The 56,219-nt window shown below is 58.9% G+C and carries 53 protein-coding genes and 1 pseudogene (2 of these 54 cut by a window edge); 29 read left to right on the top strand and 25 right to left on the bottom strand.

What is annotated here, in order from left to right:
• On the top strand, positions 1-214 hold the 3' portion of the coding sequence (locus tag AO068_RS09155; RefSeq protein WP_057443484.1) for a glutathione S-transferase N-terminal domain-containing protein. 431 nt of this gene lie to the left of the window's left edge; the window shows 214 of its 645 coding nt (coding positions 432-645); its start codon lies beyond the left edge, outside the window; it ends in the stop codon at positions 212-214.
• A gap of 76 nt (positions 215-290) precedes the next feature.
• Here the strand turns inward: AO068_RS09155 and AO068_RS09150 are convergent, their stop codons facing one another.
• Positions 291-902 (bottom strand): PulJ/GspJ family protein, encoded by a 612-nt coding sequence (locus AO068_RS09150; RefSeq protein ID WP_058408201.1) that lies wholly within the window; start codon positions 900-902, stop codon positions 291-293.
• Positions 899-1,360, bottom strand: coding sequence for a prepilin-type N-terminal cleavage/methylation domain-containing protein (locus tag AO068_RS09145; RefSeq protein WP_058408200.1), 462 nt, complete (start codon positions 1,358-1,360; stop codon positions 899-901). The genes AO068_RS09150 and AO068_RS09145 overlap by 4 nt, the downstream gene beginning before the upstream one ends.
• Positions 1,361-1,464: 104 nt before the next feature.
• On the opposite strand from AO068_RS09145, the gene AO068_RS09140 reads away from it, so the two are divergent.
• Positions 1,465-1,899, top strand: a complete 435-nt coding sequence (locus tag AO068_RS09140) for a general secretion pathway protein GspC (protein WP_058408199.1) — start codon at positions 1,465-1,467, stop codon at positions 1,897-1,899.
• A gap of 5 nt (positions 1,900-1,904) precedes the next feature.
• Here the strand turns inward: AO068_RS09140 and gspI are convergent, their stop codons facing one another.
• Entirely contained in the window at positions 1,905-2,297 is a 393-nt protein-coding gene (gspI, locus tag AO068_RS09135) for a type II secretion system minor pseudopilin GspI (RefSeq protein WP_058408198.1), read from the bottom strand.
• Between the two features lie 168 nt (positions 2,298-2,465).
• Here gspI and gspG point away from each other — a divergent pair, with 168 nt between their 5' ends.
• From gspG to gspF, 7 genes are read left to right on the top strand one after another with little or no spacing between them, the layout of a single operon-like run.
• Entirely contained in the window at positions 2,466-2,915 is a 450-nt protein-coding gene (gspG, locus tag AO068_RS09130; RefSeq protein ID WP_058402363.1) for a type II secretion system major pseudopilin GspG, read from the top strand.
• Positions 2,903-3,898, top strand: a complete 996-nt coding sequence (gene gspK, locus AO068_RS09125; RefSeq protein ID WP_058408197.1) for a type II secretion system minor pseudopilin GspK — start codon at positions 2,903-2,905, stop codon at positions 3,896-3,898. Before gspG ends, gspK begins: the two co-directional genes overlap by 13 nt.
• On the top strand, positions 3,895-5,067 hold the full coding sequence (gspL, locus tag AO068_RS09120; RefSeq protein ID WP_058408196.1) for a type II secretion system protein GspL: 1,173 nt from the start codon (positions 3,895-3,897) through the stop codon (positions 5,065-5,067). The genes gspK and gspL overlap by 4 nt, the downstream gene beginning before the upstream one ends.
• Positions 5,068-5,071: 4 nt before the next feature.
• On the top strand, positions 5,072-5,620 hold the full coding sequence (gspM, locus tag AO068_RS09115; RefSeq protein WP_058402219.1) for a type II secretion system protein GspM: 549 nt from the start codon (positions 5,072-5,074) through the stop codon (positions 5,618-5,620).
• On the top strand, positions 5,620-7,956 hold the full coding sequence (gene gspD, locus AO068_RS09110; protein ID WP_058408195.1) for a type II secretion system secretin GspD: 2,337 nt from the start codon (positions 5,620-5,622) through the stop codon (positions 7,954-7,956). The genes gspM and gspD overlap by 1 nt, the downstream gene beginning before the upstream one ends.
• Positions 7,953-9,371: a type II secretion system ATPase GspE gene (gene gspE, locus AO068_RS09105; protein ID WP_058408194.1), complete on the top strand. Its 1,419-nt coding sequence runs from the start codon at positions 7,953-7,955 to the stop codon at positions 9,369-9,371. Before gspD ends, gspE begins: the two co-directional genes overlap by 4 nt.
• Positions 9,371-10,582, top strand: coding sequence for a type II secretion system inner membrane protein GspF (gspF, locus tag AO068_RS09100; RefSeq protein WP_058402222.1), 1,212 nt, complete (start codon positions 9,371-9,373; stop codon positions 10,580-10,582). Before gspE ends, gspF begins: the two co-directional genes overlap by 1 nt.
• A gap of 102 nt (positions 10,583-10,684) precedes the next feature.
• On the opposite strand, the gene AO068_RS09095 is transcribed toward gspF, so the two are convergent.
• Positions 10,685-11,824 (bottom strand): pectate lyase family protein, encoded by a 1,140-nt coding sequence (locus tag AO068_RS09095; RefSeq protein WP_058402223.1) that lies wholly within the window; start codon positions 11,822-11,824, stop codon positions 10,685-10,687.
• A gap of 337 nt (positions 11,825-12,161) precedes the next feature.
• Entirely contained in the window at positions 12,162-13,466 is a 1,305-nt protein-coding gene (locus tag AO068_RS09090; RefSeq protein WP_058402224.1) for a sensor histidine kinase, read from the bottom strand.
• A gap of 513 nt (positions 13,467-13,979) precedes the next feature.
• On the opposite strand from AO068_RS09090, the gene AO068_RS09085 reads away from it, so the two are divergent.
• From AO068_RS09085 to AO068_RS09050, 8 genes are all read left to right on the top strand, one after another.
• Positions 13,980-15,587: a M10 family metallopeptidase gene (locus AO068_RS09085; RefSeq protein WP_058408193.1), complete on the top strand. Its 1,608-nt coding sequence runs from the start codon at positions 13,980-13,982 to the stop codon at positions 15,585-15,587.
• Between the two features lie 340 nt (positions 15,588-15,927).
• Positions 15,928-17,331, top strand: coding sequence for an amidase (locus tag AO068_RS09080; RefSeq protein WP_058408192.1), 1,404 nt, complete (start codon positions 15,928-15,930; stop codon positions 17,329-17,331).
• An 80-nt stretch (positions 17,332-17,411) separates the two neighbouring features.
• Positions 17,412-18,170: a DeoR/GlpR family DNA-binding transcription regulator gene (locus tag AO068_RS09075; protein WP_058402227.1), complete on the top strand. Its 759-nt coding sequence runs from the start codon at positions 17,412-17,414 to the stop codon at positions 18,168-18,170.
• Positions 18,148-19,428, top strand: a complete 1,281-nt coding sequence (locus tag AO068_RS09070) for a M20 family metallo-hydrolase (protein WP_058408191.1) — start codon at positions 18,148-18,150, stop codon at positions 19,426-19,428. Before AO068_RS09075 ends, AO068_RS09070 begins: the two co-directional genes overlap by 23 nt.
• A gap of 9 nt (positions 19,429-19,437) precedes the next feature.
• A complete protein-coding gene (locus AO068_RS09065) occupies positions 19,438-20,391 on the top strand; it encodes an aminoglycoside phosphotransferase family protein (protein ID WP_058408190.1) in 954 nt (317 codons plus the stop codon).
• Positions 20,388-21,323: a choline kinase family protein gene (locus AO068_RS09060; RefSeq protein ID WP_002553222.1), complete on the top strand. Its 936-nt coding sequence runs from the start codon at positions 20,388-20,390 to the stop codon at positions 21,321-21,323. Before AO068_RS09065 ends, AO068_RS09060 begins: the two co-directional genes overlap by 4 nt.
• Positions 21,324-21,459: 136 nt before the next feature.
• Positions 21,460-21,720, top strand: a complete 261-nt coding sequence (locus AO068_RS09055; RefSeq protein ID WP_058408189.1) for a hypothetical protein — start codon at positions 21,460-21,462, stop codon at positions 21,718-21,720.
• A complete protein-coding gene (locus tag AO068_RS09050) occupies positions 21,717-23,246 on the top strand; it encodes a sodium:solute symporter family protein (protein WP_058408188.1) in 1,530 nt (509 codons plus the stop codon). The genes AO068_RS09055 and AO068_RS09050 overlap by 4 nt, the downstream gene beginning before the upstream one ends.
• Here the strand turns inward: AO068_RS09050 and AO068_RS09045 are convergent.
• Positions 23,236-24,144: a LysR family transcriptional regulator gene (locus tag AO068_RS09045; RefSeq protein WP_058408187.1), complete on the bottom strand. Its 909-nt coding sequence runs from the start codon at positions 24,142-24,144 to the stop codon at positions 23,236-23,238. The genes AO068_RS09050 and AO068_RS09045 overlap by 11 nt on opposite strands.
• A gap of 128 nt (positions 24,145-24,272) precedes the next feature.
• Here AO068_RS09045 and AO068_RS09040 point away from each other — a divergent pair, with 128 nt between their 5' ends.
• A complete protein-coding gene (locus tag AO068_RS09040) occupies positions 24,273-25,136 on the top strand; it encodes an aldo/keto reductase family oxidoreductase (protein ID WP_058408186.1) in 864 nt (287 codons plus the stop codon).
• Between the two features lie 20 nt (positions 25,137-25,156).
• On the opposite strand, the gene AO068_RS09035 is transcribed toward AO068_RS09040, so the two are convergent.
• The gene (locus AO068_RS09035; RefSeq protein WP_058408185.1) at positions 25,157-25,993 is read right to left on the bottom strand and encodes a pirin family protein; all 837 of its coding nucleotides are present in this window, start codon (positions 25,991-25,993) and stop codon (positions 25,157-25,159) included.
• Between the two features lie 113 nt (positions 25,994-26,106).
• Between AO068_RS09035 and AO068_RS09030 the strand changes: the two genes are divergently transcribed.
• Entirely contained in the window at positions 26,107-27,018 is a 912-nt protein-coding gene (locus AO068_RS09030; protein WP_058408184.1) for a LysR family transcriptional regulator, read from the top strand.
• Positions 27,019-27,049: 31 nt separating this feature from the next.
• Here AO068_RS09030 and AO068_RS09025 read toward each other — a convergent pair whose 3' ends face one another.
• The 7 genes from AO068_RS09025 to AO068_RS08995 all read right to left on the bottom strand — a co-directional run bounded on the left by AO068_RS09025 (position 27,050) and on the right by AO068_RS08995 (position 32,987).
• Positions 27,050-27,487, bottom strand: a complete 438-nt coding sequence (locus AO068_RS09025) for a helix-turn-helix domain-containing protein (protein ID WP_058408183.1) — start codon at positions 27,485-27,487, stop codon at positions 27,050-27,052.
• 290 nt (positions 27,488-27,777) lie between these two features.
• The gene (locus AO068_RS09020; protein WP_058402237.1) at positions 27,778-28,401 is read right to left on the bottom strand and encodes a PqiC family protein; all 624 of its coding nucleotides are present in this window, start codon (positions 28,399-28,401) and stop codon (positions 27,778-27,780) included.
• Positions 28,398-30,077, bottom strand: coding sequence for a PqiB family protein (locus AO068_RS09015; protein ID WP_005745202.1), 1,680 nt, complete (start codon positions 30,075-30,077; stop codon positions 28,398-28,400). The genes AO068_RS09020 and AO068_RS09015 overlap by 4 nt, the downstream gene beginning before the upstream one ends.
• Positions 30,070-30,684, bottom strand: a complete 615-nt coding sequence (locus AO068_RS09010) for a paraquat-inducible protein A (protein ID WP_058408182.1) — start codon at positions 30,682-30,684, stop codon at positions 30,070-30,072. Before AO068_RS09010 ends, AO068_RS09015 begins: the two co-directional genes overlap by 8 nt.
• The gene (locus tag AO068_RS09005) at positions 30,681-31,310 is read right to left on the bottom strand and encodes a paraquat-inducible protein A (protein ID WP_058402240.1); all 630 of its coding nucleotides are present in this window, start codon (positions 31,308-31,310) and stop codon (positions 30,681-30,683) included. Before AO068_RS09005 ends, AO068_RS09010 begins: the two co-directional genes overlap by 4 nt.
• A gap of 275 nt (positions 31,311-31,585) precedes the next feature.
• Complete coding sequence (locus tag AO068_RS26140; protein ID WP_002553232.1) at positions 31,586-31,885, bottom strand: protealysin inhibitor emfourin; 300 nt, start codon at positions 31,883-31,885, stop codon at positions 31,586-31,588.
• 31 nt (positions 31,886-31,916) lie between these two features.
• A complete protein-coding gene (locus AO068_RS08995; protein ID WP_005745200.1) occupies positions 31,917-32,987 on the bottom strand; it encodes a M4 family metallopeptidase in 1,071 nt (356 codons plus the stop codon).
• A 267-nt stretch (positions 32,988-33,254) separates the two neighbouring features.
• On the opposite strand from AO068_RS08995, the gene AO068_RS08990 reads away from it, so the two are divergent.
• Complete coding sequence (locus tag AO068_RS08990) at positions 33,255-33,611, top strand: hypothetical protein (protein ID WP_058408180.1); 357 nt, start codon at positions 33,255-33,257, stop codon at positions 33,609-33,611.
• 88 nt (positions 33,612-33,699) lie between these two features.
• On the opposite strand, the gene AO068_RS08985 is transcribed toward AO068_RS08990, so the two are convergent.
• A complete protein-coding gene (locus tag AO068_RS08985) occupies positions 33,700-34,017 on the bottom strand; it encodes a DUF883 family protein (RefSeq protein WP_002553234.1) in 318 nt (105 codons plus the stop codon).
• 153 nt (positions 34,018-34,170) lie between these two features.
• Here AO068_RS08985 and AO068_RS08980 point away from each other — a divergent pair, with 153 nt between their 5' ends.
• The 3 genes from AO068_RS08980 (at position 34,171) to AO068_RS08970 (ending at position 36,599) form a co-directional block, all read left to right on the top strand.
• Positions 34,171-34,425 (top strand): hypothetical protein, encoded by a 255-nt coding sequence (locus AO068_RS08980; RefSeq protein ID WP_002553235.1) that lies wholly within the window; start codon positions 34,171-34,173, stop codon positions 34,423-34,425.
• 139 nt (positions 34,426-34,564) lie between these two features.
• Positions 34,565-35,926 (top strand): MATE family efflux transporter, encoded by a 1,362-nt coding sequence (locus tag AO068_RS08975; protein ID WP_058402243.1) that lies wholly within the window; start codon positions 34,565-34,567, stop codon positions 35,924-35,926.
• A gap of 22 nt (positions 35,927-35,948) precedes the next feature.
• Complete coding sequence (locus AO068_RS08970) at positions 35,949-36,599, top strand: TetR/AcrR family transcriptional regulator (RefSeq protein WP_058408179.1); 651 nt, start codon at positions 35,949-35,951, stop codon at positions 36,597-36,599.
• 16 nt (positions 36,600-36,615) lie between these two features.
• Here the strand turns inward: AO068_RS08970 and AO068_RS08965 are convergent, their stop codons facing one another.
• Positions 36,616-39,357, bottom strand: coding sequence for a beta-glucosidase (locus AO068_RS08965; RefSeq protein ID WP_058408178.1), 2,742 nt, complete (start codon positions 39,355-39,357; stop codon positions 36,616-36,618).
• Positions 39,354-39,596 (bottom strand): hypothetical protein, encoded by a 243-nt coding sequence (locus AO068_RS08960; protein ID WP_058408177.1) that lies wholly within the window; start codon positions 39,594-39,596, stop codon positions 39,354-39,356. The genes AO068_RS08965 and AO068_RS08960 overlap by 4 nt, the downstream gene beginning before the upstream one ends.
• A gap of 552 nt (positions 39,597-40,148) precedes the next feature.
• On the opposite strand from AO068_RS08960, the pseudogene AO068_RS29495 reads away from it, so the two are divergent.
• A pseudogene (locus tag AO068_RS29495) lies at positions 40,149-40,466 on the top strand (hypothetical protein); the annotation flags it as partial.
• A 37-nt stretch (positions 40,467-40,503) separates the two neighbouring features.
• On the opposite strand, the gene AO068_RS08955 reads toward AO068_RS29495, so the two are convergent.
• Complete coding sequence (locus AO068_RS08955; RefSeq protein ID WP_404944499.1) at positions 40,504-41,328, bottom strand: glycoside hydrolase family protein; 825 nt, start codon at positions 41,326-41,328, stop codon at positions 40,504-40,506.
• A 184-nt stretch (positions 41,329-41,512) separates the two neighbouring features.
• Positions 41,513-41,992 (bottom strand): LEA type 2 family protein, encoded by a 480-nt coding sequence (locus AO068_RS08950; RefSeq protein ID WP_002553242.1) that lies wholly within the window; start codon positions 41,990-41,992, stop codon positions 41,513-41,515.
• Positions 41,993-42,168: 176 nt separating this feature from the next.
• Between AO068_RS08950 and AO068_RS08945 the strand changes: the two genes are divergently transcribed.
• On the top strand, positions 42,169-43,377 hold the full coding sequence (locus AO068_RS08945) for an acetyl-CoA C-acyltransferase (RefSeq protein ID WP_058402247.1): 1,209 nt from the start codon (positions 42,169-42,171) through the stop codon (positions 43,375-43,377).
• A gap of 91 nt (positions 43,378-43,468) precedes the next feature.
• Positions 43,469-44,242, top strand: a complete 774-nt coding sequence (locus AO068_RS08940; protein WP_058408176.1) for an enoyl-CoA hydratase — start codon at positions 43,469-43,471, stop codon at positions 44,240-44,242.
• Here the strand turns inward: AO068_RS08940 and AO068_RS08935 are convergent.
• Complete coding sequence (locus tag AO068_RS08935; protein ID WP_058408175.1) at positions 44,182-45,822, bottom strand: type VI secretion system Vgr family protein; 1,641 nt, start codon at positions 45,820-45,822, stop codon at positions 44,182-44,184. The two genes, AO068_RS08940 and AO068_RS08935, sit on opposite strands and share 61 nt — an antisense overlap.
• 325 nt (positions 45,823-46,147) lie before the next feature.
• Between AO068_RS08935 and AO068_RS08930 the strand changes: the two genes are divergently transcribed.
• The gene (locus AO068_RS08930; RefSeq protein WP_058408174.1) at positions 46,148-46,852 is read left to right on the top strand and encodes a YebC/PmpR family DNA-binding transcriptional regulator; all 705 of its coding nucleotides are present in this window, start codon (positions 46,148-46,150) and stop codon (positions 46,850-46,852) included.
• 20 nt (positions 46,853-46,872) lie between these two features.
• On the opposite strand, the gene AO068_RS08925 is transcribed toward AO068_RS08930, so the two are convergent.
• Positions 46,873-48,177 (bottom strand): leucine-rich repeat-containing protein kinase family protein, encoded by a 1,305-nt coding sequence (locus AO068_RS08925; protein ID WP_058408173.1) that lies wholly within the window; start codon positions 48,175-48,177, stop codon positions 46,873-46,875.
• 79 nt (positions 48,178-48,256) lie between these two features.
• Positions 48,257-48,802, bottom strand: a complete 546-nt coding sequence (locus AO068_RS08920) for a TetR/AcrR family transcriptional regulator (RefSeq protein ID WP_002553247.1) — start codon at positions 48,800-48,802, stop codon at positions 48,257-48,259.
• Positions 48,803-48,908: 106 nt separating this feature from the next.
• Here AO068_RS08920 and AO068_RS08915 point away from each other — a divergent pair, with 106 nt between their 5' ends.
• Positions 48,909-50,138: an MFS transporter gene (locus AO068_RS08915; protein WP_058408172.1), complete on the top strand. Its 1,230-nt coding sequence runs from the start codon at positions 48,909-48,911 to the stop codon at positions 50,136-50,138.
• Between the two features lie 34 nt (positions 50,139-50,172).
• Here AO068_RS08915 and AO068_RS08910 read toward each other — a convergent pair whose 3' ends face one another.
• From AO068_RS08910 to AO068_RS08900, 3 genes are all read right to left on the bottom strand, one after another.
• Positions 50,173-51,309 (bottom strand): M14 family metallopeptidase, encoded by a 1,137-nt coding sequence (locus tag AO068_RS08910; RefSeq protein WP_058408171.1) that lies wholly within the window; start codon positions 51,307-51,309, stop codon positions 50,173-50,175.
• Between the two features lie 100 nt (positions 51,310-51,409).
• Entirely contained in the window at positions 51,410-51,943 is a 534-nt protein-coding gene (locus tag AO068_RS08905) for a sigma factor-like helix-turn-helix DNA-binding protein (RefSeq protein ID WP_058408170.1), read from the bottom strand.
• 495 nt (positions 51,944-52,438) lie between these two features.
• Entirely contained in the window at positions 52,439-52,906 is a 468-nt protein-coding gene (locus tag AO068_RS08900) for an Lrp/AsnC family transcriptional regulator (RefSeq protein WP_002553253.1), read from the bottom strand.
• A 184-nt stretch (positions 52,907-53,090) separates the two neighbouring features.
• Here AO068_RS08900 and AO068_RS08895 point away from each other — a divergent pair, with 184 nt between their 5' ends.
• Positions 53,091-56,219: the 5' portion of an indolepyruvate ferredoxin oxidoreductase family protein gene (locus AO068_RS08895; protein ID WP_058408169.1), read on the top strand. Its footprint extends 357 nt past the window's final position; the window shows 3,129 of its 3,486 coding nt (coding positions 1-3,129); its start codon is at positions 53,091-53,093; its stop codon lies off the right edge, out of view.

The raw sequence follows: 56,219 nt of genomic DNA, 5'->3' as shown, positions 1-56,219 counted from the left end.
TGCGGATCTGTTCGCTAATGCAGGCTTCTGGCGTTGTGATGATCCCGGTGCAGTTGAGATTCTGGCTTGCATCGTGACCAGATGGGGCGGTGCGCGCGAGCATCTGCATACCACCCGGCCTGATTTTCATGAGCTGCTGTTACAGGTCGACGCCCAGCCGGTGGTCAGCGCAGTGATAAGGCGTCATTGGGGCTTGAGACGTCTTGAGGCGTAGAAGCAGGCCTTTTTGAAGACGTGACGCCAGAATGGATTCAACCCATCGTCCCTCAGTCGCCTGTAATCAATGCTCGCTAATCCAGCGGCCCCAGCACCTTTCGATAGCGCTCGTCGCCATTACGGGTATGTAGCGTGAGCACAATTTCCAGCCCGTCGGGATTGTCTTCCCTGTGGCTGTCGAGCGGTTGCCAGCCTCCGACAGTTCTCCAGACCCTTATTTTTGCCTCGACGACCTGATCGAGCACCGAGATTCCTTCGTCGGGAGCGGGTAGGGGGTAGCGGTTGCTGCTGTCTGCGGCCGCGCGATACAACCTGTTGTCCTTTAGCCACCAGCGGATTCGCTGCAGTCCTTCCCCGGCCGTGGCCGCACTGCGAATGACGTCAAGGCGCATACCGTTCCTTTCAGCAATGCGAATACTGATGGGCATCAACGTTTTTGCCTGCGGATCGGTTTCTTCGCCAGGCAGCGGTTTTTGCAGCTCGACGCCTGCACGCATGGCCACGTCGCGCTCCAGCTGGTTCAGCGCTCGCAGTACGGACTCGGTGTGCTCGGTGCTTTCGCGTAACTGGATATCGGTGCGAGTGATGCTCTCCAACCCACGCCAGGCAATCAGGCTGACGATGATCATCAGCAGGATAGCCACCATCACTTCCAGTAATGTGAAGCCGTTTTGCCTTGCATTCATGGAGGGCTGACCACCTGCAGTTGACCCAGCGCGCTACGCTGCAGGCTCAAGGATCGTTCACCGTCAGAGAGCTGGATGCGCAGCGGTGCGACGATCCATTCGGGACCTGACACCACTCGCTGCGCCGGGTCTACGCTGATGCGTATGGAGGGTGTTTCCCAGGCTCTGAAACGCAGCTGCGGGTCGTTCATGAAGCGGTCGTAGCCCACGCCGTGCTCGGCACGTCGTGCGAAACCAAAGCCTTTGCCATCGACCAGCAAGGTGATTGGCCGACCGTCGACCCTGGCCTCGACCTGTGCGATGTGCAGCATATGTGCAAGGCGTTCAGCGTCCTTGCGCAGCAAAGCGGCAGGATCGGGTTTGATGCTCATGCTCACCGTTGCGCTGACGATGCCGATGATGACCAGAACCACCATCAACTCGATCAGGGTAAAACCCCGTTGTGTGTCCATACTCATGATCGGTGGCTCCCTGATGAGGTTTGCATACGGATCAAAGCGGGGGCCAGGCATTCTGATGCAGTGATGTAGACTGCCCCGGCAGACGAACAGGAGGTTCAGTCATGGCATTTTCGTTTCATCCATTATCAGCACCGCGCCTGGTGCAATCGGCGGCCTTGATTGCAGTGCTGGCGGGTATCGCGCTCTGGTCGTCGTTGCTGCTTGCGCCCGAGCCTGTGCGCGCACCGTTGCCGGAAAGCGCCGTTCCCGCTGCCAATGTCGGCAGTCCTGCCCGACAGTGGTTCGCCAACCAGCCACTTCAGGTCCGGATCAAGGTCACCGGTGTCATGACCGGGAGCAAAGGCGCGGTGGCGATTCTCACTGTCAACGATAGACCGGCGCGCAGCTATCTGGCGGGGGAGTTGCTTGCCAAGGATGTACGTCTGGTGGCTATCGAGAGTAACGCAGTAGTGATCGAGCAGGGTGCCGAGCGCACACGATTCAAGGTCGCCAGCCTGGCAGGCCTGCCGGAGTTGCCCAGCCTGCTGCGTCGTTGAAACGCTCATGGAGACTCTTTCGGCTGGCGTCGGATGGCGATAATGGCATCGAGGCGGGCCAGTGGCGGCGCTTTATTGTCCCGCTGTAATACTCGCAGACTGACCCGCATCAACATTCCGTCTGCACTGGCTTTGAGCGTCTGTTCACAGGTCAGCGAGAGCCTGCCCTGATCGCACTTGCGGGTTGTGAAACCAGGCCTGAGCCTTGTCATCATGCGTAATTCGGCCAGTTGGTTCTGCGCCTCCAGCAGCGCAATGGCGCGGTCGCGCAACACACCGTTGTTAAAGGTCATTACCCCGCTCAGGCGCGCGGCAGCCGCCATTGCCACGGCGATGATCAACAGCGCCACCAACACTTCGATCAGCGTGAAGCCTTTCTCCTTGTGCGGTTGCAGCATGGGCGCCTCCTGGCAAATCCTCCTGCTCGATACAGGCAACAACGATAGCACCGGACCAGCATCTGATTATTCATGAATGGCTCACCATAAGGGTTGAGCAGATTTATCGTGCCCCGTCGCGGCGGCGTCTACACTGCGGGACAGATGAGGATCATCAAGGATATGGATATGGATGTCGCACGCGTCAAGCCTCGGTCTGGAGGCCGTCGCGGCCAGGACGGCTTTACCCTGATCGAAATCATGGTGGTGGTGGTTATTCTCGGCATTCTGGCCGCTGTTGTGGTGCCCAGGGTTCTTGATCGTCCGGACCAGGCGCGGGCTGCTGCTGCGCGACAGGATATCGCAGGGCTGATGCAGGCGCTCAAGCTCTATCGCCTCGACCACGGCACTTACCCCAATCAGGCTCAGAGCCTCAAAGCTCTGGTCGAGCGGCCGGTCAACGTCAACAAAAACAACTGGCGCGCCTATATCGAGCGGCTACCCGACGATCCGTGGGGGCGCCCCTATCATTATCTGAACCCCGGCGTTAATGGCGAGGTGGATCTTTTTTCTCTGGGTGCCGACGGTCAGCCCGATGGCGAGGGTGTCAATGCCGATATCGGCTCATGGCAGCTCTGAATATGGCGCTGAGCACTTACCCGTCAAGCGCAATCAGGCAAGGCGGCTCGGCAATTATCGGTGCCCTGCTGACCGTCGCGATTGTCGCGGTCATCGCTGCCGGTATGTTGACCCGTCAGAGCGTCATGATTCGCACGGTAGAAGCCGAGCAGTCGCGTATCCAGAACAGCGCAGCGCTGATGGCAGGTCTGGACGTAAGCCGCATGCTGTTGTGGGATTCACGTCGCAAGAGCCGGGCGATTCACCCTGGTCAGGCGTGGGCGCAGCCCCTAGGCCAGAGTCCATCCGATCGACCTGAAGAAGGTTTTCACGGACGACTGGAAGACCAGCAGGGCAAATTCAACCTGCGCAACCTGCTGCGCAATGGTCAGCTGGAAATCGGTCAACTGCGCAGTTTCGAACGCTTGTGTCAGATGATTTCCATCAGTGATGTTCTCTGCCAGAGCATCAGCCAGCGGGTGCTTGGCTCATACACACGTTTTTCGACTCCGGTAACAGGCACGGTCAGCGGAACATTCGCGAGCGGGCGGGAGACTTCTTCGGCGATGCGCAAGCCCATCCCGGCATCATCGGTGACACTGCGCAGCCTGGATGATCTGCAAGGGATGCAGGGTTTGAGCGATCAGGTACTGGAGCGGCTGAAACGCTACGTGTGCATTCTGCCCGCCAATACCTGGGTCAACAGCAATACAGCGAGTGCGGAGGTACTGGCAGCGGTGGTGCCCGGTTTGTCATTGCCCAGTGCGCAAACGGTGGTGGCCGAGCGCGACAAGGGACAGTGGTTTGCCTACCGTCTGGAAATCATCGCTCGCATGCAGGTGCCTACCCAGGCGGCTGACGGGCTTGAAATCGGTGTGGCAAGCGAGTGGTTTGTGTTCCGTGGCGAGGCGCGCAGAGATGGACGCCAGGCCCGCATGGAGGCCTTGCTGTATATGCGCGATGACAGCGTGCCTCGTGTTATCTGGTCACGGATCGGCACATGAGCCGGTTGCGGATTGCCCTGCCTGCTCTGGAACAACTGAACCCGGAGACGCCATTGCTATTCGTCCGGCTGGACAGCCAGGGCAAGGTTGTTGAAAGCGGCCTGAGCAGTTTGCTGGACTTGAAGCAGGGCGGCGCACTGCAGTCGGTGGAAGCGTTTCTGCATCCGCTGGACAGTCTGCTGGCCCGGATCGAAACGCCGCCGCTGCCTGCGTCGCGGGTTAGAAGCGCTGCACTGTTAGCCGCCCAGGGACTGATATTGGGCGGCAGTGAGCTGATGCACATCGCCAGCAGCCCGCGCTATGCCGACGGGGCCGTTTATCTGGGCTGGTTACCGTCAACTGCGCTGGAACGTCTGAGCCGATTGCTGAGTCAGTCGCGTCTGTCATTGCGCGGCCTTTACCCTGCGCCCTATGGCCTGCCTGTGCCTGCACCGGGTCAAGTCAGTGTCGTGCTGCGGGATGAGCACTGGCTGCTACGTCACAGTGCTGGTCAAGGCAGCGTGCATCCGCGTCTGACCGAGACCCCTGATGTGCACCTGGCCAACGGCAGCGAGTTGCACCGGCTGGACGGCGAGGGCACGGCAGGCCCGGAAATATCGGCTGGCCTGCTCCTGGGCGGGCCGTCACCCGGCTGGAGCCTGCATGCAGGAACGGGAGCGGCGAAAGTCAAAACATCGGGCTGGACCGCAGCATGGGTCTGCTGCGGTTTGGCTGTCGGGGTATGGGCGCTGGGCTTGAATCTGTACGCCGCTCGCGAGGCTGCCCGAGGACAGCAACTCAAGACCGGTATGGTGCAGCGGGTCAGCCAGGCCTTTCCTCACTTGCCGGTCATTCTCAATCCTCTGCAACAGGCCCGGCAGCAGGTGGCGGCACTCGAAAGCGGTTCAGCCGCCGGCACCGACAGCGGATTCGAACAACTGGTAAAAAGCGCCGCTGAAGCTTTGCCGTTCCTGGCGGGTAGCGTGCAGCGCCTGACGTACTCGGATGGCCGCCTGCAACTGCAACTGTTGTCCGATAACGCCCAGCCTGCTGTTGACGATACGTTGCAGCGTTCGCTGGCGCAGGTGGGTCTGGCAGCCAGTCGCGATCATCTCACCTGGACCCTTAGCCAGATGCCTGATCAAGCGGCCGATGCGCCCGGCGCTACGCTGGAGAGCGACGTTGAATAGCCGAGTGTGGCAGCCATACGCCGACCGCTGGCGGCGACTGAGTGGGCGTGTGCGTGTTGTCAGGGCCGGTCTGTCGATCAGGGAGACGCGTCTCCTGTCGATAGGCGCGCTGGTGTTGTGCTGCCTGGTGACGTGGCTACTGATGGTTCAGCCTGCGCTGAAGAAAATCACGTATTGGCAGGCGCAAACCCCTGTGTTGAGCGCCCAGGCCGAGACGCTCGAAACGCTGCTCAAGCAGGTGAGCGTGCCGCAGCGCCGAACAGGCCCGCAGGATCTGCAGCCAGCCTTGCAGCGCAGCCTTGAAGCCTTCGGGTTGTGGTCGTATTGCCAGCTTGAGCATGACGGTGAAGGGGCTGAGCGCAGTTGGCAACTGGCTTTCGATCACGCGCCAGCCGACGCAGTGATCGGTTGGCTGCTGGAGCAGCCGCAATTGTTTTCGTTACACATCAAGGACGCCAGCCTGCAACGTGCAGGCGAAGACGCTCAGGACCTGACAGGTCATCTGTCCGGGGTTGTTCGCATGGATCAGGCGCCGAGCGCAAAGGAAGCTTAATGAAGTGGAATGCCTTTACCTACACGTTGCCCTGTCGCAGGGTCGCACCGTTTTTCCTGCTGGCGCTGAGCGCGTGCAGCACCACATCGCCTGCGCCGCCTGAGCTGTTAGAGAGCGAGCTGGGTCAACCGTTGGCCAGAACCTTGCCCGCCAGCGACACACATGATCGCCAGCGCGCGCAACCGGGCGTCGCGCCGGGACAGAAACACACGTTGTCGAACACCGCACGCGGCCATACGCCAACCCGCAAGACAGTGGCTACGCACAGCGCGCTGGGTGACCAGCCCATACAATTGAATTTTGTCGAAGCCGATATTCAATCGGTCGTGCGGGCGTTGTCACGCTCCACAGGTCAGCAGTTTTTGCTGGACCCAAAAGTCACGGGCACGCTGACGCTGGTCAGCGAAGGGCCGGTGCCGGCCTCTCAGGCTTATGAAATGCTGATGGCAGCGTTGCGCATGCAGGGTTTCAGTGTGGTGGATGTCGGCGGTGTGGCTCACGTCGTGCCTGAAGCCGATGCCAGACTGCTTGGCGGTCCTGTCTACAGTGCCGACAAACCTTCCGGGAACGGCATGCTGACCCGTACGTTTCGTTTGCAGTACGAAAATGCGGTCAATCTGATTCCGGTGCTGCGGCCTATCGTTTCGCCGAACAACCCGATCAACGCCTACCCCGGCAATAACACCATCGTCGTCACCGACTATGCCGATAACCTGACGCGAGTGGCGCAGATCATCGACGGTATCGACACGCCCAGTGCCATCGATACCGACGTGGTGACCGTGCACAACGGTATCGCGGTAGATATCGCCAGCATGGTCAGCGAATTGCTGGATACTCAGGGCGGCGACGCGACCCAGAAGATCAGCGTGATTGGCGACCCCCGCTCCAACGCCATCATTATCCGCGCCGGCAGCCCGGAGCGTACCGAGCTGGCGCGCAATCTGATCTACAAGCTGGACAACGCCCAGAGCAACCCGAGCAATCTGCATGTTGTGTACCTGCGCAATGCCCAGGCGGGAAAGCTGGCTCAGGCCTTGCGGGGCTTGCTGACCGGTGAAAGTGACAGCGGTGCCAGCGATACCACCCGGACGATGCTCAGCGGCATGGGCAGCACCGGTAACAAGAACGACGTGCAAGGCAACAGCAGCGCAGGCCCTGTCTCCGGGACTGTAGCCGGAAGCGGTTATGGCCAGAGTAGCGCGTCGCCTTCGGTTGCCACAGCCGGTAGTCAGCAAGCCGAACAGAACACCGCGTTCAGTGCAGCCGGGGTGACCATCCAGGCTGATTCGACCACCAACACCCTGTTGATTTCCGCTCCGGAGCCGCTGTATCGCAACTTGCGTGAAGTCATCGATCAACTGGATCAGCGCCGTGCTCAGGTGGTGATCGAAAGCCTGATTGTCGAGGTCAGCGAGGACGATGCGAACCAGTTCGGCGTGCAGTGGCAAACCGGCAACCTGAATGGTAGCGGCGGCTTTGGCGGAGTGAACCTTGGCGGCAGCGGTTTGAATACCAGTGGCAGCACCAGCATCGACGTACTTCCCCCTGGCTTGAATGTCGGCGTGGTGAGGGGCGCGGTGACCATTCCGGGCATTGGCGAGGTGCTGGATCTGAAGGTGCTCGCGCGCGCTCTGAAGAGCAAGGGTGGCAGCAATGTGCTGTCCACGCCCAACCTGCTGACGCTGGACAACGAGGCGGCCAGTATCTTCGTCGGCCAGACCATCCCGTTTGTCACCGGCAGTTATGTAACGGGCGGTGGCGGCACCAGCAACAATCCGTTCCAGACGGTTCAGCGGGAAGAAGTCGGCTTGAAACTGAATGTCAGGCCGCAGATTTCCGAAGGCGGTACGGTCAAGCTGGACATCTATCAGGAAGTCAGCAACGTCGATCAGCGCGCCTCGCTGGCGTCAGGCACCGTCACCAACAAGCGCGCCATCGATACCAGCATCCTGCTGGACGACGGGCAGATCATGGTGCTGGGCGGCCTGCTTCAGGACGGGTACAACCAGAGCGATGAAGCGGTGCCCTGGCTGTCGAGGATTCCGCTTCTCGGCGTACTGTTTCGAAACGAAGCGCGTTCGACCAGAAAAACCAATCTGATGGTCTTCCTGCGTCCCTACATCATTCGTGACAGCGGCACAGGGCGCAACATCACGCTGAACCGTTACGAATTCATGCGCCGCGCACAGGGTAATTTGCGTCCCGAGCGTAACTGGATGCTGCCGGACATGCAGGCGCCGCAGTTGCCCTCTGCGGCAAAGGCGATTCCTGACCTGCAGCCTGCTGCCGGTCAGATGCCGCGGGCGGTCATTCGCGCAGTGCCTGTGCCATGAGTGCGTTGCCTTATGCCTGGGCCAGGGCGCAACGCATTCTCTTGCGTGAGACTGACGAGGGGGCGCTGCTGATCGTTTGCGACGCTACTCCAGGCTGGGCAATCAATGAGGCCCGGCGGCAGTTCGGTCCGGCGCGTCTGGAACAGGTCGGCACGCATCAACTGGAGGGGCTTCTGGCCGCAGCCTACGCCGACACCGGCAGCGCGGCGGCGGTAGTGGGCGCTGCAGAAAACGAAGCTGACCTGAATCGGCTGATGCAGGATATCCCGGAAATCACCGACCTGCTGGATGCGCAGGACGGTGCCCCGGTGATCCGCATGATCAATGCATTATTGACCCAGGCAGCTCGCGACGAGGCCAGCGATATTCATATCGAACCCTATGAAAGCCATTCGGTGGTGCGCTATCGGGTCGATGGCAGCCTGCGTGATGTGGTATCGCCGCGCAAGGCGTTGCATGGCTCGCTGGTGTCACGGATCAAGATCATGGCCCAGCTGGATATCGCCGAAAAGCGCTTGCCTCAGGATGGTCGAATCGCCTTGCGGGTGGCCGGCCGGCCCATCGACATTCGCGTCTCGACCGTGCCTACCGGCCACGGTGAAAGGGTGGTAATGCGCCTGCTCGACAAGCAGGCCGGTCGTCTGCGCCTCGAAACCCTGGGCATGGCCCCTGATGTGCTGGCCAGACTCGACAACCTGATACGCCAGCCCCATGGCATTGTGCTGGTCACAGGGCCCACCGGCAGTGGCAAAACCACCAGTCTTTATGCCGCGTTGGCACGGCTGGATGCCAGCACCAGCAATATCCTGACCGTGGAGGACCCGGTGGAATACGACCTGCCGGGTATCAGTCAGATTCAGGTCAACAGCAAAATCGACATGACTTTCGCCCTGGCATTGCGCGCCATTCTGCGTCAGGACCCGGACATCATCATGATCGGTGAAATCCGTGATCTGGAAACCGCCCAGATCGCGGTGCAGGCTTCACTGACCGGACATCTGGTGCTTGCCACCCTGCACACCAATGACTCGGTATCGGCGATCAACCGGCTTGTCGACATGGGCGTCGAACCCTTTCTCCTCGCGTCTTCTCTGCTTGGCGTACTGGCGCAGCGCCTGGTACGCCGTTTGTGCCCGCAGTGCAGACAACCCGACCCGACTGCGTCAGGCTGCTGGCGCCCGCAGGGGTGTGAGCGCTGTAGTGGTACCGGTTATAGCGGCCGCACCGGCATTCACGAGCTGTTCTGCATTGATGATGAGGTGCGCAGTCTGATCCATCGAGGTGCCGACATGCAGGCACTGAGGGCTGCGGCGCGCAATGCCGGCATGGTCAGCATGCGCGAGGATGGCCAGCGCTGGGTTCGCGATGGCACCACCGCTCCGGAAGAAATCATTCGTGTGACACGGGACGCTTGATGAGCCGCTATCACTATGAAGCTGCCGATGCGCAGGGCAGGATCGAATCCGGCCATCTGGACGCTGACAGTCAGGACGCGGTGATGGCTGATCTGCGCCAGCGGGGGCTGACTGCATTGCAGGTAAAGATCGACAGCCAGGCCAGCAGTCATGGGGCAGGGGGGCTGTTCAGTATGCGCCTCTCGGACGCTGACCTTGCCTCGGTGACCCGACAACTGGCAAGCCTGCTGAGTGCCGGGCTGCCGCTGGATGAAGCATTGGGGGCCACGGTCGAGCAGGCCGAACGCCAACACATTATTCAGACCCTGAGCGCGATACGCACCGATGTTCGCAGTGGCATGCGTCTGGCCGAAGCGCTGGCCGCTCGCCCCAGAGACTTTCCGGACATTTACCGGGCCTTGATCGGGGCGGGGGAGGAGTCCGGCGACCTGGCCCGGGTCATGGAGCGACTGGCCGATTACATAGAAGAGCGCAACGGCCTGAGAGGCAAGATTCTCACGGCGTTCATCTACCCCGGCGTAGTGGGGCTGGTCTCGATTGCCATCGTGATTTTTCTGCTGAGCTACGTAGTGCCCCAGATAGTCAGTGCGTTTTCTCAGGCGCGTCAGGACCTGCCCGGTTTGACACTGGCCATGCTGGCCGCCAGTGATTTCATCCGTGCCTGGGGCCTGGTGTGTCTGGGCGTATTGCTGGCGGCGTTGTGGGGCTGGCGAATCTGCCTGCGCAACCCGGCTACGCGCCTGAGATGGCACAGCCAGATCCTGCGCTTGCCCTTGATCGGTCGATTCGTGCTGGGGCTGAACACCGCACGCTTTGCATCGACCCTGGCGATTCTCGGTGCTGCCGGTGTGCCCTTGCTGCGGGCGCTGGACGCAGCGCGTCAGACCTTGTCCAACGATCGCCTCAGTCTGGCGGTGAACGAAGCCACGTCCAGGGTCCGTGAAGGCGTCAACCTGGCGGTGGCGCTGCGGATGGAAAAGGTCTTTCCGCCGCTGCTGATTCACCTGATTGCCAGCGGCGAAAAAACCGGGGCTTTACCGCCGATGCTTGATCGTGCTGCGCAGACCCTTTCCCGCGATATCGAGCGCCGCGCCCTGGGCATGACTGCGCTGCTCGAACCTTTGATGATCGTGATTATGGGCGGCGTAGTGCTGGTGATCGTGATGGCTGTGATGTTGCCGATCATCGAGATCAATCAACTGGTCAACTGAGGGGCTCGATCCTGACGAAAGCAGTTTCATCGCCCGGCGATAACCTGCTCAATAAAAGACCCTCATCGAGAGGGTCTTTTATCGTCCTGTACAACCGGCGTATCAGATTTTGCCAGCGCCGGCCTTGGCCTTGACATCGGCCGCAACCTTGTCAGCCGCCAGAGGGGTGTAGCTGTACGGAGGGGTCCAGCCAATGCTGGTGCTCCAGGAACAGCTGATGACACTGCCGTTTACCAGCGACCCGCTATCACGGTAGACACTGCCGCCATAGTCGGCCGCAACCTTGCTGCAACCACTGATGCCGCTGATATCGAGCACATTGCGCTCAGAGAAGATTTTCGAACCTTTTCCGACGCCCTGAGCATACACAAACGGGTAGACCTTATGGCTGGTACTTCCAGTGTGGTAGTTGTTGTAAAGATGAACCTGACCAAACCGCACGCGCGGCCCGCGAGAGGAAATGTTCTCGAACAACGAGTTGTGAATGGTCACCTTCAGTTTGCCGTCATCGGTTGTTTTACTGTCACTTGAACCGATCAGGTTATTCTTTTCGTGATTCCGGAACACGGAATACGAAATGGTGACATAGTTGGCGCCGTTCTTGACGTCCAGTGCGCCATCATGGTGTTGTTTTGGACGACCATTGGCCGTGCCGTTCTGATCATCAGTGCGACGGCCGTCGGTAAACGTCACATGATCGATCCATACATTACTGGCACCTTCGACCGTCAGACCGTCGTACTCCGAGTTCCAGTTGCCAGCGCTGCCATCTTCCGGGTCCCAGACCGGTTCCGGGTCCCAGGGGTTCTCAATGGTCAGGTTGCGAATGATGACGTCGTTTTCCTTGGCGTAGAAAAACCCTTCCCTTATCTCGGCACTGCTGGAGGTGCCGACAATCGTGGTTTTGCCGGGGATGTCCAGGCGGGCGCGCTGCTTCATGTCAGAGGTTTTGGTGTACGGCTTGCCCTCGCTGACATCAATAACCCCCGTCACCTTTATAATCCGGCCGTTGCTGCCTGCCGACGCAGCCAGCGCGGCTTTCAGCTCGGCGGCGTTTTTTACCGTATAAATGTTATTCGCTGCTGCCCTTGAACCACCCTTGGTGCCACCGTTCTGCGTCGCCCAGCCGGTAGTGGCAACATCGGTGGCGATATCGGCGTGGGCAGACAGGCTGACAGACAATAGCGATACAAGAATGCCGCCCGTCAATGCGAGTGGCGTAAAACCATGAGGCTTCAACATATAATCTATTCCTTGATTAATGTGTGTACAACGTGCAGTCATTGCAACTGCGTGTCCCACAGCAAACATCCTGTTGCCAAGGCAGTAGCGCAAACAGAATGTTTGCTGTCGATTGAATATAGTCCTGAATCGGAAAGCGGCAGTGTTGCATGTGTATTTTTTTGTAAAAGAGAACCAATGCCTTTTATTTTCTATACGCATCTAACATGCAATAAGTACATCGCTATTGTTGCCGTGATGGTGGTGTAATTCATGCGCTGAATGCGTCTTCCGCAGCCCGTTATTCATTTAGTGAATAACAAGGCTGCGTGCGGCGCTCGTTAAGTAGTGGGGGCGCTTAGTTCGTTAAATTGATCGGCCCCAGTATTCTCAGATAGAGATGCACGGTTGTCCCGTTTTCAGGTGCTGTTTCGACGCGTGCGCCTCCGCCTGCGTTCACCGCAAACTCCTGCACCTGAACAAGGCCCAGGCCGGCACCCGGTTCGGAGCGTCTGGTGGTGAAGAAGGGTTCGAATATCTGTTCCTTGAGATCGGCGGCCATGCCAGGGCCATTGTCGGCCACGCTGAGTACCAAATAATCGCCTTCCGGCAATCGTGGATCTTCCTTGACTGACTCCAGTCGGGTGGCGATATGTACCTTGCCAGACCCTGACATTGCATCACGGGCGTTGGCCAGGAGGTTCAATACGGCGGCGTGCAACTGCGCTTCGGCGCACAGGACGCCCCAGCCCTGTGCGCTAAGGTCGAACGACAGTTCCAGATTGTCGCCCGCCGAGCGCAATAGCAGATCACGGGCGGCATCGATCCTTTCGCTGACATCGATGCAGATCAGTTCGGGGCCGTCCTGACGAACGCTGTCGAGTAAACGGGTGACCAGTTGTCGACCATGATCCACAGCCCGCAGGCCGGTGTCACTGAGCGTCTCGACATCGGTCGGGCGGCGTGAGCGCATGCGGACAAGTTGCAGGCTGGCGCTCAGCGCCTGGAGCAGGTTGTTGAAGTCGTGGGCGATACTCGCTGTGAGCATTCCCAGTGACGACACCCGCTGTGACTGGCGCAGGTTGCGTTCCACGGCCAGGCTTTGACTCTGCGCGCTTTCGAGCCCCAAAGCCAATTCTGCGGCATGGTGGTCGCGCTGCTGGGTAAGCAGGCGATATTGCATCAAGGCTGCGGTCTGGCGGGCCAGTGCCAGCAGGGCCAGACGTTGTTGTTCGGTCAGAACACGCGGCCAGATATCGATTATACATACAGTGCCGAGCGCATGGCCCGTATCGGTGCGAATCGGTGCGCCTGCATAAAACCGGATATAAGGAGGGCCCAGCACCAGGGGGCTCTCTTTGAAGCGAGGGTCGGTGGTGGCATCTTCTACGACCAGCACATCGGAAGGTTGCAGGATTGCATGTGCGCAGAAGGCCAGATCGCGATGGGTTTCCTTGACGTCCAGGCCGATGCAGGCCTTGAACCACTGGCGTTCCCGGTCAACCAGCGAGACCAGAGCGATGGGCGCGTCGCACAGCGTGGTAGCGAGCAGCACAATGTCGTCGAAGTCCTGCTCGGGAGCGCTGTCCAGTATCCTGAGATGCTCAAGAGACAGGACTCGTTCTTCTTCGTTGGCAGGAAGTGGCGCAGGGTGGTGGGTCATGGGGCGCACCGCGATCAGATGAGATAAGGTCTTATGATGCCTATGATTTATACGGGGCAGCAAGGTACCCAGCGTATAAATGCGCGCGATCCGGCCGGATGCGTCAGGCTTCGGTTCTGTACCTGTCGCGAACGCTGAACCGTCTAGCGCGTCGACAGCCGTTACACGATAGCTCAACTGCACCCTCTTCGTTGCCGGCCTTGATCGGGTTCTCACGTTTTGCCGTGAATGCTGATTGGCGGCTCGGGCAATGAACCCGGTCAGTCGGAGTCGTGGGTTTAAAGAAGGTTTCATGTAGCGCTATTAGTAGGAGGCGTATAATAACTATAAAAGTATATTCGTAATAAGAAGTCTGCGGGTGTTGGCAATGCGTGTCCGGCATCCGTAAGTAGTTTGCTTGTAACGTATTGTGCCCATAGTGTGCCTGTTATGTAATAAACTGCCTGGCGATTTTTGCGTGGGCAAAGATCGTTGGTTAATCACTAACGTGTGTATTCTTCAGGAGCATTGCTGATGCCCGGCCCAAATGATTCAAGTCCTGCCGAACTTTTGCCCGAAGGGTCTCCCGACGACAGAGTCACCAGCCTGTTGTGGGGGCCGTTCTGGTTAGGCGATTCAACCGGTACTCATCTCACTTACAGCTTTCATACTGCCAACTCCGTCTATGCCACTGACTACAGTCGCTCTCAGGAGCCCAGCGATGCCTATTCACTGACCGATGCCCAGGCAGCGGCGGCAAGAAGTGCGTTGGGTGCCTGGAGTGCAGTGGCAGACATCAAATTTACCGAGGTTCAGGACACCCCGGACAATGTCGGAGACATTCGTTTTGGCGGCTTCAAGAGTCTGCAAAGTACTGAGTACGGCCAGGCTTACGCGCCAGGCACACTGGGCCGGTCCGGTGATGTCTGGATCGGTCCGAAAGTCAACGCGGCCGATCCTGCCAAGGGCACGGATGATTACCTGACGTTCATGCATGAAACGGGTCATGCATTGGGTTTGAAGCATTCGTTTGAAGCCTCGCAATACAACGATGTTCTGCTCGATGCCAAGTTCGAAGATGCCCGTTACACCATCATGAGCTACACCAACAACTACAGTTTCAAACCCACCACGCCGATGCTGCTCGATGTGGCGGCCATGCAGTTTATATACGGTGCCAACACCAGCTATCACAGCGGTAATGACGTCTACAAATGGGCACCCGATCAGTCGGTGTTCGAGACGATTTGGGACGCTGGTGGCAAGGATACGATCGATGCCAGCAATCAGGCATCGTTTGTGAAGATCAACCTCAACGAGGGTGAGTTCAGCACCATCGGCAAGGCGTTCCTTGATTACAACCAGAACCCTGATGCCCCGACGCTGATGAACTCAGGGCTGGCGATTGCCTACGGTGCGCACATTGAAAACGCCATTGGCTCTGCTTTCAATGACACGCTGATCGGCAACAGCCTGGATAACGTGCTTGATGGTCGTGGAGGTCTGGACACCATGATTGGCGGTCTGGGTAACGACACCTACGTTATTGATCAGGCTGGTGAGCTCGCTTTGGTGCAAGAGAAGGCCAATGAGGGCATCGATACACTCAAGATCACCTATGACAATACATCGCCGGTTGCCACAGTGATCGACCTGAATGCCGGCCCACTGGCCAACTTTGAAAACGTCCACCTCAAAGGTGAGGGCGAGTTCACGTTGCTGGGCAATGATCGCAACAATACCCTGACCGGTAACGATGCGAACAATGTGCTGTTCGGCGGCGCGGGCAATGACAAGCTGGTTGGCGGTCTGGGCGCAGACATCATGACCGGCGGCAGCGGCGCTGACCGTTTTGTGTTCAATGACCTTGCAGAAATGGGCAAAGGCCAGGCCAGCGACGTGATTACCGACTTCAACAGCCAGCAGGGCGACAAGCTGAGCTTCCTGAAGATGGATGCCAACGTGGACACCAAAGCCCTTGATGCTTTCAGCTTCATTGGCAGCGGCGAGTTCACCGGCGCGGGCCAGCTGCGTTTCGCCGACCACGTGCTGTCCGGCAACGTCAACGGTGATTTGCATGCAGACTTTGAAATCCAGCTGGTCGGTGTAACCGAGTTCCATGCTCACGATCTGGCGGTTTGATCGCTGACTTGAAATACCGGTTTCAATGACAGGACTGCGCCACGGACAGGCGCCGTTCTATCTGCTTGCCCATCGCCTCCTTCTTTCTTCCTCCTGCCTCTTCCCGCCGTTTTAACTGCGCACCGCAATTGGGCGACGCAGGGTTTTGAGCTTTTTTTGGCACCGTGACGGTGCTGTTACAAAATTTAAAACCACAAATTCAATATATCCAACAAAACCCACTTGACGCGCCAGCCCCTGCTGAATGTAATGCGCCGACAGTCGTCGGCACTGGGCATCGCGCAGAAGTATCTCACTGATGAAAGAGGTATCTACATTGATTGAGCCACAGCCATCGTCCATGCCTGCCGTGATTGAAGCTGCCGCGCTTGTCCGCAAAGGCTGCATGACGCCGATACGCTTGACCGAGTTATGTCTGGCAGCGATTGAAACCCACAATTCCACACTCAATGCGTTTGGTGACGTATACGCCGATGTCGCGCTCGAACAGGCCTGGGCGATGACTGCCGAACTGCAGCGTGGTCAGGTACGAGGTCCGCTGCACGGCATACCCTTTGGCATCAAGGATCTCTTTTCCACAGCGGGACTGCGCACCACGCGTGGCTCGTTGACTGCTCTGGACTCGGTGCCGGTCCAGGATGCGCCGATCATTTGCCGCCTCAAGAATGCTGGTGCGATCATTCTGGGCAAGACAGCGACGACCGAATTCGGCTGGACCGGCGCGAGTACGTCACGGGTGTTCGGCAACGGGCGTAACCCCTGGGACCCGGCACTGACCAGTGGTGGCTCCAGTTCCGGCTCGGCGATTGCGGTGGCGGCGCGCATGGTGCCGGCCGCACTGGGCTCCGATGGTGGCGGCTCGGTGCGCATACCTGGCTCGTTCTGTGGCGCGTTCGCCCTCAAAGGCACCCTGGGACGCATTCCGACCTGGCCCTGGTCGGCCACTGAAATGCTCAGTCATGCCGGGCCGATTACCCGAACCGTGCGTGATAGCGCGTTGCTGTTCGATATCCTGTCGGGGCCGGATCCGCTGGATCACCAGGCGCTGCCAGCCCCTGACGAGTCCTTTCTGGCACGGTGTGACCAACCGTTGAATCCGTTGCGTATCGGCTTCTGCCCGACGCTGTTTGACACACCGGTCGACGCGCAAATCGCCGCAGCGGTTGAAGCTGCTGTGGGTAATATCGCCAGGTCGCTGCCCGTCACGGTCACCACGCTCAAACCAGCCTGGCAGGACCCGCTGGCGACGTTCGAAACCCTGTGGGTTGCCGGGCGCGGTATTGCTTATGGCAAAGCGCTTGCGCAGCAACTGGACCAGCTTGACCCTGGCTTTGCCGATCTGATCAGGCGTTCTGCCCAGTACAGCCTGAGTGATTACTTGCAGGCACTCCAACAGCGCGCTGCGTTTGCCAATCAGGTCCATGCGCTGTTTGAAGATTACGATTTGCTGATCATGCCCACGTTGCCGATTCTGCCGTTTGCTGCCGACGACGTGGCACCGGCCGGTTATGCCGGGCAGGACGGCGCTGTGCCGTGGGCGCGCTGGACGCCATTTACTTACCCTTTCAACATTACCGGCAACCCGGCGGCCAACCTGCCCTGCGGGTGGAGTTCCGGCGGGCTGCCCATTGGTCTGCAAGTGGTCGGGCCACGCTTTGCCGACGCTCAGGTGCTGCAGTTCTGTGCCGCTGTGGAAGCCATCGCGCCATGGGATCAACACTTGCCACCGATGTTGGGGCAGTAGCCATGTCCCTCTTGCTTGCGGATCAACGGCCAACGGGCCCGGACACTGGAGTTCTTACTTTGCAACGGAATGCCACCCCCATGCTCAATCAGCCGCGCCTGGACGAAATCATGCGCCTGCTCGCCCAACAGCAGCGTGTCAAGGCGTCGGACCTTGCACAATTGCTGTTCGTGTCCGAAGAGACCATCCGCCGTGACTTCAAGTATCTGGAAGAAGAGGGCCGATTAAGGCGAATTCACGGTGGCGCGATTCTGCCCAGATCCAGCGAAGAACTGCCTTTGCAGGAGCGCAGCAGGCTCAAGCCCCGCGCCAAGGCGGGTATTGCTGCCCGCGCTGCGCAACTGGTCAGCGAAGGCATGGCGATCTTCCTCGACACCGGTACTTCGACGCTGGCGCTGGCCCAGCAACTGACGCGGTTCAGCCAGCTGAAGATCATCACCAACTCGCTGGACATCGCTCAGTTGATATCGCACCAGAGCGACAATCAGGTGCTGGTTGCGCCCGGCGATGTGCGGCGTACCGACAACGCCTTGATCGGGCCGCATACGCTGGAGTTCGCCCGACAGTTCCATTACGACATCGCCTTCATGGGGATCGGCGGCATTGATCTGGACCTGGGGCTGATGGATTACCAGGAGCCGGAAGCCATGTTGCGCAGAACGCTGGTCAGGCACTGCACGCGCAGTGTTGTGCTGGCTGATGATGGCAAGTTCGGTCATCGCACCTTTATCAATACTCTTCCGTTCGCCGCGATCACCACCCTGGTCACCAATCGCGCGTTATCCGACGAGTTTGTGACACGCCTGGAGAAAGATCATGTCGACACCCTCTATCCCTGAACTGATCGAGCCAGGTGCAACTGATCTGGCGGCATTTGAAGCGCTGTTTCAGCAAAGCTCGGCCATTGGTGCAACACCTGCGGGTGGCTTGCACCGGCTGGCGGCATCGGCTGAAGACGGCCGGGTACGCGATCTGTTTCGGGACTGGCTGAAAGAGCACGGCTTTGAAGTGCGTATCGATGCGATCGGCAACCTGTTCGGCCTCATGACGTTTGATCCCCAGGCGCCTTATCTGCTGTGCGGTTCACATCTGGACAGCCAGCCGAGCGCGGGTCGTTTCGACGGTGTGTACGGCGTGCTTGCCGGTGCCGTGGCGGTGTCCAGCCTGGCGCGGCAACTGCGTGAACGCGGTGAAATACCTGCCTGCAATCTGGCCGTGGTCAACTGGACCAACGAGGAGGGCGCCCGCTTTCAGCCGAGCCTGATCGGCAGCGGTGTATTTACCGGGGCACTGGCCCTGGAAAATGCCTGGGAAAGCCGTGATGGCGATGGCATCCGTTTGAAGGATGCGCTGCAGGCCATAGGTTATCTGGGTAATGATCAGGTTGATTTGAACATTGCCGGGTACGTCGAAATTCATGTCGAGCAAGGCACTGGTCTGGAGAGCAGCCAGACGGCAATCGGCGTAGTCCGGGAAACCTGGGCTGCGTTGAAACGCCGGGTGCGCTTCGATGGCGAGCAGAATCATACCGGCCCTACGCCCATGGCCGCCCGCCGTGACGCATTGCTGGCTGGCGCACACACCATTACGGCGGTGCGCGACGAGGCCGGGCAACATGGCTTGCAGATGCACAGCTCGGTAGGGCGTATCGAGGTGTATCCCAATTCACCCAATGTCGTGCCTTCCCGGGTCTCCCTGCTTATCGAGTACCGCTCCCGCGATGTCGGTCTGCTGAGCGCGGCAGGTGAACGACTGGACGCAACGCTGCACACCATCGCCGACAGGACCATGACCGGGTTTGAGGTGGAAAGTAGCGTACTGCGCCCGCCCGCCAGGCTGCATGACGGTTTTGCGGAACTGGCGCACGCAGTAGGCGGCGAGTTGGGTCTGTCGACCGCCGACAGCATGACGGTCGCTGGCCATGACGCAATCAGCATGAACCGCCATTACCCGGTGTGCCTGCTGTTCATTCCCAGCAGCAATGGCGTCTCCCATAACGAGGCCGAATACACCAGCGATCAGGACATGCGCAACGGTTTGCGCATGCTGACCGGGCTGTTGTATCGGGCTTGCACCTCATCCGCTTCGTTTCGTTGAGGACTGACCATGTCATATGCCGACGACCTGACCACCCGCCTGCGCGGTGCATTGGCAAACTGCGGACTGGATGCGAACGCGCACACTGAGGTCGTTACGCAGGGTGTGGCATCGCCTTCCAGGCTGTCGACCGAGTGGACGGGGTTTCGAGTGGTCGCTGCACAGGGCGCTGTTTACGCCAAGGTGCTGCATGCCGACATGGCGCAACTGATTGATTTCGGACAGGCGGCGCAGGCCAGTGAATGCGCAGGCCGCAGTGGCGCGGCACCGCGCTTGCTTGGCGCAGACGCGGCCTGCAGTGTGCTGATTTTCGAGGACCTGGGTCTGGACTGGCGTGCTGCCCGGCTTGATGACCTGCTCGCGCCGGGCCGTCTTCAGGCGCTGTGGGCGCTCAAGCGGCTGGTGCATGCCGGGCCTGTGCCTGATGTTGTGCGCTCGCCGATGATGGATATCGAGCGCCTTCGCACACTCTGCGATCGTGACAACGTTGCACTGCCGGCAGAACACCAATGGATTGACCGCTGCGTTGACATGGTCTGGCAGGCATTGCAGACCCGCTCTGTGCAGGCGGTGCCGCTGCACGGTGACGGCGTGGCCAGCAATGTCATGGTGTCACGCGATGGCCGGTTGCGCCTGGTGGATTTCGACTACGGCGGCTGCATGGACCCGTGGTACGACGTTGCGATTACCCTCAATGAGCTTTATTCGTTTGAAAGCCAGTGGCGCGAAGGGATCAGCGCATGGGCGGGGCAGTGTCTGGAAGTCGACTATGCCGTCTGCCGCTTGTATGCGCTGATCAACGACTGGTACTGGACATTGTGGGGGCTTTGGGCGGGTACGACGTCCGTGCGGCCACTGGAGTTTTCCAAGGTCGGGCAATGGACGTTGCTGCGTTGTCGGCAGTGTGTTCAGGACCCGCGCCTGGAAGGCTGGATGCGTCAGGTTCAGGAGGGTAGAGCATGAAAACGTTAGGGCAGTCTGTCAGTACCCAGGAACGACAACTTGAAGCTGCGGTGCGCAGTATCGACAGTTGGCAGGGGCGGCGCGTCGGCTACGAGCCGGTCAGCGGCGGCATCTCAAACACCAATTGGCGGGTCGAGGTCGAGGGAGCCGACACGGCGTACTTCTTCAAGGTGCCGGGCGCCGGCACAGAGATGTTCATCGACCGCCACACGGCCCACGAGGCCAGTGTGAAAGCGGCGCAAACCGGCTACGGCGCGCCGGTGTTTGCGTTCCTCGAAGCGTTCGGTGTCGAAGTGTTCGAGTTCATGGAGGGCTGGCGGGCATCGTCCAATCATGACTTCCTGCAGCGCGACATACGCCACGGCGCTCTGCACGGGCTCAAGGCGTTCAACGATCAGCCGTTGCTGAAACAGACCAAGACCGTGTTCGACATGATTGCCGAGCACCAGAGCCAGGTGGCCGAGCTCAAGGGCATCAAGCCTCAGGATGACGACTGGTTGTGCCTGCAATATCAGCGCGCAAAAGCTGCGCTGCAAGCTTCCGGAATTGATCTGGCACCGTGCATGAATGACACGCTGGCAGGCAACTTCATGCTCAACGCGGAGCGTCAGATTCGCCTGGTGGATTTCGAGTACGCCTCCAATAACGATCGCCATTACGAACTGGCGCTGTGGTTCGGCGAGATGTTTTTCAGTGACGAGATGGAGCTGGCGCTCATCGAGGACTACTTCGGTCAGGTCAGCGCGCAAACCGTAGCGCGGATCAAGCTGAACAAGGCGTTGGCAGATATCAAATGGTCAACCTGGGCAATGGTCCAGCACGCCGTGTCGCAACTGGACTTCGACTTCTACAAGTACGGCACCTGGAAGCACATGCGCGCGCGCAGCATCATCAATGATTCGCAATGGGAAACCTGGTTGCGACAGGCATGACCCGTCCTCTCCAGGCATACCTGTAACAAGCACTCCAATAATAAAAAAGTAGCGGGTGACCGCGTGTTCCTTTTCCTGCTTGAGTTTTATCCGATCACTTATCCATAGCCAGATCCTGAAATTCAAGGAGCACTCCATGAGTAACGTTCCGTCTTCTGAAAATCCCGGCCGCCTGAAAAATCTGGTGTTTGCCCTGTACTTCTTCGCGCTGTTGATGATGGCGCTGTTTCCGCCGTTCTACCTCAAGGTCAGTGGCAGCACCGCGCTGGTGCTCGGTGTGCCACTGCCGATCTTCTACTGGATTCTGATCGCCGTGCTCATGGGGCTGGGCCTGTGGATGCTGTACGTGGTCGAGTCTCTGCTGGGTGAAATTCCACAAGAGGGGGACGGGCAATGATCAGCACGACTACGGTTTCGGACCTTTACATCACCTTCGGCCTGATCGGCGTGTTCCTGGCGGGCATGATTGCCGTGTTGTACGGGACCAATCGCAAGAGCGAGAGCTTTTCCGACTACGCGGTGGGCGGTCGTTCCTACGGCCCCTGGTTCATCGCCATGTGCTACACCAACTCGTGGTGGCCGGGTGCAACCTTTACCGCATTCTTTGCCTTGTCTGTCGGTGGCGCGCTGGGCTTTTACGGCATGGTCTACGCCACGCTCGGCGTGACCGCCATGTACCTGATGGCCAATCGTGCCTGGACCTGGGGCAAACGTTTCAACCTGACCACCCAGCCGGATCTGCTGGGCATGCGCTTCAATAGCCCGGTGGTCAAACGCATTGCTTCGATCATTGGCATCATCTCGGTATTTCCCTGGGTGGTGATGGGCATTCAGGCCCTCGCGACGCTTTTTCAGTTCGCCAGCTTTGGCCGTTGGGGCGTGACCACTTGCCTGCTGGTAGGGGTGGTGGTGATCCTGATCCGGCAGTACTGGACGGTGAGCATGGGCATGCGCGGCCTGATCATGACCGACATGTATCAGGGGCTGATTGCCTACGTGCTGTGTGCCGCGCTGTGCATTTTCCTGCTGTTCGGTGCTCAGGCATCGTTCGCCAACCTGTCGCAACTGCCCGCCAGCATGCTGGTGATTCCGGGCGGCGCAGGCAGCACGTATGGGCCGATGTACATGTTCAGCCTGATCTTTACCGGGGTGATCGGCTCGATGTGCTGGCCCATGAGCTTTCAGCGTATCTATACCGCCAGCGGTGTGCGTTCGGTGAAGAAGGGCACACTCCTGACCATCATGCTGGTGGGTGGCTTCTACGGCATTCTGATGCTGTTCGCCGCGGCAATCAGTCAGGACCCCAACGTGGCCGCGCATCCGCAGCATGGCTGGTTCCTGTCACTGTTCGATATCGGCGGGCCGTGGTTGCTGGGGCTGGCAATCATGATTGTCCTGGCGGCCAGCATCGGCCATGTCGACGGCTGCGTTCAGGTGTGCGGTACACAGTTTGCCAATGACCTGGCGACCTGGAGCAAGCCGCGCAGTGATCGCGAGAAGACCGTTCTCGCCAAGGTGGGCATGGTGGTTTTCATCGCGGCGGCGTCTCTGCTGGCGTACCTGACCTTCGATTACGCGCGCCTGCAACTGCTGGCGCAGATTTCCTATCAGGGCATCATCCAGCTGGCCGTGCCGCTGTTCTTCGGGGTCTTCAGCCGTCGTGGCAACAAGCAAGGCGCGATTGCCGGCATGCTGGTGGGCATTGTGATCGCGATTGTGCTGACCACCATCTACCCCGATGACATTCCGGCTCTGGGTTCGTTGACCAGCGGCATCATCGGCCTGATCTTCAATGCGGGCATTTTTGTCGCGTGCGCCATTGCGATCAAGCCGAGTGCGGAGGAGGCCAGACGCGTTGATGAGTTGTTCGCCATGGCAGCACCGGCGCGTCATGGCGTAGGCCCGATTGCGGCTATGGGCTGATGTCGCGGGCATTGATAAAGTCGATGAAGGCCCTGAGTGGCGAGGGCAGGTAGCGGCGTCCTGGATAGTACAGATACGGCCCGGTGAAGCGCTGCCACCAGGGCTCAAGTATCGGTTCCAGTGCGCCGCTGTCCAGATGAGGCCGTAACCAGTCCTCGAACAGGTGGACAACACCCAGCCCGTCGATGGCGGCCTGCACTGTCAGATCAAAGGCTCCGCCTATTCTGACGGTCAACGGGCCTGCCGGGTCGACCTTGACGGTTTCACCATCGCGTTCGTATTCCCACAGCGGTATTACCCCGCTGGGGAATTTGCCTCGCAGACAGGCGTGCTCCAGCAAGTCTTTCGGGTGCACAGGACGTCCTCTGGCGTTCAGGTACGCGGGTGACGCGGCTGTGGCAAAGCGCTGAAACCTCGGGCCGATGGGGACGGCAATCATGTCCTGCTCCAGACGCTCATCGTAGCGGATGCCCGCATCACAGCCGGCGGCGAGCATATCGACAAAGCTTTCCTCGGTGACCACCTCCAGGCGAATGTCGGGGTAGGTTTGCAGGAATGGCGTGATGATCGACGGCAGCACCAGCCTGGCGGCGCTGACGGGGACGTTCAATCTCAACGTTCCTGACGGGCGATCACGAAAATCGTTGACCACATCCAGGGCCGACTCCACCGCGCCAAGCGCGGGCAAGATGCGCTCCATCAGTTTGGCGCCAGCCTCGGTCGGGGCAACGCTGCGGGTGGTGCGGTTGAGTAGCCTCACCCCAAGCCGCGCCTCCATGCGGCGTATGGCGTCGCTCAGGCTGGAGGCGGATTTGCCGCTGGTCCGCGCTGCCTCGCGAAACCCTCCGGCATTGACCACTGCGACGAATGCCAGCAGGTCCTGAATATCGGTAGTCATTCTTCCTTCCCCATAATGTCCTGTTCAGTGTTCTGTGAGCCGTACAGGTTGTGCCGATTACACCTGATTATCAGCGCAGTGCTCAATGCCTATAGTGAGATACACATATCGGGATCAAGGGGCACACAATGAGTCATGCAAGCAAGGCGGGTACATTTCTGTTGGGCAGCCATCGCGTCAATCGCATGGGCTATGGGGCGATGCAACTGGCAGGGCCTGGCGTGTTCGGCCCTGCGAAAGACCCCCAGGCAGCCGTTGCGGTATTGCGTGAAGCCGTCGCGCTGGGGGTTAACCATATCGATACGGCAGACTTCTACGGCCCGCATGTCACCAATAAGCTGATTCGTGAGGCACTGCATCCTTATGCAAAGGACCTGTTGATCGTCACCAAGGTTGGCGCGGTACGTGGCCCGGATGCTTCATGGAATCCTGCGTTCAGCCCGGCGCAATTGACCGGGGCGGTGCATGACAATCTGAACAACCTCGGCCTCGATGTGCTTGATGTCGTCAACTTTCGGGCATGGGGAGACCAGCACTCGCCGGCAGAAGGATCCATCGAAGAACCCTTGACCGTGCTGGCCGACTTGCAGCGCCAGGGTTTGATCCGGCACCTTGGGGTGAGTAACGTCACTGCAAGACAAGTCAGACAGGCGCAGGAAATCGCTGACATTGTTTGCGTACAGAATCATTACAACCTTTCCCACCGCACTGACGAAGCGCTGATTGCAGAGCTGGGCGAGCAGGGCATTGCTTATGTACCGTTCTTCCCGATGGGCGGATTTTCACCCCTGCAATCGCAAACCCTGACCCGAGTGGCTGGTCGCCTGAATGCTTCGCCACTGTGTGTCGCCCTGGCGTGGTTGCTGCAGCGCGCAGCGAATATTCTGCTGATTCCCGGTACGTCCTCGCTGGCTCATTTGCGCGAAAACCTTAATGCCAGTGAACTGGTCATCGCGCCTGAGCTGCTTGCCGAGCTTGATAGCGTGGCGTAGCGCACTGCCGTGCTGCGCAGTCAGAGCCTGCCTTGTTCGCGCAGCAATGCGCCGATTCGCTCTATCTCCAGTTCGCCCTGAATGAGCGCGGCCTTACTGGTGTGCACCGAATAGTAGCCGGTGACCAGATCATGCGGGTGCTTGACTGCCGACCCCAGCACGAAATGGGTATCGCCTTTTGCGACGAAGTCGATAGGGCGATCCGATTCCTCGAAAATCGCCAGTTCGCCAGCGCTGATCGGGCCACCTGCATCGAGGTGTCCGGTGTTGATCGCCAGCCAGGCGACGCTATGACCTGCTGGCGGCGTGTAGCGCCAGTGCTCGCCGTCTTTCAGCTTTACGGCCAGATAATTCATGCCCTGTGGTGCAGGTATGCTGCTTTGTGCTGCACCGTAACGCCCCAGCAGCACCTTTGCCGGGCCTTGCTGGGCTACCTGGGACGCCGCCAGATAAACGCTGTTTGCGGGGCCGTTCTCTTGCGCTGCGGGCAGGGCTATCCATAGCTGGAAGCCTGTAATCGGCGCATCGCTGACCGGCTGGGCGTCATGCCACACGCCATTGCCTGCGCTCATCCATTCCACACCGCCATTGGGCAATATGCCTGATTTACCGGTGGTGTCTTCGTAGGCCAGTTCGCCTTCGATCATATAGGTCAGCGTTGCAATCCCTGAGTGTGGGTGCATGCCGAAACCTTTTTTCCCCGGCTCGGGTTTGAAGCCGAATTGATCAAGAAATACGAAAGGCTTCAATAACTGACCCAGATCGCCCGGGCTCATCAGGCGAGTAATAGGCCCTCGGCTTTTGCCGCTGGTGCGATGGGTGATGGCGCGTGGCTGAATGTTGACGATGGTGTTCATAGCGTTGTCCTCTGGGCCTTGATGCCTGAGCACAAAGAATAAGCCTCTGTGGATTACTTGATTAGCCGGTATAGTTGGTTTGGACTCATCCATAAATAGAAGGAATCAGTCTCGTGGCGCTTGATCTCAATGATGTCGCTCTGTTTGTGCAGGTCGTGCGCAGCGGCAGCTTTGCGCAGGCGGCAAGGCACCTGGGCATGCCTTCCAATACGGTCAGCCGCAGGGTTCAGCAGTTGGAAATACAGCTGGGCACTCGATTGTTGCAGCGGTCGACACGCAAGCTGGTCCTTACCCAGGCAGGAGAAGACTTCCACGAACGCTGTGTGGGCGCTGTCGATGGTTTGATGGATGCCGCAGAGCAGCTTGTTTCAGGCCGTGAAGAGCCTGGCGGCCGACTGCGCATCGCCGCGATGGCGGATTTTTTCGATTTCTTTTCGATGGAGTGGGTGGCTGATTTTCTTGCCAAATACCCACGGGTTCAGGTGGAGTTCGTGCTCAGCGATGAGCGCGCCGACCTGATCGCTGACCGGCTGGACATCGCGTTCCGCGGCGGCCCCTTGCAGGATTCGGGCTACGTAGGGCGACAACTGATCGAAGAGGGGCATGACACTATGGTCGCCAGCCCGGCTTATATCGCTGCTCACGGCATGCCTGATTCCCTGCCGAGCCTGCACGGGCATTACTGCGTCAGCCCGGCGCATCCCGGCGGGAGCACTGTCTGGCGCTTGCTCGGGCCGGACGCGAAGATGCATGAGGTGCAGATTGCCAGCCGATTCAATGCCAACACCGCGCAGGCATTGCGTAAAGCGACCCTGGCGGGGCTCGGTATTGCGCTGTTGCCCGCGACGCTTATCCGCTCGGATCTGCGTGATGGGCGACTGGTCCAAGTACTGACGCAGTACCAGCGTACCAGTCATGGTCTGCATGTGCTTTATCCCAGTCGGCAACATCTGCCGCCTGCGGTGTCGGCATTCATAGCGTTGGTGATGGAGAAACTCAGGGACAAGGCGTTTCCCGCGCAATGAGCCGCCGTGGCGGCACATTGCATGCTCTGGGTCATTTCAATTTCGAGGTCATGTAGATCAGCCGGACCGTCGCGACGGTAATGGCTTCTGCGTCGTTCTTGATGTTTTCCAACTGATCGCTGTCCACGTTGCTGTCGCCTGCGTTTGATTCAATCAAACGGGTCACGTGGTACAGGTTCTGAGTCACTTCGTGCAGGTTGCCGTGCAAACGCGCAACAACACGGTTGAGCGGCGCGCAGGCCTGACTGTTCTGAGCCGCTACGGCGGGTGAGCCAAGGCCGGTCACCACGTAGGCTACATCTACGCCCGCATTCGAGATACTTGAAAGGTAGTCTGCCCGGGGAGAGCGAATACCATTTTCGTAGTTGCCCTGAGCGTTGGTCTCCACGCCGCCTATCGCACCCAGTGCGCTTTGCGAAAGTTTGAGGCGCAGGCGCTCCTTTTTCAGCCGTGGTCCGATCCCTGTCATCCGTTTGTCCTCGATAGACTGTCCGCTGCAAGCCAAAGGCTTGTTGCCACACATCAGGGTTAACAAGCGTTACTGGCATTGACCGATAAGGCATTCCAACAGACCCGGAAACCGAGCATTCGGGTCGATCAGGTACTAACGTGCCAGACAGACCTCGGAGTGTACGTAGGAATTAAACAGGGTGATACATTTTTGTACGGACTTGAACGCTTTTAAGCGGCGGTTTTGCAAGGCTTTCTGCAGCGATGCTGCCTGAAAACGGGAGGTCTTTAATGGACCTCCCGATAGGCTTACAGGCAGTGAGAGGCGGGCTGTGCGGTCCAGCTCGCGGCAGTGGCGGCGATCTTGTCAGCCAGTCGGGACACGGCTTTCTGGTGGGCGATAATGAGACTTTCCATGCCTTCCCCGGCCTGTTCACGAATCACGCTGCTGCAAGTCAGGCTCTTGCGCTTGCTCCCGGCGGTAGCGCCTGCATCGCGAAGCCCGAGCGTCCAGACCACATCGATCAACGCATAATTGCCAGGCATCGATTCGAAGCGGCGTACATCTGTACGGATCGAAAGCACCGGCTGATCGCTGTTTTTCGGCAGGCCAGCCATGTCGCGACTGCCGAAATGACGTTCAAGTTGCGGGGTCAGCGCATCATGAAACTCGTCGCCCAGCGGCGAGCCCCAGCGTTCGGTGTCCAGAATCGCGAGGCTGCCGTTGCCCTGGCGAACCACCAGTGGCGGCTGGTCAACCTGAACCGGCATCAGTACCGGCAGCATCTCGAACTGGAACGGCATGGGTCTGGCCGCTACGCTGCTGGCCGCGCCCATGGGCGCAATCAGGGTGTAATAGTGGGTCTGCGTCGATGTGCAGGCACCCAGGCCCAGGGCTGCGGCAAGTACCGCCAGTTTCAGGCGCAAGGTCATTGTTTTGGCTCCAGATCAATGGCTCGGGAAGAGGACGGGGCGTTGAACGAGCGTGGGGCTGCATCGCCCGTGCGACCGCGAATCAGCGATTCTGGATGGCGGCTGAGGAAGTCGGTCAATACCCGTACCGAACGAGCGGTGCGCTGCACTTCATCCAGCGCCTGGCCCAGCTGTTGACGCGCAGGCGAATCTTCAGCGAATGAATCGTTGGCGGTGCCCAGCGTTTTTTCAGCCTGCTGCAAGGTGCCACGCATCTGCGGCAGCACGCTGCTGTTCACCTGTTTGAGGGTTTTCTGCAGTTCGCTGAGGCTGCCATTCAGGTTCTTCGCAAGGTCGTCGATCGGCAGTTTGCTGAGCTTCTCGACGAACGCCTGCAATTGCTCCTGCAACTTGTCGAAGCTGCCCGGTACGGTCGGGATTTCCAGCGGACGGGCCTTGGCATTGAATGCCACTTTCGGTGCCTTTGGATCGAATTCCATGGCGATGTACAACTGGCCGGTCAACAGGTTGCCGTTGCGCACCTGAGCGCGAAGGCCATTGGCGACAAACGCTCCCAGCACTCTGGCGGATTGTTCTTCTTCATCGCCCTTGCCGCCGAGTTCCTGCAGTTTCGACTCGGCCGCACCCAGGCGCTTGGGGTAAATCACTGCGCCCACGATACCAGGGAAGGTCTTGGTCGCCGGGTCGTAATCCAGATCGACCGACACCACCTTGCCGATATTGACGCCCAGGAAGTCCACCGCTGCGTTGACCGTCAACCCGCGAAGCGACTGATTGAAGCGCATGCGGATGTAGCGTGGCTCCCCATCGGGAGGTGCCAGTGCGGTGGCCTGATCATCGAATATCTTGAACTCGGCGTTCTCATCGGCGAGTTTCGAGTCCGGGCTCCAGTTGGGCTCGCGGAAGGCAATGCCGCCGGAGATGATCGAGGTCAGCGACTGGGTATTGACCTTCACCCCTGACGCGCCAACCGTGATGTCGACCCCGCTGGCGTTCCAGAAGCGTGTGTCGGTGGTGATGTACTGATCATTTGGTGCGTTGATGAAGATCTGAATATCGACCCCGCGACCATCCTTGGACAACTCGTAGCCAACCACCTGACCGACCTGAATGCGTCGATAGTAGATCGGTGAGCCAATGTCCAGAGAGCCCAGGTCATCGGTATGCAGTTTGAAGCGCTTGCCTTTTTCACCAAAAGTGACCGGTGGCGGCGTTTCCAGACCGGTAAAGCTGGTTTTGGTCTCTTCGGAGCTGCCCGCGTCGGCACCAATGAAAGCGCCTGACAGCAACGTGTCGACGCCCGATACGCCATGTGCGCCGATGCGTGGTCGCACCACCCAGAACTGGCTGTCGATTCTCGTGAACGGCGCGGCGCTGGTGTTCAGGTCGATGCTGGCCAGTACATGAGTACGGTCTTCACTGAGGGTGATATCGGTGACCATGCCGATAATCACGTTCTTGTATTTGACCTGGGTCTTGTTGGCCTCAAGGCCTTCTGCGGTCAGGAAGCTCACGGTGATTTTAGGGCCGATGTTCATCCAGTCATGCAAGGCCATGGATACACCAATGATCGCGGCAACGATCGGCACCAGCCAGATCAGCGAGACGCGCAGGCGACGACGTTTGACTTCAGGGCGTGGCACTGAAGCAGACGGGGGGAGGGTATTGTCAGACATCTTCAACCTCTGCGTCCCAGATAAGCCGGGGATCGAAACTCATGGCGGCGAACATCGTCATCACCACTACCAAGCCAAAAAACAGAATACCGATCCGCGGCTCGATGGTGCTGAGCTCGCGAAACTGAACCAGAGACGCCACGAGGGCCACAACCAGCACATCGAGCATCGACCAGTAGCCGATCAGCTCGATGAAACGGTAAAGACGTGCGCGTTCGCGCATCGCCCAGGTGCTGCGGCGCTGACACGTGATCAGCAGCATGCCCAGCACCAGAAATTTGAGACAGGGCACCAGAACGCTGGCGACAAAGATCAGGATGGCAATGTCCCAGGAGCCGCTTTCAAAGAACTCCAGTACGCCGCTCATGATGGTGCTTTCACTGCGGTTGCCCAGCAGATTGGTGTACATCACCGGCAGCACATTGGCCGGGATATAGAAGATCAGTGCGGCAATCAGGTAGGCCCAGGTGCGGCTGATACTGTTGGGCTTGCGTTTGTGCACCGGTGAGTCGCAGCGCGGGCAGCGCGTAGCGTCCTCCTGGCAGGCGTAACCGCAGGTGTGGCACAGGCAGAGCTTGTGTTCATGGGCGAAGGGAATGCCGTTCATTGCGGCGGCACTCCCAGTTCATCCCACAACCTGCGGATGTCCTTGTTGGCGATCAGCAGAATCAGCACCATCAGCATTGCCATGGCCCACAGGCCGACGCCGGGGTGCACGTCGAGCATTCCGGACAGCTTGATGATCGCCACCAGAATACCGAGCATGCACACTTCGAGCATGCTCCACGGCCGCAGGTGTTCCAGAGCGCGCATGCAGGCCCTGAAGCCGGGGGCGATGACGCCTTTGTGCGCGTGTACCAGCACCCAGAACAGCAGAGCGATCTGTAAAAGCGGCGCAAAGATAATCGAAAGGCCGGCGACCAGCGCAATGATTGTGATCCGCCCTTGAGCAAGGGCTTCAACCGATTGCCAGAGCGTGACCTCGTTGGTCAGGCCTTTCATGCTGATGCTGATCACGGGAAACAGGTTGGCGAACACAAAAAGCATGGCCGCAGCGACGGTCAGCGCCAGTAGCTGCTCGATGGTCATTCGGTGGCCGCGACCGAGCAGTGCCTCGCAACGCAGGCAGAACGCTGCTTCACCGGGCTTCAGCGGTTGCGCTTCGTACAGCGAGTCGCAATGCTCGCAAATGATCAGGCCAGAAGAGTGTTCAGTAGGATGCACAGTGCTCATCGACGCCATTGCTGCAGAGGTAAGGGGTGAGAACGCGAAGCACGAAAAGATACCTCGTTAATGGCAGTGTGAAGCGTTTTTTTTTGTACAGTCCACGCCAACGAATCGGTACACGTCATTGACCGCGGCGGCGGTGGGTGGTTCACATGTCATAGCGCCATTATTCCATGCAGGAGCACATGCAGGAACAAGGCTGGCGAATATGTCGGCAACCGATGCCTTTGACAGTCATCTGCAAGGCATCGGTCGCCGGATTTTTTTCGGGCAGGCCTGTCCTAGAGCTTGCCGGGCTTTACGCGTTGCTTGAGGAACCCGAGCAACTGGCGGGCGGACGCTGGCACGTTGTGTTCGTCGAACGTGAGGCAGATTTCTCTGGCCTCATCCTCAATGGTGATCTCGTACTGATTCAGATCCCGCGCCTGATCATTGAACGCGCTGCTGGACTGATTCAGGCCGCTGTCACTGACCAGCCGCTGCAGTTGCTCGGCTTCTGGCTGCTCAAGGGTGGACGTATCGACTTCACAGCGTTTGACGGCACCCGCAAAGCCGCCGGATTGCACTAGACAGACCTTCATTTCAAGCACCTTTGTGGTGGTTGCACTTCGGCTAAACCTTGACCCCGACTTCCTTCCAGGCCGCTTGTACGGCTTTTTTGGCTTTTGGGCCGAAACGTGAGTCCGAGGCGATTTTTATGCTGGCTCTGGCGCAGTCGACAAACTGACTGTCAGACGCCAGCTCCAGCATCGTTTCATACCAGATTCTGCCCGCCACTTCCCAGGCATTTCCGCCCAGCGCCTTGGCAACCAGCACGAACGCCCGATTGGGGATGCCCGAATTGATGTGTACGCCGCCGCGATCCTTGGCGCCAGTGTACAGGTCGGCCATCGTTGCCGGTTGCGGGTCATCGCCCAGGTCTGGATCGTTGGAGTAGGCGGTGCCCGGTTTTTCCATGTCGCGAATGCCCCGTCGTGTAGGGGCAGGAACTAACAATTCCTTGCCGACTACCCAGTCCGATTCGGCGGCGCTGGTGCCCTGTTTCCATTGACGCACCAGCATGCCGAAGACATCGGCGAAATGCTCGTTGAGTGCTCCGGATTGTCCGCGGTAGTCCAGGTTCGAGGTGAAACTCTGCACCCCGTGGGTCAGTTCATGGCCTATTACTTCCAGGCTGCCGGTGAAGCGCTTGAAGACCAGATCATCACCGTCGCCATACGCCATCTGGCTGCCATTCCAGTAGGCGTTGCTCAGCGGTACGTGGTCGCCATTGAAGTCCACCTCGGCGACGTGCACCGTAGACACCAGCGACATGCCACTGTCGTCCAGCGAATTGCGCTCGAACAGTTCCGCGTAGAAATCGTAGACATCGCCGGAACCGTCGTAGGCTTCATCGGTTGCCTTGTCGCCAGTCGGGGCTTGGCCCTCCTTGCGAGCCACAGCGCCGGGAAGATCGTCGGTTCCCTTGGCATCGTGAATCACGCGGTGCTTTCGACCGTCAGGCGATTTGATCGCGTGCATGGAGGGCATGGTTCGGGCTGAAAGTCTTGATGCCAGGAACGCCGAGCTGCTCGTCAGATTGGCAATGGCCCGGGCGCTGACCAGAGTCTTGGGGGACTGCGCCATACGCTCGAGCATATAAGGCGGAATGAAGCAATGCAGGGGGTTACGGTCGTCGCACATGATGAACTCCTGTTCTAATGCACCAACGGCGGCAAGCCATCGGTCAACATGGTCGCAGGCGTTTGACACTTCATGTTGCGTTTATATGCAAAGAAATAGCTGATCACATGACCAGTGATCGCAAAAAATATAACTGATTGTTGCGAGAACAGCGCATGGCCAGTGCCCAATGCCCTTTGGCCGGGCATGCGACACCTCGACACAGTCCATCAACGGGCGTTGCGGGAATGTTAGACTCGCGCCACTTCAGACGAGGAGCAGACCTACGTGCGCAAGACGGTAATGATGATAGTGGTACTGGCTCTGGCCGGATGCGATGCAGGCAGCTCGCGTGCGCCCGCCAGGGAAAAAGCCCAGGATGCGGCTCTTACTGCTCCGGTCTCCACGCCACAGTGGTTCATTCAGATGAATTCGCGCGAGGCGGTGAGCGATACCAGCGCCTGGCTGCTGGAACGCAGCTACGCCCCCGTCATCGTGGATATCGACGGTAAACAGCAATTATTGATCGGACCTTATGAAAGCCAGGCCCAGGCCGAGGAACAGCGCGTGTTGTTGCAGGCCAAAGTGAGCAAATCCCACCGGTTTGCCGAGCCGTCGGTGGTACAGCACGCCCGCTTAAGGTAATTCATCAGACCTACACCATCGTTGCAGCAGCATCAGGCATTGCGGGCCCGTGTCCAGGCCCGCGATGCGTCTCATCAGCGGCTGTCGATCAACGACGACCCAGCAGCAGGCCGACTACCAGGCCGAAGCCTGCAGAAATAGCCACGGTTTGCCACGGGTGACCACCGATGTAGGTTTCGGTCGCTTCAACGACTGGTTTGGTGCGGTCGCGCACGCTGGCCATCGAATCCAGTGCCTGCTTCAGCTTGAGGCTCAGTTGTGCGCGCAGTGTTTCTGCTTCTTCGCCAACCAGCGCAGCGCTTTCCTTGAGCAATTTGTCGGATTCTTCGATCAGTGCCTGCAGGTCACTGAATGCCTGATCCTTGATTTGATCGGCAGCTTGTTGAGCAGGGGTCTTACGAGCCATGGGTATCTTCCTTTCAAGTGATGGCAACAGTGATCAATGGAGTCTCGCGCATCCTGAAAAGTTGCAATTGCTTGAATGACCCGACGCAAGACTCTGCAGGTAACGCCCCTTACGGGTGTAAGATGCAGCCGTTTTTAGCCGTAGGTGACTGTGATGAGTTTCAATCTGGCCAATCGGCCGCTCCCCGAACGTACCGCTCTTGAAGACGAGAAATCCCGTTTGTTCGACCTCTGGCAGAGCAATCTGGGCAAGGCCAAGAGTGAGGCTGCACGCTTGATGGGCGAGCGCGCCAAGCGCAAGGGCAAGTGGTCCGAATGGGTACGTTCCGAACTGGACACGATGAGCCCGCCGGAATACGCCAACATGGTTCGCAGTGAAGTGAATCGTCTGGTGGCGGCGAGCAAGTAGCCCGCGACAGCGACCCTCGCATTTGGCGGTGATCGTTGCTCGTGCCAGCGTTGGCATGACGGTTACAAACTTCCGTTCCTCATGCACTTGCATGGGAATGCCTTGCATGCCGGGCTGACCAGGCCTTTTGAGAACATTGATGGCCCAAGCCAGCGCAAGATTCACCCAGGGCAGCGTAGCGCGCCACATCGTCGTCACCGCCAGTACCAGTGCCTTGAGCCTGTTTGCGGTTTTTCTCGTCGACATACTGACGCTGGTCTATGTCTCGATGCTGCATGACCCTGTGCTTCTGGCTGCGGTCGGCATCGCCAAGGTGCTGATTTTTTTCAACAGCGCGCTGGTGACCGGCGTGATCATCGCTGCGACTTCGGTATTGTCGGAACGCATCGGTCATCGTGCGGTGAAGTCCATCCCTCGATTGACCGGCAGCCTCATGCTGATGGTAGTCACGGTCGCCGCTCTGGCGTCTGTCACGCAGTTGGCGCTGGTGGTGCCGATTACCCACTGGCTGGGGGCCGAGGCGGCCACTTACGAGGCGGCGCGCAGTTTCATCTGGCTGACACTGCCTTTTACCGTGCTACAGGCCGTGATGCAGATGTCGGCGCAGATGCTCAGAACCACCGGTGATAACCGTCGGGCGCTGGCAGTGGTGCTCTCAGCGGCCGCCACGCTGGCGGTCGCAGACCCGCTGTTCATCTTTGTGCTGGACCTGGGGCTGAACGGCGCAGGCATCGCCTTTGCCATATCGGCAGCGGTGTCCGCTTCCATCGGCCTGTATTGGGTGCGCAGCCGCATAGGGATGGTCTTCACACGCAATCTGAAACTGCTGCGCCTGCATGCCGTGCGTACCTTCAGGCTTGCGCTTCCTGCCATGGCGGCGAATCTGGCGACACCGGTCGGTTTGGCTTATCTTGTCGCCTCGCTTTCGGCATTCGGCACCTCCGCCCTGGCCGCCATGGCAGTGCTGGATCGGGTCCTGCAGTTTTCGTATTGCGCCTTTTTTGCTTTGCCCGGCGCGCTTGCCCCGGTGCTTGGCCAGAATATTGGTGCGAACCGCGATGATCGCGTACGTTCTGCGGTCATCTTTACCCGGCGGCTGGTGGTCTGTTACGGGCTGGTAGTCTGGTTGATGCTGGTGCTGTGTAGCGGCATGATTGCCGATCTCTACCAGCTAGGAGCCGAGGCCCGCGCTGTGTTCATGGCCTTTTGCTTGTGGGGCGGCGGCCTCTGGGTTTTGATTGGTCTGGATTTCGTCGCCATCGCCGTATTCATAACCATGAACAAGTCATGGTGGGTGGCGGTGTTTGCCTGGCTCAGGGCAACAGCGGGTACAGTGCCCTTCGTATTCGCCGGTATTCACTGGTTCGGCAGCAGTGGTGCATTGCCTGGCATGTTTACCGGTAATGCGATCATTGCGCTGATCTCCATCACCACAGCTTCACTGACAGCGAAGCGGTTTTTTACCAGCAGGGCCCCGGTTACCAGCATCGGGGTACATTGAATCAAGGCGTTATCAGGTTTTTATGGTTATCGAAGAATCAGGGAATGAATCCGAAGAAACAGCTGCGCCCAAGCGCCGCCGTGCGCCCAAGGGTGACATGCGCAGAAAGGCCTTGCTGGATGCCGCCACGGTTGTTTTCGCCAGGGACGGCTATTCGAGTGCATCAATGCGCGAGGTTGCATTGCTTGCCGGCATCACCACCGTCGGCCTGCTGCACCATTTCCCCAACAAGGAAGCCTTGCTCGCTGCGTTGCTGGAGCGCAGGGATCAGCGGGTTACGTCACGCTTTCAGGATCTGGTGACCGAACCGACGCTTGAAGGGTTTCTGAAATTTCTGAAGCTGAGCATGAGCTTCAGTATCGAGAATGCCGACGAGTGTCAGGCGGCACTGCTGATGAATACCGAGAGCCTGTCGAGGTCGCATCCCGCATGGGAATGGCATCGCGAGCGATTCCAGCTGACCCATGAGCATGCACGCGGCCATTTGCAGGCGTTGATAGAGGCGGGGGAAGTGCGTGCCGACATCAATGTCAAAGCCCTGGCCCAGGAAATCTTCTCGGTCATGGACGGTTTGCAGATTCAGTGGCTGAGAAGCCCGCAAGACGTCGACGTCATGGCGGTTTTTGATATCTACGTTCAGCGTCTGGGCAGGGATATCAAGGCTCATCCCTGAGCCTTGACGGGGTGCATCAGTAAGTCTGTGCCGCGCTGACCTGTACTGCCTTGCGCAGTGGCAGTGGCAGCGGGTTGCTGTCACGGGTGGTCAGTTTTTCCGGGTACAGGGTGATCAGCGTCCTGTTGAGGGTCAGGTTCTCCGAGTCTGCACCCACGAGAATCTTGAACTTCCCGGCGTCCACGTCCCAGCTTGCCGTCTTGTCGACGTAGTAGGCCAGGGAGCGGGAGTCTATCGGTACGCTGACAGTCTTGCTCTCGCCGGGTTGCAGGTACACCTTGGTGAAGCCCTTGAGCTCTTTCTCCGGACGGTCCACCGCAGGTTTGACCGGCTGCACATACAGCTGTGCCACTTCGAAGCCTGCCTTGTCACCCGTATTGGTCACGGTGAATTTAACGTCGATTGTCGAGCCCGGCGTCAGCACGTTGGTCGACAGTTTCAGGTCGCTGTAGCTGAACGTGGTGTAGGACAGGCCATAACCGAACGGGTAGAGCGGCTTGGCGTGTTTCTTGTCATAGCCGCGATAACCCATGTACAGGCCTTCGCTGTAGGTCATTTCGGTCAACGGGTTGCTGCCGCGATAGGCAGCCGGATCCGGATAGGAGGCGTAGCTTGGGTTATCCTCGATTTTTTTGTCGATCGTGACCGGCAACTTGCCCGACGGGTTGACCTTGCCATAGAGGATCTCGGCCAGCGCCTGACCGCCTTGCTGGCCCGGGAACCAGGCTTGCAGCGTAGCGCCCACCTTGTTTGCCCAAGGCTGCATGTTGGCCACGCCGCCGCCGTGCATGACGACGATGGTGTTGGGGTTGGCCTTGGCAACGAAGCTGATCAGCTCAGCCTGTTGATCGGGCAGATCGAAACCGTGGTCAGAGCCTTCGCCTTCGTTCTCAGACGTGTTCCCTGTAGCAACCACGACTGCATCGTATTTCGACAGGTCTTTTGGCGGACGCAACGACGCCCAGCTCATCTGCACGCCCGTCAGGCTACCCAGCACAGGGATAAAGTTGCCTTGTACACGCTGATATTCCAGCTTCACGCTGTAGGTCTTGCCAGCCGACAATGCTGCGGTTTTCCCCGACGTTGTCAGCGCGTTCACGACGTCACCGGAGTAAGGCACGCCATCGCTCTGCAGAACGAGTTCATCGTTGACCCACAGTTTGTAAGGGCCGTCTGCTCGCACCTTGAACACCTGAGCGCCCGAGACGGTTGGTTTGATGGTGGTGGTAAACCGCGCCGAGAATGCCCCGGGTGACGGGCTGAAGCCAGACACCGCAGTACTGCCTGCGTTGGTGACGTTGCTGCCGGTGGTCCAGTTCAGGTTCAAGCCTGGTTCCACGCGCGTCAGCACCGGGTCGCCGGAAAAACTGGTGTTGGAGAAGTACTCGGCTTTTACCCCGACGTTGCTGATTCCGTTGTCGCCGGTTGCTGGCTGATACCACACCGAACTGGCCGGATTCAGGCTCATTTCCGAAAGGTAGGTGACATCGGAGCTGCTGGACGCCAGTTGCTGCAGGCCGCTCAGCTCGGTTACATAGCTGTTGGGCGGCGAGTTCGCAGTGCCAAAAGGAGATGCAGGGACATCGTGGGCCCAGTTGCCAATCACAGCGATTTTCGCCGAGCGCGCCAGCGGCAGCAACGGTTTGCCCGCAGCGGTGTTTTCGTTGCGCAGCAATACGATGGATTCGCGCGCGGTATTCAGCGCAGCACGCATGCCGTACTCGGGATGCTCCAGGGTCTTGGCGGTGTTGAGGTTTTCCTGGAGGTCGTAGCTGACGATGGCGCGCAGGTTACGTTTGACCTTGTCGTCGATCACGTTCTGGGTCAGTTGCCCGCTCCACAGGTAAGGCAGCAGTTTGGCTTCGGTAAACTGCAGGCCGGATGGCATGTCGATGTCAGTACCGGCCCATGCGCCCTTGAACGCATCGTGAATGGCGTTGAAATCACTGATGACCATGCCCTGATAGCCCCATTCGCCCTTGAGCACTTCAGTGATCAGGTGATGGTTTTCACAGGCATAGTCGCCGTTGACCTTGTTGAAACCGCACATGATCGAGGCGACATTGGCGTTCTTCACCATCGACTCGAAGCCCGGCAGGTACAGTTCACGCAGGGTGCGCTCATCGACCTTGATGTCGACTGCCTGACGATTGGCTTCCTGCTCGTTGGCCAGGTAGTGCTTGCCGCTGGCCTGGATGCCCTGGGCCTGAATGCCGTTGACAATGGCCGGTGCCAGTACCGCGCCGAGGAACGGGTCCTCACCGCTGACATATTCTGCCGAACGACCGTTGTAGGGCGTGCGGTACAGGTTGACGCCTGGCGACAGCATCTGCTGGCCGCCGGAAATCCGTGTCTCATAAGCGATGGCCAGGCCGAATTCCTTGGCCCGGTTGATGCTCCAGGTCGCTGCCAGCGCAGACTGCGAAGGGTATTGCGCGCCGAACGTGGCGTTGTTGACGTGTACCCCCATGGACGAGTCATACGCCACGGTGCCCTTGATGCCCCACTTGAGCAGGGACGGGATCATGTGGCCGTCGTCGACGCGGGTGAAGTTGATCTTTTCCGACTGGTTCATGTTGTCGAGAATCGAGCTGACGCGCGCTTCGACTTCGTTGCCGGTCGCCGGGGTCACGGCGGCGAGTGCCAGGTTGGCCTGCATGACGCTGAACGTCAGCAGACTCAGGCCCAGGGTCTGTTTGAAAGCTGACAAGGCAAGTGTCCTTCCGGTCGATGTGATCGGTTGATTGAGGTTGTTCATGGTCGTTGTGCCTGGGCAGGGGCGTCGTCAGTGTCCACCGGCGCTTCGAGCAGGGACGACGAACTCTGTTGTTGAGCCGGGTTGATCTTGTCGGCGCCTGATAACTGGTCGCGCTTGGCTTCCACCTGCGTCCGGATCTTTTGATCGGACACAGCGGTATTTGTGCTGGAAGTTGAGTCCGCTGACAGTGCGCAGACACTGTGCGCGCACAAAAGTACTGCACTGAAAACAGACAGCATGGTTCTAGTCATCGATTGCATCTCGATTAATGGTTTGCAGGAGAAAACAGACGGCTGTCGCAATGACACATCGCTTGGCTGAACAGTAAGTCCAGCGAGACAGTAAAAAGTTCACCGGTGGATAAAGTATTACTAACCCTGTTTTTATTAAATGATGTCAGTTGGCCTTCATAAGAATTTTCTTGAGGAAAAGCAAGTGGGTTGACGATTTTTATAGGGATAAATAGCTATTTTGTCGTTTAAACTGGTTTTATTGGTTAGAAATATCATGATTTTTAGGTTTTAATTGCTTTTTAATAAACCTAACTGTCGTTAGGTTTAGTGATCTGGTAAGCTTTGCAATCTAACGCTTTTGCGTGCGTCAAACATAAGCGACTTATAGTCTGTTCAGGTCGTTCCTATAAACTATTGATGGGCTCAATGGTTGTTTTTTAATGCGTTTCAATAAATAGAGTGTTCTGCGAAGTGCGCAAGAAATGACGCTTTGTGAACAGCTTTATTTAGAGTTAAGCGTGTATTGTGCAGGTCGGGAAGAACGGTATCGGGTGTCCACTGTTTTGCGCGTCAGGCTTCATTACGTTAAAGGCAAATGCGGTGAGTTACGAATGTCCACGCGTTGACCTCGCGATCTTGAGCATCGTCAAGCGATCGTGCTCGAACAAACCTCAAAAACTTACGTTTGGTCAGATCTACCGGGAGCTGGTGCGCGCGTACGCTCGTGCGCCGGCCATCCACGTTTGTATTGGAGCGGTCGACACGCTGGTCAGGGAGGGGCTTCTGATCTCGGCAAGAGTCCTGGAGCCCGATCAGTCATTTCCTTATACCCAGCACATCATCAGCGGCCTGACCGAGATCGGCGCAGCCTCGCTTGCCAGCTGTGAAGACCCTGTAGTCAATCAGCGCAGTGTCACTCGCTATACGGCAGCGAGAGATAGTACTGGCCCAGTTCGGTCAGCTTGCCCTCAGCGTCCAGCAAGCTGGAAAAGTGCGGGTCCGGGTTCATCCGGCCGGTGAACCACGCGTACCTGAACACGTCCGGGCGCTGTTCAAGCGTGGCGACCATCTCGGCCATCTGCTGCTTCTGCTTTTCGACCGTATCAATCTGCGCACCGTCATCCAGGGCGTGCCAATTGGCAAACTCGGTTACCCAGAAGGGTTTTCCGTACTTCGACAGCCGGTCAAGCATTCCCGGTAAACCATAGTCGTACCAGTGAAAAGCCAGGTAATCGATGCGCGGGTCCCGATTCTGATTCATTGATCTATAGGCTGTGTAGAAGGCATCGAGCCACACCACCGGGTCGCCGTAGCCCGGCATGGTTCCCCAGTTCATCGCTGGCCCCACCAGTTTCACGCCGGTTTGAGCCGCGATCTGTTCCAGCCTCGGCCAGAAGCTGGCCGCCGCTTCGGGCGTCATGTTGGCCTGGTCGAGCAGATTCGGCTCATTGATCACCAGCAAATAGCGGATGGCGGGATGGGCCAGCAGGTATTGCTTCAACTGACCGTCGTCAACGTTGCCGTTCCATACCATCGGGATGAAATCCACACCGTACATCGACGCATAATCGTACGACGCCAGCCGGTCATGGGGTCTGGGACTCCAGTTGTACCACCAGCTCACGCCCGAAGATAACGCACTCAGGTCGGCGGGCAGGGCGACGTCGTAGGCAATGCCGCGCTTGGCGCTTTTTTCTGCAGCCCATGTCGGTGCCGTGCACAGGCTGAGCATCAGCATCACAAGGGCCAGAAAGGTCGGGAAAAAGCGTGCTGACGGGTTCTGCGGAGTCATTGGCAAATCTTCCTTGAGGGTGGGGAGACGCAGGGCATGCGCAGCAGTCAGCCAGCAGAAAGCATGCCATCTGTATCTTCCCGTTTACCCTGCCAGAACCCGGACAGGCATTGCCACCCATAATCACTTGTTACCAGGGATCTCCCTCGGCCTGGCGCAAATCCAGCGTGCCGCTGTCACTGAAACGCATCGTGCCGAACAGGCCGCCAGCCAGTTTGCCGCGAAGCGTATAGGGCAGATTGTCCAGACGCTGGCTCTGACTGAGCCCCAGCGCCTGGCGCAAGGCGGCGAACGCCGACACGCTGACCGGCACCACCAGCACTGCCTCGGAGAAGCGTCCTACGGTGCCTTTCTGGTTGCTCACACCAGAGGCGAGCAGCTTGCCGTTCACGTCCAGATCCAACGCCACACCGGTGTAGTTGATCTCGGTTTCGTTCGGGTTCTGCACCCGCAATGTGACCGCCATGCGCAGTTCAAGTCCTTGCCCGGGGACGGGTTCGATACCGACGACGTTGATCGTCAGCGGGTCTCGATGGGGGATGAGTGCACACGCGCTCAGACCAAGGATAAGCAGGCCTGAGAGCAGGGCGCGGATCGGGCGTAGCGACATTCGTGTGCTCCAGCGTCGGGTTCAGTCATCTTCAGACCTCGTCTGCCATGAGAGATTCGTCCTGTCGGGCGCAATGCCGGGATACCCGCTAATCTGCCTCTGTTTCAACCATTGCGTCCGCAAGGCAGCAGGTTGATGATTCGACCGTTCCTATAAAAACAAGACTGGAGATAATCATGTCCATCGAAAGGACACCCCTTCATCAAGACCCAGTGGTCATTGTCAGTGCTGCGCGCACGCCCATGGGCGGTTTTCAGGGTGATCTGCAGAGCCTCAGTGCCACAGAACTGGGTTCGATCGCCATCCGCGCAGCCGTCGAGCGGGCAGGCATTGAAAGTGCAGACGTGCAGCATGTGCTGTTTGGTTGTGTGCTGCCGGCGGGCCTCGGTCAAGCGCCCGCTCGACAAGCTGCACTGGGGGCCGGGCTAGGCAATGCGACGTTGTGCAGCACGGTCAACAAGATGTGCGGTTCTGGTATGCAGACCGCAATCATGGCCCATGACCTGTTGATGGCAGACAGCACGGCAGTGGTAGTGGCTGGCGGCATGGAGAGCATGTCCAATGCACCTTACCTGCTGGACCGCGCGCGCAATGGCTACCGCATGGGGCACGGCAAGGTGCTGGACCATATGTTTCTTGACGGCCTTGAGGATGCCTATGAACCGGGCCGGTTGATGGGTACTTTCGCCGAAGACTGCGCCGGGTTGAACGGTTTCAGTCGCGAGGCGCAGGATGCCTTCGCTCTGGCGTCACTGGCCCGCGCGCAGGAGGCCATTGCTGACGGTCATTTCGACGCCGAAATCGTTCCGGTGCAGGTCACCGTGGGTAAAGAGTCCAGGCAGATCATTCACGATGAACAACCGCCCAAGGCGCGTCCGGACAAGATCCCGACGCTCAAACCCGCTTTTCGCGAGGGTGGTACGGTTACGGCAGCCAACTCCAGCTCAATTTCCGATGGCGCCGCAGCACTGCTGTTGATGCGTCAGTCCGAAGCGCAGCTGCGAGGGTTGCGGCCCTTGGCGGTGTTTTACGCACACGCGGCATTTGCCGACCAGCCGGGCCTGTTTCCAACCGCACCGATAGGTGCCATTCAGCGTCTGCTGAGCAAGACAGGCTGGGCGCTTGACGACGTCGATCTGTTCGAGATCAACGAAGCGTTTGCAGTTGTGCCGCTGGTAGCGATGAGTGAGCTGGGCCTTGCGCACGAGAAGGTCAACGTCAACGGCGGGGCGTGCGCGCTGGGGCATCCGATAGGCGCTTCGGGCGCGCGGATCATTGTGACGTTGTTGGCGGCCCTGCAGCGCAGGCAGCTCAAGCGCGGGATGGCGGCTATTTGTATCGGTGGTGGAGAGGCCACTGCTGTCGCCATAGAAATCATTGATTAGGTAATTTATTCAAAGGCTTACGAGTTTTTGTAAATGTAGATTCTAGATTTTATGGCTGTGCGCGGTTATTAATTTAAAAGGATATTTATCAATGTCTTACGAGACAATTCTAAGTGAGATTATAGGTAAGGTTGGCGTGATCACGCTGAACCGTCCCAAGGCACTGAATGCATTGAATGCTCAATTGATTGACGAGCTGAACCATGCACTCGACCAGTTCGAAGCAGACAGTACCATCGGCTGCATCGTGCTGACCGGTTCGGAAAAAGCCTTTGCTGCCGGTGCAGATATCAAGGAAATGGTCGACCTGTCCTACCCGCAGATCTACCTTGACGACCTGTTTCGTGAAAGTGATCGGGTGGCCGCGCGGCGCAAACCCATCGTGGCCGCAGTGGCCGGTTTTGCGTTGGGTGGCGGTTGTGAGCTGGCGTTGATGTGCGATTTCATTCTGGCGGCTGAAAACGCCAGATTCGGGCAGCCGGAGATCAATCTCGGTGTATTGCCGGGCATGGGCGGGACGCAGCGTCTGACTCGCGCCGTCGGCAAGGCCAAAGCCATGGAAATGTGCCTGACCGGTCGCCTGATCGATGCTCACGAAGCCGAACGTGCCGGGCTGGTTGCGCGGGTAGTGCCACTTGAACAGTTGCTGCCGGAAGCCCTCGCGGTAGCGGCGGTGATCGCCGGCAAGTCCCTGCCGGTGGCGATGATGGTCAAGGAGAGCGTCAACCGCGCGTTCGAGGTCAGTCTGGCCGAAGGCATCCGGTTCGAGCGCCGGGTGTTTCACGCAGCCTTCGCCAGTCACGATCAGAAGGAGGGCATGAACGCGTTTATCGACAAGCGCCAGCCGGATTTCAAGGACTGCTGATCTACGCGACCCAGAATCTGGATGTGCTGTGCATCAATGTGCAGCTCTGCCGTCTGCCCGCGAACAATCAACTCGCTGTCTGTTGTAATGCGCAGGTGCTGGCCGCTCGCAAGACGAATGCAATCGGCTGGTTCTGCAGACAGGTCGCCGTGCCACAGACTGTCTTGCGACGCGTGTTCAGCTGGTGACAGGGCTGCGCAGATGACCGGGCGCTCGGGATTATTGTCCAGGTAACGGACCAGTACGCGTGAGCCAGGCAGCAACTGATGAATCTCGCGGCAGGCGACCAGCGCCATCGCCCAGCGCGGGTTGGGGCGGTCTGCGTGGTGTTGCGCTTGCCAGTCGAAACGAACCGGTCGGTAGCCGGGCTGTTCTGCGTACGTGTCGCTGTCTTGCAGCGTGGCTATATGATCACCTGTGGCGGCCGGTCGAGAATGTCTGGCTGAAGGGCGAAACGGCATCGCCCAGGGGATGGCCTTGAAACGGTTACCATAGCCATTGCCTGATAGCTGTGCGGCTGCGGGCGATGTGCGCTGCTCGTCGGTGAGGATGCGCAGGATTGCCAAGGCATCATGGGCGGCGGCACCTCTGAGCACCTGTAATTGCCGACCCGCGTGCAGCACTTCGGTCAGCAACCATTGATCGTTAAGCAATGGCTCCGGGTGATCAAGCACCTGTATGACTTCGCCACTGCGCAAGCCAGACCGGTTGCTGCGCCCGCCGACGTCGCGCCGTTCACAGCGCAAGCGCTCCAGCTCGCGCATGCCGCGCTGGCGACTCAGCGCCTCTTCCTGGCTGATTGGGCCGCGAACGCCTGACGGTTGAAATGCATGATTGGCTGCGGGCGTTGTGGCGTTCTCGTCGTGCTTTGACGAGGGAGGCTGCGTCTGTTTCAGGCCTGGAGCGGGTTGTCGCGAAACGTCTGGAAGCGTCAGTACTTCTGCCATGTGCAAGAGCGTCCCGGTCGATGTGCCTGACTGTTCCTGGGGCTTGAAGCGAAAGGGTACGGGCTGTGCCGGAAAGCTTGCAGAGTCATCCGAGAACACCAGCCGATGGCCGCTCTGACGATGTTCGAAACGGAAATGAATGCCTTCTTCTTCGCACAGGCGTTGCAGCAGGTGCAGATCGCTTTCTTCGTACTGGATATGCAGCGGTCTGGTCGGGTAAAGACCGTTCATGTGTTCGAAGCGGTAAGCGTTTGCGCCAATACCGTGTGTTTCAAGCAACTGAGCGATCAACTGAGGAGGCGCAATATCCTGATAGATGCGCCGGTGCCGATGGGCTGCAAGCTTGCCAAGGCTGGGCATCAGGATCAGGTGATAAAGGCTCACGCGAGCCCCACTGTGGATTCGGGCCGCATGGCAGATCTGGCCATGCACGCCGCTGCGACGCTCACCGAACCTCAAAAACGCTTCTCGGTGCAGCAGGCTGCGCATATCCAGAAGAGGGTCGCCGATCAGCCAGATGTCGAAGCGATACGCTTCATTGAGAGCGTCACGGCCGGTGAAGCTGATGACATGCAGATCCGTCTGGCAGCCGGTAATCGCCAGTATGATTGGCATTTGCAGGTCCTTGCGCATCTGCGGGGCTCTCTACCTTCAAAATCAGGGTGCGCAGGTTACGGAATACCTTGGCCTAAAAGCATTGCTGCAAGGTTTTTCAGAAAAAGACTACAAGCAGTGATGGAAAGCGGATGATTGCCGTCGGCCCGATTGGCAGCCATCTTGGCGAGTTCGTTCGAGCAATGTGCGCGGCGGGGGTTTCATCTGCCGTGATCGCGTATAAAATGCGCCGCGCCGGACAGGGTATTTGCCGGTGACCCTTTTTCAGCGCCTTGCCAGCGCCGCGCTCTGTCAGTCATGCAGACGCAGGCGGCGAGGTGCCTAGCGAATCAAGAGAGCAGACATGGGCGCACAGTGGAAGGTCAAGCATAAAGAAGCGGCAGCCAATGCCAAGGGACGCACGTTTGGCAAGCTGTCCAAGGAGATCATGATCGCCGCACGGGCTGGCGCAGACCCGGACATGAACTCGCGTCTGCGGCTGGTAGTGGAACAGGCCAAAAAGGCTTCGATGCCGCGCGAAACCCTGGAGCGTGCCATCAAGAAAGGCGCAGGCCTGCTGGGCGAGAGCGTCAACTTCGAGCGTCTGACCTACGAAGGCTTTGCGCCACATCGCGTGCCGGTGATCGTCGAGTGCCTGACCGATAACATCAATCGTACGGTCTCGGAAATTCGCGTGCTGTTCCGCAAGGGCCAGTTGGGTGCTGCGGGCTCGGTTTCGTGGGACTTTTTGTATCAGGGCATGATCGAGGCTGTTCCTGCAGCAGCGGATGCCGACCCGGAACTGGCGGCAATCGAAGCCGGTGCCCAGGATTTCGAGCTTGCCGAAGAGGGCGCCACGCTGTTCCTGACCGAATCCACGGACATGGATGCGGTCTGCAAGGCGCTCCCTGAGTTTGGTTTCACCGTGCAATCCGCGCAATTGGGTTATCGCCCGAAAAGCACCGTGGATGGCCTGACCGAGGAGCAGATGGCCGAAGTCGAAGCGTTTCTCGAAGCCATCGACAATCACGATGACGTGCAGAACGTTTACGTGGGTCTTGCAGGCTGATCACTGTGTAATGGAGCGCGTTATGCGCTCCATGCTTTTATCTGTAGAAGAATCTCCGCCAGTGACGGTCGTCGCTGGCAATCAGGCTGCACGCAACTCGCCTGAAGCGCCTTTAGCCCCTCGATGACGTTCTGGTTCTGCTCATCTACATCGCAGCGCTCCAGCAATTCTCCCAGCAAGATACCGAATGCCCGTGTTTCGATGCGCTCCAGCGCCTTTCCCTGTACCGCTGACGGGTGAAACGACGCCGCGCCGAAGTCGCTCAGCAGGCAGTTGCCATCCTCTTGCACAAGAATGTTGTGGCCATAAAGGTCGCCATGCGTGATGCCGTTGGCATGCAGGTGCGCAGTGGCCGACCCGATGCCTTCGGCAATACGTAACAGCACCGGCAGCGAAAAGCGCGTTTCGCGGGCATAGACATCGCGGGTACAGGATTCCAGGCTCGGCGGCCCGGCAAGATTGCCGAAGTCGGGCGCTATCAGTTCCATGACCAGGCCACGCTGTTGATCGGGATGCCCGCTGATTTGCCCGAGCACCTCGATCAGGTTGGCGTGACGGCCAGCGGCGATGCAGGCAGCCATTTCATTGAGCGGTGAGCCATCGCTGGTGACATTGCCCTTGTAGAGCTTGACCGCCGTCATTCGCTCATCGTTTACATCCTGCCATAGCGCCTGCTGAATGATCCCGGAAGCGCCTTCGCCCAGGCGCTGACCGATGCTCAACTGGTGCCACGGGATCTGACGGATCGGCTCGGCCCGGTGCTCGGCGCACAGTGGATTGTCGGCATAGGCAAGCCATGCCAGGGCAGGCAGGCTCAGCAGCCAGTCCGGCAGCTCGGTCAGGCGATTGGCCGCAATGCGGATCAGCTCCAGGTTGTGGCAATCAGCGAGGGTCGCGGGCAACGTACGCAAGCGGTTGCCAGCGAGCATGAGCTTTTGCAGGTCCGGACGGCGGCCCAGTTCATCAGGCAGGTACTCGATACAGTTATCGGTCAGTATCAGCCAGCGCAGGCGCGGCGGCAGTGCTGCGGCGCTGACCTGTTCAATGCGATTGGCCTTGAGGCCTACAATTTGCAGCTGCTGGCATTGGCCGATGCTTTCCGGCAGGTGCGTGAAGGCGTTGTCTGAAGCGAACAGCACGCGCAGCCGGGTAAGGCGGCACAGGTCGTCAGGCAGCGAAGTCAACGAGTTGCCGCTGAGGTTCAATACTTCCAGGGTGTCCGCCAGGTCGAATACCTCGACCGGGAATTCGCTCAGGCCGCAGGAAAGGTCAAGCCGTTTGATACCTGCCAGCTTGCCGGCGCGTAGATCTGCGAGGGTGTGCATGAATAGGCTCGGTCATGGATATCGTACAAGGCGCGCATCATAACGGGTGTTTCAGCCACTGACTGCTGCAAGCGTTGCCTCAGCTCAGGCAGCGCTCCACCCATTGACGCACGCGTTCGGGCGTGGGGGCCGATTCGGAGTAAAGAATCCGGTAGATCATCGGCGCAACAATGGCATCAATCAGGTCGTCGGCGGTTGGCGAGGCTTCGCCGCGAGCAGTCGCACGGTCAATCATGACCTGCAATTGCTCACGGACCATTGCCGCGCACCTGCCGACACAGCCAGAGGTGCTGGCAACCACATCACGCATCAGGGCGCGACCTGGGGTCGAAGACATTTCGTCGAGATACATTTCGCTCCAGGTCAGCAGGTCCTGGTGCAGACTGCCTTGATCTATTGGCGCATCTGGGCGCAGATGCTCAATGGCGGCGTCTGCCAGCAAGGTGGTCAAGTCACCCCAGCGGCGATAAATGGTCGACGGCGTAACGCCTGCCCGGAGCGCGATCATTGGCACGCTGAGCGCCGAACGATCATGCTCCAGCAACAAATCGCGGACCGCGCGGTGAATGGATTCCTGCACGCGGGCGCTACGGCCTCCGGTGCGTACTGCTTCTTTGATAGCCATACGGCGGACCTTAACACAAAGTATTTGCTTTAAGCGCTTCTGCGTCGCACACTCCGCAAAAGCTAATTTATGGCTTTAACAGGTTGCATTGGCGGAGAGCGTATTCATGTCCCTTTCTTCACAAGGTTCGACGCTATCAGACCTCAAGTCTGATGGTCGGGCGCGAAGCCACCTCGGGTTTCTGGCTTTCACCACACTGTGCTTCTTTGCCGCGTCCAGCACACCCACGCCGCTTTATCACCTCTATCAGGAGGCATGGGGCTTCTCTTCCGGCGTGCTCACCCTGATTTTTGCAGTGTATGCATTCAGCCTGTTGGCTGCCTTGCTGATCGGCGGCTCGTTGTCTGATTACCTGGGGCGGCGACCGGTGATTTTCGGTGCCTTGCTGCTGCAGATCGTTTCGATGCTGCTGTTCATTTTCGCCAGCGATGTTACCTGGCTGATGGCCGCGCGTCTGTTGCAGGGGTTTGCTACAGGGCTCGCCGCCAGTGCATTGGGGGCTGCCTTGCTGGACAGCGATTCAGTCAAAGGGCCGCTGATCAACAGCATCTCGCCCATGCTCGGCATGGCGGTGGGTGCGCTGGGCACGGCACTGCTGGTGCAGTTCGCGCCGTTACCACTGGTGCTGGGTTACTGCTTCCTGCTGGCCGCCTTTGTGGCGCAGGCGATTTACCTTGGTCGAGTGGCGGAAACCGTCAGCCGCCAGCCAGGCGTCTGGCAATCCCTCAAGCCATCGCTGCACGTTCCGCAGCAATCACGGCGTATGTTATGGCTGGTACTGCCGGTGGATATAGCAGCCTGGGCACTGGGCGGCTTTTTTCTGTCGTTGAGCCCGTCCTTGCTGGCAGCGGCGACTGGCTCAAACTCGCCACTCAACGGTGGCCTGGCGGTTGCGGCGCTGACGCTCAGCGGCGCACTGGCAATTCTGAGCTTGCGTCAGCGCGAGCCGGTGCTGGGGTTGTGGGTAGGTGCAAGCTTTTTGCCGCTCGGGGTGGCGGTCATTCTGCTGGCGGTGAACCTGGGCATGTTGTGGCTGTTCTTCGTCGGTGCGGTGGTGGCGGGCATCGGTTTCGGATCAAGTTTTCTCGGTGCACTGCGCATGCTCATGCCAACCGCGCATGCCCATGAGCGGGGAGGGCTGATGTCGGCCTTTCTGGTGCTTAGCTACCTGGCCTTCTGCATACCTGCACTGGTTGCCGGGTTCTTTGCCCACTCGGCAGGGCTGGTGATGACCAGCAATGTCTACGGAGCAGTGGTGATCACGCTGGCATTGATCGCCTTGGCGAGTTTGATCGTGCGCCGTACGGCCAGCAAAAACAAAAATGCCCACGTTTGAGTGGGCATTTCGGTTCGCCGACAGGCAGGAGCCCTCAGCGCAGGTCGTTAACCATCTCGGCCAGTACGGTCAATACATCCCCGGCCAGTTGCGCGGAGCGTTTGCCCGACCAGCCTGTCACCGTGTCCGGCGCGTTATCGTGGTCCTTGAACGGCATCTCCAGCGTCAGCGCCAGGCATTTATAGCGTTCGCCCACGGCATTTGCCGCCAGGTTCATATTGGCCTGGCCGGGCGCGCTGCGCGGGTAGCCGTAGACCGTCTGGAAGTTCTCGCTGACCTCGCACAGACGGCTGCGAAAGCGCTCTTCAAGCTGGCGTTGATGCGCGGTATACCCCGGGTTGCCCTCACACGCGGCGGTGAATACGTACGGGATTTCCTCGTCACCATGCACGTCGAGGAACATGTCCACGCCGTATTTTTCCATCTGCTGCTTGATGAAGAAGACTTCCGGGCTTTGTTCTTCAGTGCTGTCCTGCCACGCGCGGTTGAGATCCTTGCCGTTGGCATTGGTACGCAAGTGGCCATGAAAGGCGCCGTCCGGGTTGACGTTTGGCACCAGATACAGGTCCGCGTTGGCGAGTAATTGCTGCAGCACTGCGTCGTCTTTTTGCTGAAGGCGTTCGATCACGCCTTCCATGAACCATTCAGCCATGTGCTCGCCGGGATGCTGCTGGGCAATCATCCAGATCTTGCGCTTGCCTTCGGCGCCGTCACCTTTGCGCAGCAACTGAATATCACGACCTTCGACACTTTTGCCGACAGCCAGCAAGTGTGCGCCGGCTTTTTCCTGCGCCTGTCCGATCAGCCGGTCATGGCGTTCGCGGCTGTAGGGTTCGAAGTACGCAAACCAGATCTGCGGTTGATCAGGCGCAAGGCTGAAGTTCAGTGCCTTGCCGTCGAAATCAGACGCTACCCTAAACCAGTTCTCATGGTCGTAGGACGCCACGGCGTGGTAGCCGGTCCAGGCACTGTTGAAGGTGGACTCGCTGGCATTGGTCAGGCTGAAACCATAGGTCTGACCGACGTTCAGGCCTTCTGCCTTGAAATGAAACCACTGGAAATGCGCGCTTTGCGTGTCTGGCCGGATCGCCAGGCTTATATGCGCCGGGTCGCTTGCGTCGAGAACCTGAATATTGCCGCTGTCGAAATCTGAACTGATCGTGAGGGTCAAGATGGGTGCCTGCGTACGTAGATGCCTTTTCAGGCAGCTACTGTACACCGATCAACCGGGCACCTTGCGACGTAAACTTCATCGCAACGGTCATCCCGCGTCAGGAAATAGCCTCGGCTGTGACCATCAGGCTGCAGATGAATGCCGTCAGCAGGCACCACACCAGATACGCACGACGCTTGCGCCGATGCCAGCCGGACGCTCCGAGCAATAGGGCGGGGGCCTGCAACTGGCGCCACATGCGCTCGCTGTTCTGGAAGGCTGAAAGGTGCGCGGCATCGGCGTCCAGCCAGTGGCGAAATTCGATGCGTTCGCTGGCCGTTGTAGCAGGGCTCTGCAAGTGCACATACCAGCGGCTGGCCTGATCCTGAATGGCACGGCTGTCATCGGTGCTCTGAAGATGTGCCTTGCCCAGTGCGCGAAGCATCGCGCGCTCTACCCGGGCGATATCGACATCCATGAAGCGAGCGATGTCGGCATACGCCAGACCATCAAGCCGGCTGAGCAGGAATATCTGCCGGGTACGGCGCGAAAGCTTGCCAAGCCGGTGGCCGAGTTCGATGACCTGCGGCGTGGGTTGCGGCTCAGGCAGGCGGGCGGGGAGGTGCAGCAAAGAAGGGAGCTGATTACTCATGATGTATCGCTCGCTGATCTTCCATGGGGATTGTTCCTTGCAATGACTGGCATCGTCCGTGACAAGGGTAGACTAGTGAATACGAGAATCATTCTCAAGTGAAAAGTTGCAGCATTTACTTTTTTATATGCCGTATCCGGCCATTTTCGCTGCAAAAACATAACCCGTATCAGGGTTGCTTTGCTATGATCCGCGCCATTGCTACACACCTGCGCAGTACCCAGACTTCATTAGCCTGAAGCAGCGAAACCAAAAGAAAGAACCAAAAAAAAGACCCGGCAAAAAGCCGGGTCAAAAACCGTGATTAGCCTGATGAGGAGATAATCAGGAAGCCGACCTAAGACTTCCAGGTTATCCAGCGGATCTCGCGACCCGCTGATGCAATAATAATCATTATCATTTGCAAGTCAAATGTTTTTATTGCCCTCATCGATACAGATAATCCGCCAGCGCCTGCTCGGCGGATTTTTCTTTTTCGTTCCCACCCGACACCCTCTAGTCCAGCGGCAACTCCGTGGTGCGTTTCACCGTGCTCATGGCAATGTTCGAATGGGCCTCATGTACGTGCGGCAACTGCAGCAAATGATCGCGCAGAAAGCGCTCATAGCTGGCGATGTCCTGAGCAACCACCTTGAGCATGAAATCCATCCCTCCGGCCATGGTGTAGCACTCCAGCACCTCCGGGTGGCCGATGATCGCTTCTTCGAATTCGGCCAGATAGCGCCGGCCATGGCCCGACAGCTTGACCTCGACAAACACGGTCATGCTCAGGCCGAGCTTCTGAGTGCTGAGCAGGGCGACAGTGCGTTCTATCACTCCGTCTTCCTGAAGCCGGTGGATGCGCCGCCAGCAGGGCGATTGCGATAACTCGACCCGTTCGGCGATTTCTGCCGCAGACAGGCTGGCGTCATGTTGCAGAAGACGAAGAATCTTGCGATCGATGGGGCTCAATTTAGGCTGCATGAATTGACCTTGTTTTTTGTTCTGGCCGAAAAAAGCATGCTCAATATCAGCAGATTTGCACGCATTTAGAAAGAAAAAGCCTCTTTGCTGCTGGCAGTCTAGTGGCAAGGCTGCCGGGTTGGACCGTCCCGGCGCAAAAGCCTGACACCTATAAGAACAAGACAAGAACAAGAGAGGTATCCGCATGTCTCTGGCTGATATTCGTCTGGATGATAAATACCGGCTTGCCACCGGCAATCTGTACCTGACCGGCACACAGGCCCTGACCCGCCTGCCGATGTTGCAAAAGCAGCGCGATGAGGCGCAGGGCCTGAACACTGCCGGGTTCATCTCTGGCTACCGCGGTTCGCCGCTGGGTAATCTGGACAAGAGCCTTTGGGACGCCAAGGACTACCTGCAACAAAACGCCATCCATTTTCAGCCGGGCATCAACGAAGAACTGGCGGCTACGGCCGTCTGGGGCAGCCAGCAGGTCAACCTGTTCCCCCACGGTAAATACGATGGCGTGTTTGCCCTCTGGTACGGCAAAGGCCCGGGCGTGGACCGTTGCGGGGATGTCTTCAAGCACGGCAACTCGGCAGGCGTTGCAGCCAATGGCGGTGTGCTGATTCTTGCGGGCGATGACCACGGCTGCAAATCATCGACCATTGCCCATCAGAGCGAACATGCATTTATTGCTTCGATGATCCCGGTACTCAACCCCAGCAACGTTCAGGAAATTCTCGACTACGGCATCATCGGCTGGGAATTGTCGCGTTACAGCGGTTGCTGGGTGGCAATGAAGACCATTGCCGAAAACGTGGATTCTTCGGCCGTGGTCGAGGTTGACCCGTTGCGGGTCAAAACGCGCATTCCGGAAGATTTCGCACTGCCGGAAGGCGGTTTGCACATCCGCTGGCCGGACCCGCCGCTGGCCCAGGAAGCGCGGCTCAACACCTACAAGATCTACGCTGCCAGGGCCTTCGCGCGTGCCAATCAGCTCAACAAGGTGGTCATCGATTCAGCACAGCCCAGGCTGGGCATCATTACTACCGGCAAGTCCTATCTGGATGTGCGTCAGGCGCTTGAAGAGCTGGGTATCGATCAGGAGCTGTGCGACCGGGTCGGGATTCGCGTGCTCAAGGTCGGCATGAGCTGGCCGCTGGAGCCGGTGTCGGTGCACGACTTTGCCGAAGGGCTGGATGAAATTCTGGTGGTCGAGGAAAAACGCAGTGTCATTGAAGACCAGTTGACCGGTCAGCTCTACAACTGGCCCGTGGACCGCCGCCCGGTGGTGGTCGGTGAGTTCGATGAACAGGGCCGCTCACTGCTGCCGAACCTCAGCGAGCTGACCCCGGCAATGATCGCCAGGGTCATCGCCAAGCGTCTTGCGCCGTTCTACAGCAGCCCGCAGATCGAGGCGCGCCTGCAGTTTCTCAGCGACAAGGAGCAAGCGTTGCAGGCGCCGCTGTTCACCACCCAGCGCACTCCGCATTTCTGCTCCGGCTGCCCGCATAACACCTCGACACGGGTTCCGGAGGGCAGTCGCGCCCTGGCCGGGATCGGCTGCCATTACATGACCATCTGGATGGATCGCGAAACCGATACCTTCACCCAGATGGGCGGCGAGGGCGTGACCTGGATCGGTCAGGCACCGTTCACCGAAACACCTCACGTCTTCCAGAATCTGGGCGACGGTACTTACTTTCATTCCGGGCATCTGGCGCTGCGTGCAGCCGTGGCCTCCAAGGTCAATATCACCTACAAGATCCTCTACAACGATGCCGTTGCCATGACCGGTGGCCAGCCAATCGATGGCGTGCTGCGCGTCGATCAACTGAGCCGCCAGGTGTTCAACGAGGGCGTGCAGCGCATCGCACTGGTCTCCGACGAGCCGGACAAGTACCCGAGCCGGCAGGATTTCGCGCCGATTACCACCTTCCATCATCGGCGTGATCTGGACAGCGTGCAGCGCGAGTTGCGTGAGTTCAAAGGTGTGTCGGTGATCATCTACGACCAGACCTGTGCGACTGAAAAGCGCCGCCGTCGCAAACGCGGCACCATGCCTGATCTGGAAAAGCGTGCGTTGATCAACCCGGCCGTATGTGAGGGCTGCGGCGACTGCGGGGTCAAATCCGGTTGCCTGTCCGTGCAGCCCAAGGAAACGGCGCAGGGCCGCAAGCGCGAAATCGATCAGAGCGCCTGCAACAAGGATTTCAGCTGCGTCGAAGGTTTCTGCCCAAGCTTCGTCACCGTGCATGGCGGCAAGCTGCGCAAGCCTGCATTGCCCACGCAGGTCGAGGCGTTCGCTCGCTTGCCCGAACCAGTACTGCCGTCGCTGGAGCGGCCGTTCAATATTCTGTTGCCGGGGGTTGGCGGCACAGGCGTGACCACCGTCGGTGCAATGCTGGGTTATGCCGCTAATCTGGAAGGCAAGGGCTGCAGCGTGCTGGATCAGGCCGGTTTGGCACAGAAATTCGGCCCGGTGGTCAGCCATATCCGTATTGCAGCGCGCCAGCAGGACTTGTTCGCGGTGCGTATCGCAGCCGGCGAGGCGCACCTGCTGCTCGGCTGTGACTTACTGGTGGCTGCCGGTCCGGATGCAATCGCCAAGCTCGACAGCAAGATTTCCCACGCGGTGGTCAATAGCCAGCAAACGCCGACTGCCGAGTTTACGCGCAACCCGGATGCCGTGTTTCCGGCCGAGGCCATGAAGCAGACCATCATCGAGGCGGTCGGCGCTGCGAAGACCCACTTCGTCGAAGCCACATCGCTGGCCACCCGGCTGATGGGCGACAGCATCGCCAGTAACCTGTTCATGCTCGGTTACGCGTTTCAGCTGGGCCTGATTCCGCTGACCTCGGCGGCCATCGAAAAGGCGATCGAACTCAACGGGGTGGCGGTCAATCTCAATCAGCAGGCGTTTCTCTGGGGCCGTCGTACCGCGCATGATCCTGCGGCGGTCGAAGCCTTCGTCAATCCGCAGCAGAAGGTCAGCGAGCCGCAGCAGCCAATGGACCTTGATCAGCGTATTCAGAGCAATGTCGAAACCTTGAAGGCGTATCAGAACGGCGCCTATGCCAAGCGCTATGTGGAGTTGCTGCAACGTGTGCGCGATACCGAATCACGCGTGTTTCCCGGTCAGCAGCCGATGCTCTCTGAAGCGGTTGCGTTCAACTATTTCAAATTGCTGGCCTATAAGGATGAATACGAAGTGGCACGGCTGTACAGCAACGGCGAGTTTACCCGCCAGTTGGAAGCGCAGTTTGAAGGCGATTATCGGCTGGAATTCCACTTGGCCCCGTCATGGTTGGCAAAACGCGATCCGCACAAC

The sequence above is a fragment of the Pseudomonas sp. ICMP 3272 genome (assembly GCF_001466905.1).
GTDB classification, from domain to species: domain Bacteria; phylum Pseudomonadota; class Gammaproteobacteria; order Pseudomonadales; family Pseudomonadaceae; genus Aquipseudomonas; species Aquipseudomonas amygdali.
Note: the sequence above shows the minus strand (reverse complement) of the source record. Positions and strands in the feature narration are given on the sequence as shown.

What these genes read in the sequence shown, in the direction of transcription:
- AO068_RS09065 (WP_058408190.1), top strand. Translation starts at nt 19,438, where the DNA reads ATGTCATATGCCGACGACCTGACCACCCGCCTGCGCGGTGCATTGGCA.
- AO068_RS09045 (WP_058408187.1), bottom strand. Translation starts at nt 24,144, where the DNA reads ATGACTACCGATATTCAGGACCTGCTGGCATTCGTCGCAGTGGTCAAT.
- gspE (WP_058408194.1), top strand. Translation starts at nt 7,953, where the DNA reads ATGAGTGCGTTGCCTTATGCCTGGGCCAGGGCGCAACGCATTCTCTTG.
- AO068_RS08955 (WP_404944499.1), bottom strand. Translation starts at nt 41,328, where the DNA reads ATGCTGATGCTCAGCCTGTGCACGGCACCGACATGGGCTGCAGAAAAA.
- AO068_RS09095 (WP_058402223.1), bottom strand. Translation starts at nt 11,824, where the DNA reads ATGTTGAAGCCTCATGGTTTTACGCCACTCGCATTGACGGGCGGCATT.
- AO068_RS08925 (WP_058408173.1), bottom strand. Translation starts at nt 48,177, where the DNA reads ATGCACACCCTCGCAGATCTACGCGCCGGCAAGCTGGCAGGTATCAAA.
- AO068_RS08935 (WP_058408175.1), bottom strand. Translation starts at nt 45,822, where the DNA reads ATGCGCAAGGACCTGCAAATGCCAATCATACTGGCGATTACCGGCTGC.
- AO068_RS08945 (WP_058402247.1), top strand. Translation starts at nt 42,169, where the DNA reads ATGTCCATCGAAAGGACACCCCTTCATCAAGACCCAGTGGTCATTGTC.
- AO068_RS09040 (WP_058408186.1), top strand. Translation starts at nt 24,273, where the DNA reads ATGAGTCATGCAAGCAAGGCGGGTACATTTCTGTTGGGCAGCCATCGC.
- AO068_RS08995 (WP_005745200.1), bottom strand. Translation starts at nt 32,987, where the DNA reads ATGTGCGACGACCGTAACCCCCTGCATTGCTTCATTCCGCCTTATATG.
- gspI (WP_058408198.1), bottom strand. Translation starts at nt 2,297, where the DNA reads ATGCTGCAACCGCACAAGGAGAAAGGCTTCACGCTGATCGAAGTGTTG.
- gspG (WP_058402363.1), top strand. Translation starts at nt 2,466, where the DNA reads ATGGATGTCGCACGCGTCAAGCCTCGGTCTGGAGGCCGTCGCGGCCAG.
- AO068_RS08960 (WP_058408177.1), bottom strand. Translation starts at nt 39,596, where the DNA reads ATGCTGTCTGTTTTCAGTGCAGTACTTTTGTGCGCGCACAGTGTCTGC.
- gspD (WP_058408195.1), top strand. Translation starts at nt 5,620, where the DNA reads ATGAAGTGGAATGCCTTTACCTACACGTTGCCCTGTCGCAGGGTCGCA.
- AO068_RS09035 (WP_058408185.1), bottom strand. Translation starts at nt 25,993, where the DNA reads ATGAACACCATCGTCAACATTCAGCCACGCGCCATCACCCATCGCACC.
- AO068_RS09055 (WP_058408189.1), top strand. Translation starts at nt 21,460, where the DNA reads ATGAGTAACGTTCCGTCTTCTGAAAATCCCGGCCGCCTGAAAAATCTG.
- AO068_RS08985 (WP_002553234.1), bottom strand. Translation starts at nt 34,017, where the DNA reads ATGGCTCGTAAGACCCCTGCTCAACAAGCTGCCGATCAAATCAAGGAT.
- AO068_RS08930 (WP_058408174.1), top strand. Translation starts at nt 46,148, where the DNA reads ATGGGCGCACAGTGGAAGGTCAAGCATAAAGAAGCGGCAGCCAATGCC.
- AO068_RS08915 (WP_058408172.1), top strand. Translation starts at nt 48,909, where the DNA reads ATGTCCCTTTCTTCACAAGGTTCGACGCTATCAGACCTCAAGTCTGAT.
- AO068_RS08940 (WP_058408176.1), top strand. Translation starts at nt 43,469, where the DNA reads ATGTCTTACGAGACAATTCTAAGTGAGATTATAGGTAAGGTTGGCGTG.
- AO068_RS08905 (WP_058408170.1), bottom strand. Translation starts at nt 51,943, where the DNA reads ATGAGTAATCAGCTCCCTTCTTTGCTGCACCTCCCCGCCCGCCTGCCT.
- AO068_RS08970 (WP_058408179.1), top strand. Translation starts at nt 35,949, where the DNA reads ATGGTTATCGAAGAATCAGGGAATGAATCCGAAGAAACAGCTGCGCCC.
- AO068_RS09140 (WP_058408199.1), top strand. Translation starts at nt 1,465, where the DNA reads ATGGCATTTTCGTTTCATCCATTATCAGCACCGCGCCTGGTGCAATCG.
- AO068_RS09060 (WP_002553222.1), top strand. Translation starts at nt 20,388, where the DNA reads ATGAAAACGTTAGGGCAGTCTGTCAGTACCCAGGAACGACAACTTGAA.
- gspL (WP_058408196.1), top strand. Translation starts at nt 3,895, where the DNA reads ATGAGCCGGTTGCGGATTGCCCTGCCTGCTCTGGAACAACTGAACCCG.
- AO068_RS09020 (WP_058402237.1), bottom strand. Translation starts at nt 28,401, where the DNA reads ATGACCTTGCGCCTGAAACTGGCGGTACTTGCCGCAGCCCTGGGCCTG.
- AO068_RS08900 (WP_002553253.1), bottom strand. Translation starts at nt 52,906, where the DNA reads ATGCAGCCTAAATTGAGCCCCATCGATCGCAAGATTCTTCGTCTTCTG.
- AO068_RS09025 (WP_058408183.1), bottom strand. Translation starts at nt 27,487, where the DNA reads ATGACAGGGATCGGACCACGGCTGAAAAAGGAGCGCCTGCGCCTCAAA.
- AO068_RS09005 (WP_058402240.1), bottom strand. Translation starts at nt 31,310, where the DNA reads ATGAGCACTGTGCATCCTACTGAACACTCTTCTGGCCTGATCATTTGC.
- AO068_RS09010 (WP_058408182.1), bottom strand. Translation starts at nt 30,684, where the DNA reads ATGAACGGCATTCCCTTCGCCCATGAACACAAGCTCTGCCTGTGCCAC.
- AO068_RS09080 (WP_058408192.1), top strand. Translation starts at nt 15,928, where the DNA reads ATGCCTGCCGTGATTGAAGCTGCCGCGCTTGTCCGCAAAGGCTGCATG.
- gspF (WP_058402222.1), top strand. Translation starts at nt 9,371, where the DNA reads ATGAGCCGCTATCACTATGAAGCTGCCGATGCGCAGGGCAGGATCGAA.
- AO068_RS08965 (WP_058408178.1), bottom strand. Translation starts at nt 39,357, where the DNA reads ATGAACAACCTCAATCAACCGATCACATCGACCGGAAGGACACTTGCC.
- AO068_RS09015 (WP_005745202.1), bottom strand. Translation starts at nt 30,077, where the DNA reads ATGTCTGACAATACCCTCCCCCCGTCTGCTTCAGTGCCACGCCCTGAA.
- gspK (WP_058408197.1), top strand. Translation starts at nt 2,903, where the DNA reads ATGGCAGCTCTGAATATGGCGCTGAGCACTTACCCGTCAAGCGCAATC.
- AO068_RS09075 (WP_058402227.1), top strand. Translation starts at nt 17,412, where the DNA reads ATGCTCAATCAGCCGCGCCTGGACGAAATCATGCGCCTGCTCGCCCAA.
- AO068_RS08950 (WP_002553242.1), bottom strand. Translation starts at nt 41,992, where the DNA reads ATGTCGCTACGCCCGATCCGCGCCCTGCTCTCAGGCCTGCTTATCCTT.
- AO068_RS09145 (WP_058408200.1), bottom strand. Translation starts at nt 1,360, where the DNA reads ATGAGTATGGACACACAACGGGGTTTTACCCTGATCGAGTTGATGGTG.
- AO068_RS08975 (WP_058402243.1), top strand. Translation starts at nt 34,565, where the DNA reads ATGGCCCAAGCCAGCGCAAGATTCACCCAGGGCAGCGTAGCGCGCCAC.
- AO068_RS09070 (WP_058408191.1), top strand. Translation starts at nt 18,148, where the DNA reads ATGTCGACACCCTCTATCCCTGAACTGATCGAGCCAGGTGCAACTGAT.
- AO068_RS09090 (WP_058402224.1), bottom strand. Translation starts at nt 13,466, where the DNA reads ATGACCCACCACCCTGCGCCACTTCCTGCCAACGAAGAAGAACGAGTC.
- AO068_RS09085 (WP_058408193.1), top strand. Translation starts at nt 13,980, where the DNA reads ATGCCCGGCCCAAATGATTCAAGTCCTGCCGAACTTTTGCCCGAAGGG.
- AO068_RS09050 (WP_058408188.1), top strand. Translation starts at nt 21,717, where the DNA reads ATGATCAGCACGACTACGGTTTCGGACCTTTACATCACCTTCGGCCTG.
- AO068_RS26140 (WP_002553232.1), bottom strand. Translation starts at nt 31,885, where the DNA reads ATGAAGGTCTGTCTAGTGCAATCCGGCGGCTTTGCGGGTGCCGTCAAA.
- AO068_RS09150 (WP_058408201.1), bottom strand. Translation starts at nt 902, where the DNA reads ATGAATGCAAGGCAAAACGGCTTCACATTACTGGAAGTGATGGTGGCT.
- AO068_RS08920 (WP_002553247.1), bottom strand. Translation starts at nt 48,802, where the DNA reads ATGGCTATCAAAGAAGCAGTACGCACCGGAGGCCGTAGCGCCCGCGTG.
- AO068_RS08980 (WP_002553235.1), top strand. Translation starts at nt 34,171, where the DNA reads ATGAGTTTCAATCTGGCCAATCGGCCGCTCCCCGAACGTACCGCTCTT.